General features: G+C 72.3%; 53 protein-coding genes and 3 pseudogenes (1 of these 56 running past the window's edge). 34 read left to right on the top strand and 22 right to left on the bottom strand.

The window, feature by feature from the left end; genetic code table 11:
• A protein-coding gene (locus C7456_RS09890) for a hypothetical protein (protein WP_109723573.1) crosses the window boundary here: on the bottom strand, positions 1-387 show its 5' portion. The gene continues 351 nt to the left of window position 1, outside the view; 387 of the gene's 738 nt are visible here — the first part of the coding sequence; it begins with the start codon at positions 385-387; its stop codon lies beyond the left edge, outside the window.
• A gap of 242 nt (positions 388-629) precedes the next feature.
• Here C7456_RS09890 and C7456_RS09885 point away from each other — a divergent pair, with 242 nt between their 5' ends.
• The 3 genes from C7456_RS09885 (at position 630) to C7456_RS09875 (ending at position 3,687) form a co-directional block, all read left to right on the top strand.
• A complete protein-coding gene (locus C7456_RS09885; protein WP_109723572.1) occupies positions 630-1,289 on the top strand; it encodes a glutathione S-transferase family protein in 660 nt (219 codons plus the stop codon).
• A 19-nt stretch (positions 1,290-1,308) separates the two neighbouring features.
• The gene (locus tag C7456_RS09880) at positions 1,309-2,016 is read left to right on the top strand and encodes a DUF899 family protein (RefSeq protein WP_109723571.1); all 708 of its coding nucleotides are present in this window, start codon (positions 1,309-1,311) and stop codon (positions 2,014-2,016) included.
• Between the two features lie 162 nt (positions 2,017-2,178).
• A complete protein-coding gene (locus tag C7456_RS09875; protein ID WP_109723570.1) occupies positions 2,179-3,687 on the top strand; it encodes a tetratricopeptide repeat protein in 1,509 nt (502 codons plus the stop codon).
• Positions 3,688-3,778: 91 nt separating this feature from the next.
• Here C7456_RS09875 and C7456_RS09870 read toward each other — a convergent pair whose 3' ends face one another.
• The 4 genes from C7456_RS09870 to C7456_RS09855 form a co-directional block, all read right to left on the bottom strand.
• Entirely contained in the window at positions 3,779-4,675 is an 897-nt protein-coding gene (locus tag C7456_RS09870; RefSeq protein WP_109723569.1) for a bifunctional helix-turn-helix transcriptional regulator/GNAT family N-acetyltransferase, read from the bottom strand.
• Positions 4,676-4,921: 246 nt separating this feature from the next.
• Positions 4,922-6,655 carry an alpha-glucosidase gene (locus tag C7456_RS09865; RefSeq protein ID WP_109723568.1) on the bottom strand — a complete coding sequence of 578 codons (1,734 nt, stop codon included), beginning with the start codon at positions 6,653-6,655 and terminating at the stop codon, positions 4,922-4,924.
• 78 nt (positions 6,656-6,733) lie between these two features.
• The gene (locus C7456_RS09860; protein ID WP_109723567.1) at positions 6,734-7,522 is read right to left on the bottom strand and encodes a LytR/AlgR family response regulator transcription factor; all 789 of its coding nucleotides are present in this window, start codon (positions 7,520-7,522) and stop codon (positions 6,734-6,736) included.
• Positions 7,519-8,631 carry a sensor histidine kinase gene (locus tag C7456_RS09855; RefSeq protein WP_109723566.1) on the bottom strand — a complete coding sequence of 371 codons (1,113 nt, stop codon included), beginning with the start codon at positions 8,629-8,631 and terminating at the stop codon, positions 7,519-7,521. The genes C7456_RS09860 and C7456_RS09855 overlap by 4 nt, the downstream gene beginning before the upstream one ends.
• A gap of 198 nt (positions 8,632-8,829) precedes the next feature.
• On the opposite strand from C7456_RS09855, the gene C7456_RS09850 reads away from it, so the two are divergent.
• A complete protein-coding gene (locus tag C7456_RS09850) occupies positions 8,830-9,189 on the top strand; it encodes a hypothetical protein (RefSeq protein ID WP_109723565.1) in 360 nt (119 codons plus the stop codon).
• Between the two features lie 27 nt (positions 9,190-9,216).
• Here the strand turns inward: C7456_RS09850 and C7456_RS09845 are convergent, their stop codons facing one another.
• Both C7456_RS09845 and C7456_RS09840 read right to left on the bottom strand, forming a co-directional pair.
• Positions 9,217-10,794 carry an ankyrin repeat domain-containing protein gene (locus C7456_RS09845; protein ID WP_109723564.1) on the bottom strand — a complete coding sequence of 526 codons (1,578 nt, stop codon included), beginning with the start codon at positions 10,792-10,794 and terminating at the stop codon, positions 9,217-9,219.
• Positions 10,795-10,973: 179 nt separating this feature from the next.
• Entirely contained in the window at positions 10,974-11,645 is a 672-nt protein-coding gene (locus tag C7456_RS09840; RefSeq protein ID WP_109723563.1) for a glutathione S-transferase, read from the bottom strand.
• Positions 11,646-11,792: 147 nt separating this feature from the next.
• Between C7456_RS09840 and C7456_RS09835 the strand changes: the two genes are divergently transcribed.
• Positions 11,793-12,635, top strand: a complete 843-nt coding sequence (locus C7456_RS09835) for a class I SAM-dependent methyltransferase (protein ID WP_109723562.1) — start codon at positions 11,793-11,795, stop codon at positions 12,633-12,635.
• Positions 12,636-12,819: 184 nt separating this feature from the next.
• Here the strand turns inward: C7456_RS09835 and C7456_RS09830 are convergent, their stop codons facing one another.
• The gene (locus C7456_RS09830; protein WP_109723561.1) at positions 12,820-13,743 is read right to left on the bottom strand and encodes a M14 family metallopeptidase; all 924 of its coding nucleotides are present in this window, start codon (positions 13,741-13,743) and stop codon (positions 12,820-12,822) included.
• Between the two features lie 189 nt (positions 13,744-13,932).
• Here C7456_RS09830 and C7456_RS09825 point away from each other — a divergent pair, with 189 nt between their 5' ends.
• From C7456_RS09825 to C7456_RS09805, 5 genes are all read left to right on the top strand, one after another.
• Positions 13,933-15,804, top strand: coding sequence for an LTA synthase family protein (locus C7456_RS09825; protein WP_170120200.1), 1,872 nt, complete (start codon positions 13,933-13,935; stop codon positions 15,802-15,804).
• Between the two features lie 170 nt (positions 15,805-15,974).
• A complete protein-coding gene (locus C7456_RS09820; protein WP_109723559.1) occupies positions 15,975-16,523 on the top strand; it encodes a peroxiredoxin in 549 nt (182 codons plus the stop codon).
• A 153-nt stretch (positions 16,524-16,676) separates the two neighbouring features.
• A complete protein-coding gene (locus C7456_RS09815) occupies positions 16,677-17,894 on the top strand; it encodes a glycoside hydrolase family 27 protein (RefSeq protein ID WP_109723558.1) in 1,218 nt (405 codons plus the stop codon).
• Positions 17,895-18,054: 160 nt separating this feature from the next.
• The gene (locus C7456_RS09810) at positions 18,055-18,525 is read left to right on the top strand and encodes a hypothetical protein (RefSeq protein ID WP_109723557.1); all 471 of its coding nucleotides are present in this window, start codon (positions 18,055-18,057) and stop codon (positions 18,523-18,525) included.
• A 629-nt stretch (positions 18,526-19,154) separates the two neighbouring features.
• The gene (locus C7456_RS09805) at positions 19,155-20,456 is read left to right on the top strand and encodes an MFS transporter (protein WP_109723556.1); all 1,302 of its coding nucleotides are present in this window, start codon (positions 19,155-19,157) and stop codon (positions 20,454-20,456) included.
• Positions 20,457-20,489: 33 nt separating this feature from the next.
• On the opposite strand, the gene C7456_RS09800 is transcribed toward C7456_RS09805, so the two are convergent.
• The 3 genes from C7456_RS09800 to C7456_RS09790 form a co-directional block, all read right to left on the bottom strand.
• The gene (locus tag C7456_RS09800; RefSeq protein WP_170120199.1) at positions 20,490-20,885 is read right to left on the bottom strand and encodes an iron chaperone; all 396 of its coding nucleotides are present in this window, start codon (positions 20,883-20,885) and stop codon (positions 20,490-20,492) included.
• 151 nt (positions 20,886-21,036) lie between these two features.
• Positions 21,037-21,447 carry a VOC family protein gene (locus tag C7456_RS09795; protein WP_109723554.1) on the bottom strand — a complete coding sequence of 137 codons (411 nt, stop codon included), beginning with the start codon at positions 21,445-21,447 and terminating at the stop codon, positions 21,037-21,039.
• A 29-nt stretch (positions 21,448-21,476) separates the two neighbouring features.
• Positions 21,477-21,926 (bottom strand): helix-turn-helix transcriptional regulator, encoded by a 450-nt coding sequence (locus C7456_RS09790; RefSeq protein WP_109723618.1) that lies wholly within the window; start codon positions 21,924-21,926, stop codon positions 21,477-21,479.
• Between the two features lie 392 nt (positions 21,927-22,318).
• Between C7456_RS09790 and C7456_RS09785 the strand changes: the two genes are divergently transcribed.
• A complete protein-coding gene (locus tag C7456_RS09785) occupies positions 22,319-23,656 on the top strand; it encodes a serine hydrolase domain-containing protein (protein ID WP_109723553.1) in 1,338 nt (445 codons plus the stop codon).
• Between the two features lie 77 nt (positions 23,657-23,733).
• Here C7456_RS09785 and C7456_RS09780 read toward each other — a convergent pair.
• The 5 genes and pseudogenes from C7456_RS09780 to C7456_RS17525 all read right to left on the bottom strand — a co-directional run.
• Positions 23,734-24,228, bottom strand: a pseudogene (locus tag C7456_RS09780) (M61 family metallopeptidase); the annotation flags it as partial.
• A 356-nt stretch (positions 24,229-24,584) separates the two neighbouring features.
• Positions 24,585-25,574 carry a VOC family protein gene (locus C7456_RS09775; protein WP_109723552.1) on the bottom strand — a complete coding sequence of 330 codons (990 nt, stop codon included), beginning with the start codon at positions 25,572-25,574 and terminating at the stop codon, positions 24,585-24,587.
• Positions 25,575-25,835: 261 nt separating this feature from the next.
• The gene (locus C7456_RS09770; RefSeq protein ID WP_109723551.1) at positions 25,836-26,771 is read right to left on the bottom strand and encodes a GlxA family transcriptional regulator; all 936 of its coding nucleotides are present in this window, start codon (positions 26,769-26,771) and stop codon (positions 25,836-25,838) included.
• A gap of 308 nt (positions 26,772-27,079) precedes the next feature.
• Positions 27,080-27,703 (bottom strand): YdeI/OmpD-associated family protein, encoded by a 624-nt coding sequence (locus C7456_RS09765; protein ID WP_109723617.1) that lies wholly within the window; start codon positions 27,701-27,703, stop codon positions 27,080-27,082.
• Positions 27,704-27,760: 57 nt separating this feature from the next.
• Positions 27,761-27,925 (bottom strand): annotated as a pseudogene (locus C7456_RS17525) (helix-turn-helix domain-containing protein); the annotation flags it as partial.
• A gap of 139 nt (positions 27,926-28,064) precedes the next feature.
• Here C7456_RS17525 and C7456_RS09755 point away from each other — a divergent pair.
• Positions 28,065-28,586, top strand: coding sequence for a lipocalin-like domain-containing protein (locus tag C7456_RS09755; protein WP_109723550.1), 522 nt, complete (start codon positions 28,065-28,067; stop codon positions 28,584-28,586).
• A gap of 178 nt (positions 28,587-28,764) precedes the next feature.
• On the opposite strand, the pseudogene C7456_RS09750 reads toward C7456_RS09755, so the two are convergent.
• The 6 genes and pseudogenes from C7456_RS09750 to C7456_RS09725 all read right to left on the bottom strand — a co-directional run bounded on the left by C7456_RS09750 (position 28,765) and on the right by C7456_RS09725 (position 35,680).
• Positions 28,765-29,627 (bottom strand): annotated as a pseudogene (locus C7456_RS09750) (IS5 family transposase).
• Positions 29,628-29,724: 97 nt separating this feature from the next.
• Entirely contained in the window at positions 29,725-29,994 is a 270-nt protein-coding gene (locus C7456_RS09745; protein ID WP_109723549.1) for a DUF2442 domain-containing protein, read from the bottom strand.
• Positions 29,995-30,079: 85 nt separating this feature from the next.
• Positions 30,080-30,253: a DUF4160 domain-containing protein gene (locus C7456_RS09740; protein WP_211306303.1), complete on the bottom strand. Its 174-nt coding sequence runs from the start codon at positions 30,251-30,253 to the stop codon at positions 30,080-30,082.
• Positions 30,254-30,381: 128 nt separating this feature from the next.
• The gene (locus tag C7456_RS09735) at positions 30,382-33,978 is read right to left on the bottom strand and encodes a methylmalonyl-CoA mutase family protein (protein WP_109723548.1); all 3,597 of its coding nucleotides are present in this window, start codon (positions 33,976-33,978) and stop codon (positions 30,382-30,384) included.
• A 153-nt stretch (positions 33,979-34,131) separates the two neighbouring features.
• Entirely contained in the window at positions 34,132-35,052 is a 921-nt protein-coding gene (locus C7456_RS09730; protein WP_245889820.1) for an alpha/beta hydrolase, read from the bottom strand.
• 25 nt (positions 35,053-35,077) lie between these two features.
• Positions 35,078-35,680: a TetR/AcrR family transcriptional regulator gene (locus C7456_RS09725; RefSeq protein WP_109723547.1), complete on the bottom strand. Its 603-nt coding sequence runs from the start codon at positions 35,678-35,680 to the stop codon at positions 35,078-35,080.
• 90 nt (positions 35,681-35,770) lie between these two features.
• Between C7456_RS09725 and C7456_RS09720 the strand changes: the two genes are divergently transcribed.
• The 22 genes from C7456_RS09720 to C7456_RS09615 all read left to right on the top strand — a co-directional run bounded on the left by C7456_RS09720 (position 35,771) and on the right by C7456_RS09615 (position 55,072).
• Complete coding sequence (locus C7456_RS09720; protein WP_109723546.1) at positions 35,771-36,568, top strand: M48 family metallopeptidase; 798 nt, start codon at positions 35,771-35,773, stop codon at positions 36,566-36,568.
• A 132-nt stretch (positions 36,569-36,700) separates the two neighbouring features.
• Complete coding sequence (locus C7456_RS09715; RefSeq protein ID WP_245889819.1) at positions 36,701-37,012, top strand: hypothetical protein; 312 nt, start codon at positions 36,701-36,703, stop codon at positions 37,010-37,012.
• Between the two features lie 250 nt (positions 37,013-37,262).
• A complete protein-coding gene (locus C7456_RS09710) occupies positions 37,263-38,366 on the top strand; it encodes a Glu/Leu/Phe/Val dehydrogenase dimerization domain-containing protein (RefSeq protein WP_109723544.1) in 1,104 nt (367 codons plus the stop codon).
• Positions 38,367-38,855: 489 nt separating this feature from the next.
• A complete protein-coding gene (locus C7456_RS09705; RefSeq protein ID WP_245889818.1) occupies positions 38,856-39,113 on the top strand; it encodes an acyl carrier protein in 258 nt (85 codons plus the stop codon).
• Positions 39,114-39,126: 13 nt separating this feature from the next.
• On the top strand, positions 39,127-39,906 hold the full coding sequence (locus tag C7456_RS09700; protein WP_109723543.1) for a glycosyltransferase family 2 protein: 780 nt from the start codon (positions 39,127-39,129) through the stop codon (positions 39,904-39,906).
• Positions 39,894-40,505, top strand: a complete 612-nt coding sequence (locus C7456_RS09695) for a LolA family protein (RefSeq protein WP_109723542.1) — start codon at positions 39,894-39,896, stop codon at positions 40,503-40,505. Before C7456_RS09700 ends, C7456_RS09695 begins: the two co-directional genes overlap by 13 nt.
• Positions 40,502-42,880 carry an MMPL family transporter gene (locus C7456_RS09690; protein WP_109723541.1) on the top strand — a complete coding sequence of 793 codons (2,379 nt, stop codon included), beginning with the start codon at positions 40,502-40,504 and terminating at the stop codon, positions 42,878-42,880. The genes C7456_RS09695 and C7456_RS09690 overlap by 4 nt, the downstream gene beginning before the upstream one ends.
• 283 nt (positions 42,881-43,163) lie before the next feature.
• Positions 43,164-44,387, top strand: coding sequence for a beta-ketoacyl-ACP synthase (locus tag C7456_RS09685; RefSeq protein WP_109723540.1), 1,224 nt, complete (start codon positions 43,164-43,166; stop codon positions 44,385-44,387).
• 160 nt (positions 44,388-44,547) lie between these two features.
• Positions 44,548-45,792 carry a beta-ketoacyl-[acyl-carrier-protein] synthase family protein gene (locus C7456_RS09680; protein WP_109723539.1) on the top strand — a complete coding sequence of 415 codons (1,245 nt, stop codon included), beginning with the start codon at positions 44,548-44,550 and terminating at the stop codon, positions 45,790-45,792.
• Positions 45,789-46,538 (top strand): beta-ketoacyl synthase chain length factor, encoded by a 750-nt coding sequence (locus tag C7456_RS09675; protein ID WP_109723538.1) that lies wholly within the window; start codon positions 45,789-45,791, stop codon positions 46,536-46,538. The genes C7456_RS09680 and C7456_RS09675 overlap by 4 nt, the downstream gene beginning before the upstream one ends.
• Positions 46,499-47,308, top strand: a complete 810-nt coding sequence (locus tag C7456_RS09670) for a lysophospholipid acyltransferase family protein (protein WP_245889817.1) — start codon at positions 46,499-46,501, stop codon at positions 47,306-47,308. The genes C7456_RS09675 and C7456_RS09670 overlap by 40 nt, the downstream gene beginning before the upstream one ends.
• Positions 47,305-47,589 (top strand): phosphopantetheine-binding protein, encoded by a 285-nt coding sequence (locus tag C7456_RS09665; RefSeq protein ID WP_109723536.1) that lies wholly within the window; start codon positions 47,305-47,307, stop codon positions 47,587-47,589. The genes C7456_RS09670 and C7456_RS09665 overlap by 4 nt, the downstream gene beginning before the upstream one ends.
• Positions 47,577-48,125, top strand: a complete 549-nt coding sequence (locus C7456_RS09660) for a COG4648 family protein (protein ID WP_109723535.1) — start codon at positions 47,577-47,579, stop codon at positions 48,123-48,125. Before C7456_RS09665 ends, C7456_RS09660 begins: the two co-directional genes overlap by 13 nt.
• Positions 48,122-48,736 carry an ApeI family dehydratase gene (locus C7456_RS17520; protein ID WP_245889816.1) on the top strand — a complete coding sequence of 205 codons (615 nt, stop codon included), beginning with the start codon at positions 48,122-48,124 and terminating at the stop codon, positions 48,734-48,736. The genes C7456_RS09660 and C7456_RS17520 overlap by 4 nt, the downstream gene beginning before the upstream one ends.
• A complete protein-coding gene (locus tag C7456_RS09650; RefSeq protein ID WP_245889815.1) occupies positions 48,729-49,712 on the top strand; it encodes a lysophospholipid acyltransferase family protein in 984 nt (327 codons plus the stop codon). The genes C7456_RS17520 and C7456_RS09650 overlap by 8 nt, the downstream gene beginning before the upstream one ends.
• On the top strand, positions 49,684-50,121 hold the full coding sequence (locus C7456_RS09645) for an acyl-CoA thioesterase (protein WP_109723534.1): 438 nt from the start codon (positions 49,684-49,686) through the stop codon (positions 50,119-50,121). Before C7456_RS09650 ends, C7456_RS09645 begins: the two co-directional genes overlap by 29 nt.
• Before the next feature lie 52 nt (positions 50,122-50,173).
• Complete coding sequence (locus tag C7456_RS09640) at positions 50,174-50,893, top strand: class I SAM-dependent methyltransferase (protein ID WP_109723533.1); 720 nt, start codon at positions 50,174-50,176, stop codon at positions 50,891-50,893.
• Positions 50,890-52,074 (top strand): beta-ketoacyl-ACP synthase, encoded by a 1,185-nt coding sequence (locus C7456_RS09635; protein WP_109723532.1) that lies wholly within the window; start codon positions 50,890-50,892, stop codon positions 52,072-52,074. Before C7456_RS09640 ends, C7456_RS09635 begins: the two co-directional genes overlap by 4 nt.
• Positions 52,071-52,535: a hotdog family protein gene (locus C7456_RS09630; RefSeq protein ID WP_109723531.1), complete on the top strand. Its 465-nt coding sequence runs from the start codon at positions 52,071-52,073 to the stop codon at positions 52,533-52,535. The genes C7456_RS09635 and C7456_RS09630 overlap by 4 nt, the downstream gene beginning before the upstream one ends.
• Positions 52,528-53,256, top strand: a complete 729-nt coding sequence (gene fabG, locus C7456_RS09625) for a 3-oxoacyl-ACP reductase FabG (protein WP_109723530.1) — start codon at positions 52,528-52,530, stop codon at positions 53,254-53,256. The genes C7456_RS09630 and fabG overlap by 8 nt, the downstream gene beginning before the upstream one ends.
• Before the next feature lie 39 nt (positions 53,257-53,295).
• Positions 53,296-53,742 carry an excinuclease gene (locus tag C7456_RS09620; RefSeq protein WP_109723529.1) on the top strand — a complete coding sequence of 149 codons (447 nt, stop codon included), beginning with the start codon at positions 53,296-53,298 and terminating at the stop codon, positions 53,740-53,742.
• A 172-nt stretch (positions 53,743-53,914) separates the two neighbouring features.
• Positions 53,915-55,072, top strand: a complete 1,158-nt coding sequence (locus tag C7456_RS09615; RefSeq protein ID WP_109723612.1) for an isovaleryl-CoA dehydrogenase — start codon at positions 53,915-53,917, stop codon at positions 55,070-55,072.
• The last annotated feature ends 99 nt before the right edge of the window (positions 55,073-55,171 follow it).

Raw genomic sequence — 55,171 nt, 5'->3', positions numbered from 1 at the left:
GTTGTAGGCGTAGCCGCGCCCCCAGTAGGCCATCGCCCAGGCCGGCCCCAGCACCCGCGCCGAGAACGGCGGCTTCGCGCTCACCGCCAGGCTGGCGTACAGCAGCGCGTCGGCGGTGCCGCGGGCGCTGAAGATCTTCTCCTTGCTGGCGCCGTACTGCGCCTCGTAGCGCCGGGCAACCTCGTCGAACGGGCCGTCGATGGCCGCCTGGATATGCCCCTGCTGGATCATCCGCACGCCGTCGACCACGCGCTGCACGTCGGGGTCCGGGCGTTCTTCCGCCGGCCCGGCATCGCCCGACTTCGGCGGCGCAGCCGGATGCGTGGCGCACGCGCCCAGCATGAAGACGGCGGCGGCCAGTGCCGCCCAACGCAAGCCCGTTCCCATCACCGCCTCCCTGTCCGTGCCGGCATGGCCGGGAGCATAGCGGAACGCAGGCCGCCGCCGTTTCCGGCGAAGGCGCCTTCCCGCGCTCCGCTCCGGGAAACCGCCGCCCGGCGCGCTTCATCGGCGCGACGAACCGGCGCGGGCGGAATCGATAGCGGCCGCGAATGGCGGGCGACCCGGTTGTCGATTCCGCCGGCGGCCGTTCGTCGTCCATGGGAACCCCTCCACCGAAGGACACCTCGATGCCGCAGTTGCCCAGGCTCTACGCCCACCCGTTCTCCTCCTACAGCCAGAAGGCGCTGGTGGCGCTGTACGAGAACGGCACGCCGTTCGACTACCGCTCGCTGGAAGACCCCGCCGCCAACGAGGAACTGGCCGCGCTGTGGCCGATGAAGCGCTTTCCGGTGCTGGCCGACGGCGGCCGCACGGTGCTCGAGGCCAGCTGCATCGTCGAGTACCTGGACCAGGCCTATCCGGGCCCCGTGCGGCTGATCCCGTTCGACCCGCGGGTGGCGCTGGAGGTGCGCATGCTCGACCGCTTCTTCGACAACTACGTCTCCACGCCGCAGCAGAAGGTGGTGTTCGACCGCCTGCGCCCGGAAGCCGAGCGCGACCCTCGCGGCGTGGCGGAGGCCAGGGCCATGCTCGAGACCGCCTACGCCTGGCTCGACCGCCACATGGCCGGCCGCGAGTGGGCGGCCGGCCATGCCTTCAGCCTGGCCGACTGCGGCGCCGCGCCGTTCCTGTTCTATGCCGACTGGACCCACCCCATCGACCCGTCCTTCCGCCACGTGCGCGCCTACCGCGAGCGGTTGCTGGCGCGTCCCTCGTTCGCCCGCGCGGTGGACGAGGCGCGGCCCTACCGCCGCTGCTTCCCGCTCGGCGCGCCCGACCGCGATTGATCCCACCCGGAGACCGGCCATGACCCAAGCCCCCGCCCTCGTTCCCGCCGCCGAACTCGCCGCGCGCAACCGCACGCGCTTCCCCAACGAAAGCGCGGCATACCGCCGCGCGCGCCAGGCCCTGCTCGCCGAGGAGATCGAGCTGCGCCGCCACATCGAGCGCGTCGCCGAACAGCGCCGCGCGCTGCCGCCCGGCGGCGAGGTCGGCGGACGCTACCGCTTCCAGGGCGAGCACGGCGAGGTCGATCTCGCCGGCCTGTTCGGCGACAAGCCGACCCTGGTGGTCTACAGCTACATGTTCGGCCCGCAGCGCGCGCGTCCCTGCCCGATGTGCACCTCGCTGCTCTCCGCCTGGGACGGCGAGGCGCGCGACATCGGCCAGCGCGCGGCGCTGGCGGTGGTGGCGCGCTCGCCGCTCGCGCGGCTGCTCGACTTCAAGCGCGAGCGCGGCTGGCGCCACCTCAGGCTGTACTCGGACGTCGACGGCGCCTACAGCCGCGACTACTTCGGCGTCGCCGAGGACGGCAGCGACATCCCCGCCTGCAACGTGTTCACCCGCCGCGGCGGCGTCCGCCATTTCTGGAGCGGCGAGATGGGCCCGGAGACCGCCGACCCCGGCCAGGACCCGCGCGGCGCGCCCGACCTGATGCCGCTGTGGACGGTGCTCGACTGCACGCCGGAGGGCCGCGGCACGGACTGGTATCCCAGGCTCGACTATCCCGGCTGAGCGGGCCGATGCCCAATCCGGAAGAAGCTGCTCCTTGCGTGACCCTGTCCCCACGACGCTGCCGGGGCGTCAGCGGCTTGCCGCGGCCACTCGCCGCTCCACACCTTTCATCCAAGGCGGGAAACAGGCACCTTAGGCACGCCATTTCAGGGGGAGTGGAGTATGAGGAGCATCTGGTTCCTGGTCGGCCTGCTGCTCGGCGCAGGCGCCGCGCAGGCTTCGATCACGCCGCAATCGCCGCCGCAGACCATTTCGTCCGATATCGCCGCGAGCCTGCGCGGCAAGCTGGTGCAAAGCGCCATCCTGGCCAGGCAGGGCCAGCTCGGCGCGGCAGCCGCGATGCTGGACAGCATCGTCAATTCCGACGGTTTCATGCTCCTGCCGGAACCGGAGCGCTACCTCGCGCTCACCCTGGACGGCACCATCGCCCTGGAAAACGGGCGCTACGACGCCGCACACGGCCTGCTGGTGCAGGCCAGCCACTACGACGAAGCGGACGACGCGGTCTGGTCTGCGCGGCTGCGCGCCGCCTTCGTCCTCTACAACTACCGCGATGCCGCGCTCTGCGTGGCGACCCTGTCACGCCGATGGCCCGGTTCCATGGAGAGCGTCCGGAGCAATGCCATCTACGCCATCCAGCGCGAACTGGCCAAGCACGGCAACGATGCCGAATCGCTGGACATGCTGCAGGCGCTGTTCGATCTCAAGTGGACGGACGAGGACGGCGAGCCTAGCGGCCTGTGGCGGGAGCTGGCGCGCCTGCTCATCGACAAGGGCGACCTCTCCAGGGCGAAGGCCGTCGCCACCCGCATCCGCTCGGCGCGCGTCGCGCTCAGCATGCGCGTCGACAAGCGCTTCGACCCGATCACCCAGGCCGCCCCGCAAGCCTTCGACGTCGATCGGCTGATGACCGCCGAAATCGCGGAAGCCCAAACGCGGATGAAGGCGACGCCCGGGCTGCTGGAACCCCGCGTGCATCTGATCAACCTGCTGCTGTCCACCCGCGAGTATGGCCGCGCGCTGGCGCTCGCCGACGAGGCCATCGAAAAAGTGCAAGGCAGCCAGGACGCCAAGCCTTATCTCGACTTCGACGAACAATACATCTGGCTGCTCAATGCGCGCAGCGACGTGCTGGAGGGACTGGGCCGCTGGGACGAAGCCGCCGTGCAACTGGCGCGCGCCACCCGGCGACCGGAGAATGGCGAATTGAACGTGAGCCAGGCGATCAACCTCGCCAGCCTGTACGACAGCCTCGGTCGACCCGACAAGGCGTTGGACGCCGTGGCCGAGGTCGGCCCACTGAGCGACTTCGGCCGCATGCAGTTGGAAGGCGTCAAGCTGCGCGCCTTCCTCCAGAACGGGGACGCCGCCGCCGCGGCCAAGTCCGTGGCCTACCTGCGCGAGCATCGCATCGATGCGATTGCGACCTGGCAGAACGCCCTGCTCGCACAGGGCGACATCGACGCGGCGGCCGACGTGATGGTGGAGCGCCTGGACAATCCCCGCTGGCGCAGCGACGCCCTGGTTGCCGCACAGGAGTATGCGGACGTGCCCATGACTCCGGTGAAACAGAAGATCGATGCGCTCCGCCAGGCCATGCTCAAACGGCCCAGGGTGCAGGCGGCGCTGGCCAAGGTGGGGCGCGTGGAGCGCTTTCGCTTCGCGCCTTGACCGGAGAGACACGACGGCACCACCCGCTGCGCCGGGCGCCGCGCATGCCGCTCACTGGAGCGGCACGGCGTGGCAAGGCCAACCGGCCACCCTACGAACGCCGCCGCAGCCCGCGTTTCTCGAACCAGTGGTGGGCATAAGGATTGGCGTTGTATGGCGCGGTCTCCGCATAGCCATTGCGGACATACAGCGAGCGGGCCTCGTCGAGCGCGCGATGGGTATCCAGCCGCAGCACGTTCACGCCGGCCTCCGCGGCGTGCCTCTCGAGCGCATCGAGCAGCCGCTGCGCGATGCCGAGCCCGCGCGAGGCAGGCTCCACCCACATGCGCTTGATCTCGCCCATGCCCTTGCCCCGGAGCTTCAGCGCACCGCAGCCCACGGGCCGCCCGTCCAGGCGCGCGATGAGGAACAGCCCGGCCGGCGGCACGAGTTCTTCCGGTTCGGCGCTGGGACCTCGCGCAGGGTCGAAGCCGCCCTCGAAGCGTTCGTCCAGCTCGCGGAAGTACGTCTCGATGCACGCACGGGCGTCGGCGCTGTCCGGGTCGGCCGGCTCGATCGTCACTGCGGCCGCGCGCATGAGCCGCTCCACCTCGCCCATCGCCGCCACCAGGCGCTCCCGCTGCCGCTCGCCGAGCGGCGCCAGCAGGGCGGCGGCGGCGTCCTGCGAGCGCCGCTCGAGCGCGTCCAGCTCGCTGCGCCCCTTCGCCGTCAGCACCGCGCGCCGCACCCGGCCGTCGTCGGCGGCGCGGCGCGAGGACACCAGCCCCTGCCGCTCCAGCGAGCGCAGCAGCCGGCTGAGGTAGCCGGAATCCAGCGCCAGGCGCGCGCGCAGGTCGCGCACGTCCGCGCCTTCGCGGCCGATCTCGAACAGCAGCCTCGCCTCGCCCAGCGGGCGCCCGCAGCCGAGGTAGTCGTCGGCCAGCGCGCCGATCCGCCGCGTGACCGCGCGGTTGAAGCGGCGTACCTGTTGCAGATGCCTCGAGTCCATTACCTGACTTTAGTCAGGTAAATGACGGGCGTCAACCATGCCCGCCCCGCCGACAGGCAATAACGCCCCGCATGGCCGGCCGGGGATCGTTCAAGCGAAAGGAACCGGATCGCGCGCCCGCCCAGCGGCAAGACGCACCGGGTGCACATGGTCGGCATCGCGCCGGCCACTTCAGGCGAACGCCGGCCACGACCCGCCTGCGGGCCGCCTCCGCGAGGCGACTCAACCGGCGGCCTGACGCTTTAGCTAGTGCTTCGGCGCCACGACCCACGAGGCATACGGTGGCAGCGTCGCGCCGTCCAGCGTCGTGGCCCTGGCCAGCGCGGGATCGGTGGCGGCCAGCGTGCGCACCGCGCCCTGCACGAGGCCCGCCCCGACCCGCCGCGGCCCGCCGCTGAAGTTGACCAGCACGGTGACCGGCTCGGCGCCCTCGCGCCGGTAGACCAGCACGTCGGGGTCGGCGCGGTCGAGGAAGGTCATCGCGCCGTCGCGCAGCGCGGGGTTCGCGCGCCGCAGCGCGATCAGCGTGCGGTACCAGTTGAGCAGCGAGCCGGGCTCGGCCAGCTCGGTCTGCACGTTGACCGTGACGTGGTTGGGGTTGACCGGCAGCCAGGTGCGCGGGCTGGTCGAGAAGCCCGCCTGCGGCCCCGGCGTCCACTGCATCGGCGTGCGCTCGCCGTCGCGGCCCTTCTCCTTCGGCCAGCCGGTGATGCCGATGGGGTCGCGCACGTCCTCCTTGCGCGTCGGAGTGGCCGTGGTCATGCCCAGCGGCGCGCCGTAGTAGGTCAGCGCCGCCGCGCGCGTGGTCAGCAGCAGCGTGGCGATGGCCTTGGCCCGCTGCACGTCGTGGCGGCCGTCGCCGAAGCGGTCGATCGAGCGCGGGTTGTCGTGGTTGTCGAACACGATCAGCGGCTGGCCGTGCACGTCCTGCGCGTCCTCCAGCGCCTTGCGGAACCAGCCCGCGTCGAACCTGGCCTGCGCGCCGAAGCCGGGCAGCGTGTTCATCGGCAGGTGCAGCTCGTCGCGGCGCGCGCCGCCGTACCACTTGTCCAGCTCGGCGACGTCCGGCGTGTAGGTCTCGCCGATCAGCACGCGCTCGCCCGGGTAGCTGTCCACCATCGCGCGCATGCGGCGGATCACCTCGTGCACCTCGGGCAGGTTGTCGCTGTGCAGGGAATGCAGGTTCGGATCGCCCTGCGCGTTGGTGCCGGGGCGCTGCGGGTCGTTGCGCAGCGCGGGGTCCTCGAACAGCGTGGAGATCGCGTCGAGGCGGAAACCGGCCACGCCCCGGTCCAGCCAGAAGCGCATGGCGCCGAACATCGCCTGCTCGACCGCCGGGTTGCGCCAGTTGAGGTCGGGCTGCTGGCGGTAGAAGCGGTGGTAGTAGAACTGCCTGCGGGCCGGCACCCACTCCCACGCGGAGCCGCCGAACACCGACTCCCAGTTGTTCGGCGGCACCTTGCCGTCGTGCTCGAAGCGCTTCTGGAACGGCGTGACCCCCGGCGCATCCGCGTCGACGCCGTCGTTCCAGACGTACCAGTCGGCCTTGGGGTTGTCGCGCGAACGGGCCGACTCGACGAACCAGGGGTGCCTGTCCGAGGTGTGATTGAGCACCATGTCGAGGATCACGCGGACGTGCCGCCGGCCGGCCTCGCGCAGCAGCGCGTCGAAGTCGGCCAGCGAGCCGTACTGGGGGTCCACCGCCTCGTAGTCGGCAATGTCGTAGCCGAAGTCCACCTGCGGCGAGGGATACATCGGCGCGATCCAGATCGCGTCGACGCCCAGCTTCTGCAGGTAGTCCAGGTGTTGCGCGATGCCGCGCAGGTCGCCCACGCCGTCGCCGTTGCTGTCGCCGAAGCTGCGCGGGTAGATCTCGTAGATCACCGCGTGCTTCCACCACGGGTCCGTCGCCGCGTGCGCGCCGGCGACGGCGAGGGACAGGGCGAAGCCCAGGGCGAGTCGGCGGACGAACGGCGGCATGGAACGGCTCCTCGGTTGGCCTCGCCCCATCCTACGCCGTGCGTGGCCGGCATGGCCGCAGCCGCGGGCGCCCGGCGCTCAATCCGCCGGCTTGCCGCCCCGCGCCGTGACCAGCCGCAGGAAGGTCTCGTGCTGGTAGCGGCTCATGCGCAGCTTCTGGCCGGTGTCCATGGTGACGACGTGGTAGCCGTTGAACCACGGATGGATCGCCTGGACGCGGCGCACGTTGATGATGGCCGAGCGGTGGATGCGCGCGAACCGCCGCGGGTCGAGCCGCTCGGCCAGCGCGCCCAGGGTCTCGCGCAGCTCGTGCACGCGGTCGGACAGGTGGATCAGCACGGTGTTGCGGCTGGCCTTGATCCACACGATGTCGTCCACGTCGACGAAGACGATGCGCTCGTCGACGCGCACCGGGATGCGCTCGAGATAGTCGTCGCGCCGGCGCAGCGCCTCCAGCGCCTGCGCGATGCGCGCGGACATGGCGGTGCCCGCGGCCGCGCCGGCGGCCAGCCGCGCCTTGGCACGCGCCAGCGCATGGGCGAAGCGCTCGCGGCCGAACGGCTTGACCAGGTAGTCCACCGCGTTGGCCTCGAACGCGCGCACCGCGTACTGCTCGAACGCGGTGACGAACACCGTGGCCGGCATGCGCTCCGCGCCGACCGCCGCGACCACGTCCATGCCGCTCATCGCGGGCATCTGGATGTCGAGGAACACCAGGTCAGGCGAGCGGGCGCGGATCGCCCGCACGGCGGACGCGCCGTCGCCGCACTCGTCCAGCAGCTCCACCTCGGGGTCGTCGCGCAGCAGGCGCACGATCGCGTGGCGCGCGATCGGCTCGTCGTCCACCACCAGCACCGCGATGCTCACGCGGACGCGACCTCCGGCGCCTCGTCCGGCTCCTCGATCTCGCGGAACGGCAGGCGCAGCCGGCACGCCACGCCCTGCGGCCAGAGCATGTCCAGGCGCACCTGGGCGGCGTCGCCGTACAGCTCCTGCAGGCGCAGCGCCGTGTTCGACAGGCCGATCCCGTGCCCGGACGAAGGCGAAGGCCCGGCCTCCAGCGTGCTGTTGCGGTTGCGCACCTCGATGCACAGCGCGTCGCCCTCGCGCCGGCTCTCCACCTCGATGCAGTCCTCGCCCACGCGCGCGCCGATGCCGTGGCGGATGGCGTTCTCCACGATCGGCTGCAGGATCAGGCTGGGCACCGCGCAGCGCAGCGTGCCGGGGTCGACGTAGATGCGCGTGGCGAGGCGGTCCTTGAAGCGCGCGCGCTGGATGCCGAGGTACAGGTTCAGCAGCACCAGCTCCTGGCGCAGGGTGATCTCCTGGCCGCGGCAGTCCTCCAGGAAGGCGCGCAGCAGGTCGCTCAGGCGCAGCAGCATGTCCTCGGCCGACGGCACGTCCTCGTGCAGCAGGGTGGCGATCGCGTGCATGGTGTTGAACAGGAAGTGCGGCTGCAGCTGCGTGCGCAGCACCTGCAGGCGCGACTGCGCCAGCTCGGCGGCCAGCCGGCTCGCCTCCAGCTCGCGGCGCGTCGTCTCCTCGCGGAACCGCATCGCCTGCTGGATCGTGAACAGCGCCCAGCAGGTGAGCATGCCGGTGGCGGCATGCTGGCCGACGAACTGCCGCCACTGCTCGGCCAGCCCGCTGGGCTCGAAGAAGGTGGACACCATGGCGCCGATCATCAGCGCCAGCGCGGTCACGCCCAGGCTGGCGAGCAGCGGCATCCACAGCTCGCGCAGGCGCAGCGGCACCCGCACCGGGTAGCTCGCCGCCAGCCGGAACACCAGCGGCGTCAGCGCGGCCCAGGTGTACCACTGGATCGCCGACCAGCGCAGGTAGTCGGAGACCGACCACGTGTGGCCACTCAGGTCGTCGCGCAGGTAGCCCTGCACGGCGAACACCAGGGCCACCACGCTCCACAGGCCGAGGTAGCGGGCCAGGCCGATTTCCGTGCTGCCCAGGCGGACCTTCATCGCGGACGTCCAGACGGTCGATGGCCGCATCCTAGGCGCGCGCCGCCATGTCTGAAAAGCGCCGCGCGCCATCGCTACGATTCGCCGCCGCGCCACGACGATTCGTCCCGGAACGCTTCCGCGCGGGCGCCCCGATCCGGCCTGATCCGTGCCGCGACCGCGCGCCGCGCGCGGTTCGCCCCCAGCCGGAGAACCGCCATGTCCCCGATCCGCGCCATCGCTCCCGCCATCGTGCTGCTCGCCCTCGCCGCGCCGCCCGCCGCCACCGCCGACATTCCGCGCCCCGGCGACGGGCGCACGGCGCCGCCGCACTTCTACCTCGTCAACGCCAGCTTCGACAGCGTGACCTCGCTCGCCGTCGCGCCCGCCGGCAGCGGCGACTTCCGCGACATCGAGCTGGGCCGGCCGCTGCAGGGCGGCCTGGACGCGGTCACCGTCGACCTGCCCGCCGGCGGCTGCCTGCGCGACTTCCGCGTGGGTTTCCGCGACGGCCGCATCCTGCGCCTGCCGGCCATCGACGTCTGCCGCAGGCACGGCCTGCGCCTGACGGCGAAGTGAGGCGACCCGCCCGCCGCGGCGGCGTCCTCACGCCGGCCGCGCCCGTCGCCACGCCTCGAGGATGTCCAGCACGGCCGCGCTCGGCTCCCCGCCCGGCCGCCAGTCGAGCGGCGAGCCGGCCTCGAGCAGCAGGCGCCCGACGCCGGCGTGGTCCGCGCCGCCGCCCGGCTGCGAGCGCGCGCCCTCGGCGGCCCAGACCAGCGGCGGCGCGCCGAACTCGCGGTCGCGCACGGCGGTCGAGGCGCCGTGCGCCAGCAGCGTCCGCACCGCCGCCACCTGCCCGGCCATCGCGGCGCCGTGCAGCGCGGTCTTGCCCATGTCCTCGTCGCCGCGGTCGGGATCGAAGCCGCAGGCCAGCAGCGCCTCGAGCGCCGGCACGTCGCCCTGCTCGGCCGCGCGGTGCAAGGCGGCGTAGTGTTCGGCGCGGATCGCCCCGCGCAGCGCCGGCTGCGCGGCGAGCATCGCCGCCGCCGCCGCGCGGTCGCCGCGGCTGCACGCGGCGACCAGGCGGTCCACCGGCGCCAGCTCGGCGGCCGCGCCGCGGCGCAGCAGCCAGTCGGCCAGCGCGTGGTGGCCGTTCAGCTCGGCGATCGCGTAGGGCGTGCGTCCGTCCGCGCGCCGGCGCGACACGTCCGCGCCGCGCGCGACCAGCAGCTCCGCCGTCGGCACGTCGCCGTGCCGCGCGACCGCGTGCAGGGGCGTCTCGCCGTTGCCGTCGAAGACCGGGTCCGCGTCCGCGCCGTGCTCCAGCAGCCAGCGCACGCCGGCCGCCGCCGGGCTCCACTGCAGGATGGCGTAGAGCGCCGCCGAACCGTCGGTCGCCCAGCGCTGGTCCGGGTCGGCGCCGTGGGCGTACAGGAAATCGAGCGCGGCCGTGTCGCCGCCGCTGGCGAGGAGCGGCAGCGTCACGCCGTCGTTGGGATCGGCGCCGGCCTGCAGCAGCACTTCGGCCAGCGGCAGCGAGCGCGTCGCCAGCATCGCGCCCCACAGCAGCGGGCGGTGCACGCCGTGGTGCCGCCACGGGAAGCGCAGGCGGGGATCGGCGCCAAGCCCGAGCAGCCGCCGGGCGACGGCGGCCAACCCGCCGTCGTCGGCCAGGCCCACGGCGCGCAGCGACGTATGGCAGACGTAGTGCAGCGGCTCCCAGCCGCGCGGGCCGCCGGGCTTGAGCGCCAGCGACGGATCGCGCGCCAGCGCGGCCTCGACCCGTGCGGCGTCCCCCAGCACCAGCGCGGCGTGGAAGCTGGCCAGTGGCAGGCGCGGGTGCAGCGCCAGCAGGCGCTTCGCGCGGTCGCCGCGGCCGTCCGTCGCGGCGTGCACGAAGGCGCGGACGGCCTGGCCGGAATCCAGCGCCAGCGCCTCCACGCGCTCGCCCAGCGCCCTCCACGAGGGGAAGCCGTGTTCGCGCGCGATCACCGCCTGCGCGTCGTGCAAGGCCAGCGGCGTGCCGGCCGATGCGTCCGGCGCGGCGCGCGCCAGGGACGGGAGGATGCGGAAACGTTCGAGGGCGGCGGGGTCCCCGGCCCTGGCGGCGCGCAACAGTTCCTTGGCCTGCCGCCGGAGCTGGCCAAGATCGGGATGGTCGGGCAGGACGCGACGGGACATCGTGATTCCTCCATGCAGAGGCCGGCGGTCCGCAAGCAGGCCAGCACGGGGAACGTGTGCCGTCGATCGTGTTCGAGTGGGTGGACTCCGTCCTTCGCGCGGACCCGCGGGCGCCCCGAAGCGCGCGACGGATCATGCGCCGCGCGTTCCGGCAGGATCAAGTGCCGGCGGCTGCCGCGTCAGCCGAGCAAGGCGTACGGGCCGCCGCGTTCAAGCGCACGCTTGTAGGCGGGCCGCTCGCGGATGCGCGCGACGAACTCGGCGACGTGCGGCAGCCGCTCCGCCATGCCGCTGCGCGCCAGCGCCGCTTCCAGCGGGAAGCTCATCTGGATGTCCGCGGCGCTGAACTCGCCGCCCACGAACCAGCCCGTGGCGGCCAGCTCGTTGTCGACGTAGGAAAAGTGCAGCGCGAGCTGCGGGTCGATGAAGTCCCGCTGCAGCTTCGCGGAGATCTTGCGCGCGATCGGCCGCGCGAAGAACGGCATCGGCGCGGTGGCGATGCGCGAGGCCACCAGCTTCAGCAGCAGCGGCGGCATCGCCGAGCCTTCCGCGTAGTGCAGCCAGTAGGTGTAGCGCTGCCGCTCGGGCATGCCCTGCAGCGGCGCCAGCCGGCCGGTGTCGTAGTGGTCGATCAGGTACTCGATGATGGCGCCGGACTCGGCCAGCACGGCGCCGCCGTCCTCGACCACCGGCGACTTGCCCAGGGGATGGATCGCGCGCAGCTCGGGCGGCGCCAGCAGGGTCTTCGGGTCGCGCTGGTACTTGCGCAGCTCGTAGGGCACGCCCAGTTCCTCGAGCAGCCACAGGATGCGCTGCGAGCGCGAATTGTTCAGGTGATGGACGATCAGCATGGGGACATCGCCGGACCAGGGGGCGGCCGAGGCTAGCATGAAGTCCGCGACGCGCGCCGCCCCGGTTTCCGCCGCATCCGGCCGGCGGATACGATGCGCCCTCCCCCGCCGTCGGCCGGCGGCTTCGCCCCATGCCAGGAGACCCCCGTGCCGCGCTACTCCGGCCCGCTGCTGACCCGCACCACCGCCGAGGCCCTGCTCGCCGCGCGCGACGCGGGCGCCTGCGCCTGGCGCGGCTCGCTGGACCTGGACCGCTCGGCCGGCAAGGCGACGCTCGCCGCGGAGTGCTGGACATGGCAGGGACGCGAATATCCGTATCCGGGCAGGCTGAGGGACCGCACGATCCACTACTGGGACGGCGCGGCGTTCGCGCCGGCGTCACGCTTCTCCGGCGCGCTGATCAAGCTGGTGCCCACCGCGTGGGGCGCGCCCACCTTCGAGATCGACGGCATCAAGATGCTGCCCACCGCGAAGACCTCGCCGGTCGAGGACGCGCGCCGCAAGGTGGCGCTGGTCGAGCCGCGCGGCAAGGCGGTGCTGGACACCTGCGGCGGACTGGGCTACTTCGCCGTCTGCTGCCTGGAGGCCGGCGCGGCGTCGGTGCGCTCGTTCGAGAAGAACCCCGACGTGCTGTGGCTGCGCACGCTCAACCCGTGGTCGCCGGACCCGGACGATCCGGCCCACGGCGGGCGCCTCGCGCTCGTCCACGCCGACGTGTCGGCGGCGATCGCGCAGGTGCCGGACGCCTCGGTGGACGCGCTGCTGCACGACCCGCCGCGCTTCGGCATCGCCGGCGAACTCTACGCGCAAACCTTCTACGACCAGCTCGCGCGCGTGCTGCGCCGCGGCGGCCGCCTGTTCCACTACACCGGCAGCCCCAACAAGCTGACCAGCGGCCGCGACGTGCCGCGCGAGGTGGCGCGCCGGCTGGAAAAGGCCGGCTTCAAGGCGCAGCCCGCGCTGGACGGCGTGCTCGCCGCGCGGCGCTGAGCGGCGCCCGGCAACGCGCGCCGGCACGGCCGTCGACTCCGCTTCGCCCGCCCGCAATCCGGCCCGCGCCATCCCGGCGCGGGCCGGACGTGGCGTCCGAAGTCGCTGCTCCGCGGCGCGAGCGCGGCAGTCCTCCGTCGCCCGCTTCGCCCGGCGCCGGCCGGAAGCGCCCCGCCGGCGACGCTCAGTGCGCGCGCGCCAGCGCGTAGTCGATCGCCGCGCGCACCGCCGCCACCTGCGCGGCGTTGCACTGCTCCGGCGTGGCGCGCGGGCTGTCGGGATAGACCTCGGTGGTGGTGACGTAGGGCGCGCCGGTGATGCCCGCGCACAGCCCCAGCGCCCTCAGCGGGTAGTTGATGACGCCGGGCGCCGCCACCGGCGAGCCGATGATCTCGCCGTTGGCGTCGGCCGGCGCGATGTGGGTGACCTTCGCCACCGCGGCGATCACCGCCTGCTGGAATTCCGGCTGCGGGTTCTCGCTGTCGCCGACCAGGTAGAAGCCGTCGGGGATCGTGCCCGGCTCGAACGGCTTGCCGTCGCGCGCGGCCAGCGCCGGGCGGAACTCGGTCTCGTCCGAGTCGGTGGTCTCGTGCAGGTCGATGTGCATGCGCACGCGCCCGCGCAGCGGCGCGACCAGCCGCAGCAGCGCGGCCGACTCCGGCGCCGGGCTGTCCTCGCGGAACGAGCGGTTCGGGTCGATCGCACCGGGATTCCAGCGGTGGATGCGCTCGTAGCCCCAGGGACTGACGCACGGCACGACCAGCAGGTTCGCCCGCCCCGCGTAGTCCGCCGCATGGTCCTCGGCGAACCGCAGCGCGCCGTGCACGCCGCTGGTCTCGTAGCCGTGCACGCCGCCGGTGACCAGCATCGCCGGCAGCCCGTCCCGCCAGCCGCGGCTGCGCAGCGCGTACAGCGGGTAGCTGTCGGGCGCGTAGTCCAGGCGGCCGTACTCCACGACGTCGAACCGCGGGCGCAGGCGCTCGACCGCCGCCAGCACGTCCGCCGCGTAGCTGCGCTTGCGTGCCTGCCGCGACCGCCACAACGCGATCTCGGCCTCGCCCCAGGGGCTGCCGGGAGTACCGATCGGATATGCAGCCGGGTTCGTCATCGCGTCGTCCGCTTGCCAAGGACCCGGAACTGTAGCATCGCCTCGAAGCACGATGCCGCAGGCCGGCGGCCCTGCCGCCGAATCGCCGACGATCGCGTTGCCTCCCACCGGCAAGGCAAGTAGCCAGCGACCTCGTCCATGGGCATGATCAGTCCTCTACAGCAAGCATCGATGCGCCCGGAACGATCCATGCGATGGCAATGGCTGGCCAGCCGGCACCGGCCCATCTTTTTCGTCGGCCTGCTCGCGGCCTATCTCCTGGTGCTGCACGATTCCGCGGCATGGCCGGGCACCACCGCGCACGCTTTCGTCCAGTGCCTGGCCGCGGCCGCCGAGCTGGGACTGGCATGGAGCCTCTGCGCCGCGATGCGTCCGGTCCCCGCGCCGCGGTCCGCCGCCGCCGAAGGCGCCTACCTGGCCATCCCTTTGCTGGTGTGCGCGGCGTACCTGGTGCAGATGTACTCGCTGCACCTGTCGGGCAATTTCATCACCGCGCTGGCGCTGGAAAACCGCGCCGAAGCCTGGATCATCCGCGGGCGCGGCATGGCTCTGGCCATCGCGCTGATGGCCTGCTGGTGGCTGCTGTTCGTGCTTGGCCATTTCCATGCCCGCGGCGCGGCGCACCCAGCCCCGCCGACAAAGGGCCGCCGCCTTCGACTGGCGGCCGTCACCGCCTTTGGCCTCGGCGTGGCCTGTTCCTTCCTCGCTCAGCCGGACACCGGCCTGCTCCAGGCCGACTATCGGCAGGCCCCGCTTGTCGCGCTGGCGCACACGCTCCGCGCTGCCGTGGGTGACCATTACGCCTACCACGGTCCCGAGATATCCGCTCATGGGCCGAAGTATCCGCTCGAGAAGCACTGGATCTACAGCGCCGGACTGCCCTTCGCGCGCAAGCCAGGCCAGCACGCCGCGCCCAACGTGATCGTCGTCTTCATGGAGGGCACTTCCGCCCGCCTGCTGGGCGCCTATGGCGGGACATACCCCGGATTGACGCCCAACATGGACCGCTTCGCCGGCCTATCGATGCGCGTGGTCCGCTATTACAACCACACCGCAGCCACCTACCGCGGCCTGCAAGGGCAGCTGGTTTCGGGCTATCCGGAAGCCGGCGGCAGCGAAGATGGCGCCTCCTGGGAATCGGCAGCCGCCCGTCCCGCGCTGGCCGCCGTGCATTACCGTTCGCTGCCGATGCTGCTGCGCGACCACGGCTACGGCACCTTCTTCCTGTCGCCGCATCACGACACCGTCGGCCTCAACACCATGTTGCGCGCGCTGGGTTTCGACAGGGTGTACTCGTTCGACGACGTGGCACGGGACATCGCCCCCGGCAGTCCCTACTACTTCGTCGAGGGCGCGCTCAGCGACGACGATCTCTTCCACGCACTGCACGTCCTGATGGAGCGCGGCTCGCTCTCCGGCGGCGGCCGCCCCTTCTTCGTCGGGCTGTACAACTTCGGCACCCATGCCTTTCTCGACGTCATGCCGAACGGCGCGAAGTACGGGGATGGCTCGAACGCCGCGCTGAACAAGCTGCACAACCTCGACCGGGCGTTCGGCCGGTTCCTGGACTATTTCATGGCCAGTCCCTATGCGCGCGACACCATTCTCGTCCTCACCACCGACCACGCCACCTTTCCGGAGCCGCCCTACCGCGCCGTGGCCGGAACTGGCTATCAGCCCTATTTCGTCGACGCGATTCCCCTGCTGGTCTACGACCCCACGCACGCGCTGCCCACGCTTTACGACGCGCACGACCGCACCTCGCTCGACTTCGCGCCGACGCTCCTGCAACTGCTGGGCATCCGGCAGGGCGACAACAGCTTTCTGGGCACCTCGCTGTTCGAGGCCAGGCCGGATTCCGTCGGCGTGGCGGCCATAGGCCACGAGTTCTTTGCCATCGACGCTGATGGCGTCCATCCGGAAGCCGACCTTCCGCCGGCCGACCGTCCTGGGTTCCAGGCAGAGAAGCAACGGGTACTCGGCTATTACCGGCTGGAGCGCGAGGACCGCATCGCATCGCCGTGGCGCAACTTTCCCTCGGGATCGCCCGGACAACCGTGAGGCGGGCGGCATACGGCGTCATCGCCAGGGCGAAGCGTATCCATCCGCCCACGGTGGATGTGAAGCACGGAGATCCCGCAATGCAACCTGCCAACGCACTTGCCGCACCCACCCGGCGCGTTTGCGCGTATAAAGCGAAAGCCCTTCTCCTCCCACCAGGAAGCACGCCCATGAAACTGCCGACCAAGCTCGCCGCCCTCGCCCTCACGGCCGCCGCCCTCGCCCCGCCCGCGTTCGCCGCGCTGAAGGCGGGCGCGCAGGCGCCCGACTTCACCCTGCCCGCCTACCTCGCCGGCCAGCCCTTCACCTTCAAGCTGGCCGACGCCCTGAAGAAGGGGCCGGTGGTGGTCTATTTCTTCCCGGCCGCGCACACCGCCGGCTGCAACCTCGAGGCGCACCTGTTCTCCCAGGCCATCGACCAGTTCAAGGCGCTGCACGCCACCGTGATCGGCGTCACCGCGGGCAACACCGACCAGCTGGCCGACTTCTCCAAGGAAACCGAGCACTGCAGCGGCAAGTTCCCCGTCGCCGCCGACGACGGCGCGAAGGTCGCCAAGGCATACGACGCGCTGCTCACCCTGCGCCCCGGCTGGTCGGACCGCACCTCGTACGTGATCGCCCCCTCGGGCAAGATCAGCCACGTCTATTCCGACCTCAGCCCGAAGAAGCACGTGCAGGAAACCCTGGACGCGGTGAAGGCGCTGGAGAAGCAAGGCTAGCGACTCTGCCGCGCGTCGCCCCGGGCGGGTCCTTCCGGCGCCACGCCGCCCGGGCGCGGCGCGCGACGCCCCGGTCAGGCCGAATGGCCGGCGCCGGCGCGGCGGACGGCCGCATCCTGCCCGCGCGTTCCCGCGGGCCGCGTGGAGGAACCGATGAACGCATGGCACAAGGTCTTCCTGGCAACGCTGGCCGCGTCGGCCGCCGCGCTCGCCGCCATCGCGGCCAACGCCCTGGACAACGGCCTGGCGCGCACGCCGCCGATGGGCTGGAACAGCTGGAACAGCTTCCACTGCGAGGTCAGCGCCGCGCTGGTGGAGGCCACCGCCGACGCCATGGTCGCCTCCGGCATGAAGGACGCCGGCTACACCTACGTCAACATCGACGACTGCTGGCTGCTCAGGCAGCGCGGCCCGCACGGCGAGCTGGTGCCCGATCCGGCCAAGTTCCCGCAGGGCATCCAGGCCGTGGCCGACTACGTGCACGGCAAGGGGCTGAAGCTGGGCCTCTACGAATCGGCCGGCACCACCACCTGCGCCGACTACCCCGGCAGCCTCGGCCACGAGCGGCAGGACGCCGAGCAGTTCGCGCGCTGGGGCGTGGACTACCTCAAGTACGACAACTGCGGCGACCACCAGGGCCGGACCTACGTGCAGCGCTACACCGCCATGCGCGACGCCCTGGCCTACTCCGGCCGCTCCATCGTCTACAGCATCTGCGAGTGGGGCAACGAGGCGCCCTGGCGCTGGGCGCCGGCCATCGGCAACCTGTGGCGCACCACCCAGGACATCACCCCGCGCTGGTCCACCGACCAGCCGGACAACCGCTACCCGCAGGGCATCCTGGACATCCTCGACCAGCAGGCCGGGCTGTCGGGCACCTCGCATCCCGGCGCCTGGAACGACCCGGACATGCTGGAGGTGGGCAACGGCTACCTCACCGACGACGAGAACCGCGCGCACTTCAGCCTGTGGGCCCTGCTCAACGCGCCGCTGATCGCCGGCAACGACCTGCGCCACATGCCCGACGAGGTGCGCGGCATCCTCACCAACCGCGACGTGATCGCCGTGGACCAGGACTGGGGCGGCCGCCAGGGCTACAAGGTGCGCGACGACGGCGCCACCGAGGTCTGGGCCAAGCCCATGTCCGACGGCTCGGTGGCCGTGGTCCTGCTCAACCGCGGCCGCGGGCCGGTGGAGATCGCCACCACCGCGCAGGAGGTCGGCATGAAGGCGACCGACGGCTACACCGTGCGCGACCTGTGGAAGCACGCCGACGCCGCCAGCGACGGCCGCATCGCGGCCAGCGTGCCCACCCATGCCGTGGCCATGTTCCGCGTGTGGCCGGGCGCACGCCGCGCCGGAGGGCAATGAGCCGCGGCCAGCGGAACGGCGCGCACTCGCCACCGCCGGACCCGGGCCGCCATCGCATCCCTGCCTTCCGCGTATCAGCAGTCGCCCCTCCCGGCTGCCGGGCATCTCCCGCAGGAACGAAGTAGCCTCGAAGCGTCGACAAACCGGGAGGCGAAGCGACATGTTCGAAGCGTTCAGGAGAGGCACGCCGGCGGAGGTCTGGCAGGCGCTGGTGCTGGAAGCGGCGGAACGGGCGGGGCACCCGCTGGACGAGGCGCAGGAGAGCCACCTGGTGTTCGTGCTGCTGCGCTACCAGAACTACGCCGCGCTGCTGTCGCACGTGCACGGCGTGGACTGGATGGAGGCGCTATCGCGGGTGGGCAGCGCGCGCGCCGACGCCCTGCGCGACGTGGGCGACCGCTGCCTGCTCGTGGCGGGCCTGTTCCCCGGCCTGGCCGAGCGGCGCCGGGTGACCGTGGACTACTTCATCGACATCGGCCGCAGCGCCTACCACGGCGTCGCCGGCGCCACCCGCCAGGCCTATGCCGCGCTCTACGAGCAACTGGCGCGCAGCTACCGCGAGCTGGTGGCGACCCTGAACGCGATGCGGATGCTCTCGAAGATGCCGGAGGGAATGCGCGTCGTGCAGTGAGGGCGGCGTGGCAGGGCAAGCCGCCTGCAACCAGCGCGGGCGGGTGCGGGGGCGGCGTTCGCCTTGCTTCCATCGCCTCGCGTGCTGCTCCGGCCAGGCAGAGCCGCGCTCGACCTCCCGGTATCGGGGATGGGCCTGGCATCGGGGCCGTTGGCGATTTCGCGTCAGGTTGATCGCGGCCGGAGGTCGCTCCCACAAGGCTTGCGAGGTTCCCTGTGGGAGCGGCCTCCGGCCGCTATGCCCGGACCCTCGCCCGCTCCCGCCATGCCACGCCGTCGCGGACCGGCATCCCTTCCTCGCTCCTCAAGGCCGGCGCCGTCCATGGCGCTTCTCCGCGTGCCTTCGCGCTTCCCTGGCCCACGCGCGGACGGCTCCCGGGAGGGGCGGGGGAAGATCGTGAACAGGTTCCGGGAGATCCCGAACCGCATCGGCATTCGATGCGACCGTGCCGGCGTACCCGTGCAAGCGACGGCGGCCAGCCATCGTTGAACGCCATGCAACGCCGGCAAGTCATCCGCGATTGCGGTGACGCCTTGGCCGGCTCCCCGCCTTGCCGCGGACCACTCCATACTTTGGCGTGGACGCGAAGCGGCTACCATCGGGACACCGCCCGCTTCCGACGCCCACGGATGACCCGGACCGAAAAGCACAGCGCCGCCGAGGTCTCGCACGGCTCCAAGGTGATCGCGGCACTGTCGACGGTGGTGGAGTGGTACGACTTCACCCTCTACCTGTACTTCGCCACGGTGCTTTCGCGCGTGTTCTTCGGCGGCGGCGGGAACTCGCTGCTGGTCACGCTCGCCGGGTTCGCCGTCTCCTACGGCATGCGGCCGCTCGGCGCGATGGTGTTCGGCCACCTCGGCGACCGCATCGGGCGGCGGCGCACGCTGCTGCTGTCGATGATGCTGATGACGCTGGCGATGCTCGCCACCGCGCTGCTGCCCGGCCATGCCGCGATCGGGCCGGCGGCCGGCGCGCTGTTGCTGCTGCTGCGCTGCTTCATGGCGTTCTCGGTCGGCGGCGAATACACCGGCGTGGTCGCCTATCTGCTGGAGGGCGCGCGCAAGGACCGGCGCGGCCTCGTCACCTCGCTGGCCTCGGCCGCCAGCGAGGTCGGCGCGCTGCTGGCCGTGGCGCTGTCCGCGCTGACGGTCGGCGCGATGGACGCGGCGCGCCTCGACGCCTGGGGCTGGCGCCTGCCGTTCCTCGCCGGCGCGGTGCTGGCCGGCGGCGTGTGGTTCGCGCGCTCCTCCATGGACGAGTCGCCGGACTTCCTGCGGCAGGTGCGGCGGCGCAGCGTGCCCGACTCGCCGCTGCGGCACGCGCTCGCCCATCACCGGCCCGCGCTGCTGCGCACTTTCGCCGTCTCGGCGCTGGGCTCGATCACCTACTACGTCGGCATCACCTACCTGCCGGCGTTCCTCACCTCGTCGGGCCTCCTCGCCGAGGGCCGCTCGCTGGGGCTGTCGACGCTGGCCGCGGTGGCGGTCATCCTGGTCACGCCGCTGGCCGGGGCGCTGTCCGACCGGATCGGGCGCAGGCCGGTGCTGATTGGGCTGGCCGTCGCCAGCCTGCCGCTGCCGCTGGCGATGTTCGGCCTGATGGCCGCCGGCGGCGAGCTGAAGATCGCCACCGGCGCGATCGTGCTGGCCTGCCTCGCCGGTGGCGTCAGCGCGGTGGGCGCCCCGGCCACCGCCGAGCAGTTCCCCGGCGAAGGCCGGCTCAGCGGCCTGGCGCTGGGCGTGACCGTCGCCACGGCCATCTTCGGCGGCCTCACGCCCTTCCTCGCCGAGCTGCTGGTCCGGCTGACCGGCTGGACCGCCGTGCCCGGCGCCATGATCGCCGCGGTCGCGCTGGCCGTGCTGCCCGCGTTCCTGCGCATGCCGGAGACGCATCCGCTGCTGGCACGGCGCGGCCGGCGGGATGGATGACCGCGGCGCGGTGCCGCGTCCGGGAGACCGGCCCTACCGGCTTCCCGCGGCGCGCCGCACCAGCTCGGCGATCCGCGCTTCTTCCGCGGCGCCCAGCTCGCGCAGGGCGAAGGCCGTGGGCCACATCGCCCCGTCGTCGAGCTGCGCCTTGTCGCTGAAGCCGAGCGTCGCGTACCGCGTCTTGAACTTGTACGTCCCCTGGTAGAAGCAGACGACCTTGTCCCCTTTCGCGTAGGCAGGCATCCCGTACCAGGTCTTCGGCGCGAGCTCCGGCGCGCACGTCTTGACGATGGCGTGGATGCGGGCCGCCATGGAGCGGTCCGGCTCGGGCATCCCGGCGATCGCGGCGAGCACGTCGCCCTCGCCGTCGCTTCCGGCGGCGCGCCGGCCGCGCGACTCGGCCTTGAGCTCCCGCGCGCGCTCGCGCATGGCGAGCCGTTCCTCGTCCGTGAAGCCCGGGGACGCCCTGCCCGTCGCGCGGCGGGCGGAAGGCTTGGAGCCGGTCCCCGCCCTGCTTTTTCCTGCCATGTCTCGGTCCTCCGCGAATGTCCGCAGACCAGGCTGGGCCGCGCGTGTGCGCTCAGCGCCGCTCCTGCACGCGCAGCAGGTTGCCCGCGGGATCGCGCACGGCGCAGTCGCGCACGCCGTAGGGCTGCATGGTCGGCTCCTCGACGACCTCGGCGCCGCTGGCCTGGATGCGCTCGAAGGCCGCGTCGAGGTCCGGCGTCGCCAGCAGCAGGATCGCGTAGGTGCCCTTGGCCATCATCGCGGCGATGGTGCGCTTCTCCTCGTCGGTGGCGCCGGGACTGGCGGACGGCGGGTACAGCACGATGGAGGTGTCGGGCTGGCCCGGCGGGCCGACCGTGATCCAGCGCAGGCCCTGGTAGCCGACGTCGTTGCGCACCTCGAAGCCGAGCACGTCGCGGTAGAAGGCCAGCGAGGCGTCCGGGTCGGTGTGCGGGAGGAAGCTCGCGTGAATGCTGATGTCCATGGTGATGCTGCCCGGTGGCGAAGGAGCGCTCATGCTAGGCCCGGTTCGCCGGCCCGCGCTTCTCGATTCCTGACCGGCCGCGTCACCTGCCGCGCCACGCAGGACGGCATCCCCGCCGTCGTGCCCGCCGCCTCGCGGCGGTAGACGCCGGGCGGGACGCCGACCAGCTCGGCGAAGCGCGTGCTGAAGGTACCCAGCGACGCGCAGCCCACCGCGAAGCAGACCTCGGTGACGCTGAGGTCGCCGCGGCGCAGCAGCGCCATCGCGCGCTCGATGCGCCGCGTCATCAGGTAGCTGTACGGCGACTCGCCGAAGGCGAGCCTGAACTGCCGGCTGAGGTGCCCGGCCGACATGTGCGCGCCGCGCGCGAGCGCCTCGACGTTCAGCGGCCTTGCGTACTCGCGGTCGATGCGGTCGCGCACGCGGCGCAGCCGCGCGAGGTCACGAAGATGCTGGGCTGTGGCGGAACGGCCGGTCACCACGCGATCGTCCCACGGGGTACCGTGGTGCTCAAGCCCGCATCCGGACGCCGGCCGGCCGACCGATCGCCCCGCGACGACGGCAGGGGACCGCGACGCGGCCAGCGGGCGCCCTGCCGTCGCGGCTTCCGGCAATGCCGCCCGCTTCCGCCTCGCCGTCATGCCGATCCCGGGCTCTGGCAGGCACCCTGCGGGATTAAACCTTTGCGGCATCACGCGCATCCGTGCCACGACGTCTTCGCCTCGTGCGACGGGAGGCTTTGCTGATGACGGCGGCCGGACATGTCCCGGGCAAGCCCCATGTCATGCGTGCTTCGCTCGCATGCCTGCTCGCCCTCTTCGCCGCCGCCGGGTGCACGCGGCCCGGCCCCGGCGATGCGCGCCGCTAGGCCGTGGAGAACGGTCTGCGGCCGCGCGTCGAGGTCGCGGGCGAACCGGCGGTCCGCTGGAACGTGTACGAACGAATGCAGCGGTACCGGGTGCCGACGATGACGGTGGCCGTGATCGAACATGGCCGGATCGCATGGTCGGCACGCTATGGCATCGATGGAACGGTGCGGCTGCCCGCGGGCGACGAGCGCTTCCAGGCCGCATCGCTGAGCAAGGGCGTCACCGGAAGCCTGGCCGCGATCCTTGCCGACCGTGGCGCCGTGGACCTCGATGCGCCCGTGGATGCGTGCCTGCTGCCGCTGCGGCTGCCGGCAGGCAAGCAGGATGCGGCGCATCCGGTCACCTTGCGCGCGCTGCTCCACCACACCGCGGGCGCCACGGTGGACGGTTTTCCCGGCTATCCGCCGGGGCATGCCGTGCCCACGCCGGAGCAGGTCGTGCTCGGCCAGCCGCCGGCGAACACGCCCGCGGTGGTCATTGCGGCCACGCCCGGCACGGCGTATGCGTACTCGGGCGGCGGCTACACGCTTGCGCAGATCGCGCTGGCGCATTGCGCGCACATGCCGTTCGCGGAGCTCATGCGGCGGGAGGTGCTGGACCCGGCGGGCATGCATGCCAGCACCTTCGCGCAGCCGCTGCCCCCGGGGCTGCCGCACGCGACCGGGCATGCCAGCGACGGCAGGCCGGTTCCGGGCGGTGCCAACACCTATCCCGAACTGGCCGCCGCCGGTCTCTGGACGACGGCGGAAGACCTCGCGCGCTGGCTTGTCGCCGTGCGCGCCGCCGCGGAAGGGCTGCCGTCGTTCATGCCCCGCCCGGCCGCGCGGGCAATGCTCGCCCCCGGGCCCGGCAAGTACGGCATGGGCGTTTTCGTCAGCGGCGACGGCGAACATCGCCGCTTCATGCATTCCGGCGGCAACCTGGGCTTCAAGAGCAGCTACGTGATGTACCTGCAGAGCGGCAACGGCGTCGTCGTGATGACGGACGGCGACAATGGCCCCTACCTGGGCGGCGAGTTCACGAAGGCCGTGGCGGCCGCCTACGGCTGGCCGGACTACGCGCCGCGGGTCGCGGTTCGCGCCGCGCTGGACGAAGCCGCCATGGAGAAACGCCTCGGCCGCTATGTCTTCGACGATCCGGATCCGCGCGGCAGACGCAACGTCGCCCTCGTCCGCGACGGCAGCCGCTGGTACCTCGATCTCCCCGACGTCGGCCGCACACCGCTGGTGCCCACGTCCGCGTCGACGTTCGTCGCGCCGGAAACGGGCGAGGCAATCGCGTTCGATGCGTCGGGCAGCCTGCATGTCGGCGCCCGCAGAGCGACCCCGGCGCGTCGCTAGCCGTGCGGCCCCGACGGGTTGCCCTGGCCGGACTTCCAACGGGCCATATGCGGCAAGCCGACAGGCGCGCCTGCCCGCAGCAGCGAATCGCCCATCGGCACGTTGAAGTCGGGCGTCCGCAGGTCGGCCGGACGGCGGAACTTGCCGTTCCACGAATGGGTGTACTCGTGCGCCAGCAGGTCGCGGTCCGGCGCGCCGTCCGCCCAAGCGGTGAAGTAGTCGGTGCCCGGGCCATTCTCGCTGGACTGGTGGTGCTCCAACCCGGTGCCGCCCGGCTGGTCGGACAGCGAGAACAGGAAGTCGTAGTGGTCGTAGTGGTGCGCGCCGAACAGCCTGAGCGCCTGCATGGCCAGCGCGCGATGCACTGCCACCTGCTCCGGGGTCATCGCCAGGTATTTCGGCTCGTCGGCCACGATGTCCGGGTGCACCGGCGCCTCGCCGACCGGCGTCAGATCAACGCGCTTGAAACACTGGCCTGCGTGGACTGGCGAGTCGACCAGCGTGTTGAACGTCACCGGCTTGAACGTGGTAGTGCCGCCGGACTGCGAAGTCGTTTCCAGCGCGGTACCGAACTACCTGCCTTCCGGCAGCGCCACCGGGCCGCTCGGCGAGTGGTCGCCGGGAATCCACTGCGGATGCAGCAGCATCGCATGGCCGCCGCTTCGTTGTCTATGAGAATAGGGCGCATTCCTGATTGATCCGTGCAGGTTTCGATCTCCGGCCAGGCCGGGAGTGGGCAGCCGCCAAAGCCGGCTGGCCCTGGACGGGTTGGCCGTGAGCAGCCCGTCCTGCCCGCCGCCGCGCCTGCGACGAAGGCGCGGCGCTCGCGCGCCGATTCACCGTCCGCCGCGGGACATCTGGTCATCTCGCAAGAAGCGCTTCATTTCTGCACGCAGGGCGAGAGGATGCACATGTCTTGACGCCCGGCCTAAAGACTCGCGCCGGCACACGGCGAACCGGTCGGCTGCATCGCGTGGAATTCGATGGACAGGCCGAGGTCGTCCTGCGTCGGGGCGAGGAAGGATTCGCCGGAGAGGCCGCGGTAGGTCGCCAGCTCGCGTTCGTAGCCGCGCTCGACCCAGCGCTGTGCGCGGCCGAGGTCGGCCACGCCGAAGCTCACGCCGAGGATGCGCGGGCCACCGCTGGCCAAGGTCCGTCCGGCGAGGCCGGCGCCGTCGGGTTGCAGCGCGAGCAGCGCGGTCGGGCCGACCGGCACGCAGAAGCCCTTCGCGCCCACCTCGGGCAGCCCGACCGGCACTGCGTGGCCGAAGCCCATCCTTTCGAGCTGCCGGCGGTCGGCATCGGCGTCGGCCGACACCAGCCATATCGAGGAGAGCTCGCGCGCGCCGTTGGGATGCTCGCGCGTCACGCGGTAGTCGTCGGCATTGATGGGGTCGAACTGGTCGGGCGCGTAGCCGGCGGCGTAGTCGATGAAGAAGGTGTTGCTCGACAGCGGCGCGCGGTCGAACGCGAACAGGCGCCAACCCGGCTTCGCGCCGTCGGGACCGGAGAAGAAGGGCGTGACCGCGTAGTGCAGCGCCTGCAGCGAGCGGTGGATCGCATCCAGCGACGAGGTGCGGAAGCCGAAGGTGCGCGAGCCCGGCCCGCCCTTCAGCGCCTGCCGGTCTTCCTTCATGCCCGGATCGAACACGGGATCGGGCCTGGTGATGCCGAGCAGCTCGATGAAGCTGCTGTCGGCGAACCGGACGTAGCGGTTGGCCACTCCGCCGGGATCGCGTCCGGGCCGCACCTGGAAGCCCAGCTTGACCGCCATGACCGCGGTGGCCTGGTCGATCCCGCGGCCCCAGAGCAGGATGTGGTCGAGCCGGGTCGGCGCTGCGGGCGCGGGGGCCGGTGTCGCGGCTTGCGCGGCGCCCAGGCACAGGAGCATGGCCGGAACGAGCAGGATCGGGCGCATGGGAATCCTCACGCGAAAGGTTGGGGTGTTTCCCGGTGCAGGCCACGGATGCCATGGCCCTCGCGGCCACGGATTCATGCATGCCTGCACGGCAGGACGGTCGTCAGCGGAATGCCGCTCGGCCGGGGTGCTCCGCGGCGCTCTTTTATGGGCGATCCAGGCATCGCCCGCAAGGACAAATTCCGGACAAAAACGGCCAAGGCGGGATGCGCGCCACGCGCACACGCCCGATGCAGGCCTGCTCTGCGACGCGCGTCGCGCTCAGGCACTCGCGCTGCGGCGCAGGGACTGCGGCGGCATGCCGAAGGCGCGCACGAAGGCGCGGCGCATGCGTGTGGCATCGCCGAAGCCCGTCGACGCGGCGATGTGGTCCAGGCTGAGATGGCTGGTCTCGACCGCGACGCGCGCGGCTTCCAGGCGCAGCCCTTCCACGACCTTCGCCGGCGTCGCGCCGATCTCGGCCACGAAGGCGCGGGCGAAGTTGCGCGGGCTCATCGCGGCGCGCTCGGCCAGACGCTCCACCGTCATCGGCTCGGCGAGGCGCACGCGCATCCAGCCGATCAGCTCGCCGAAGCGCCCGGTCCGGCCACCCTGCTCCACCAGCGCCGAATACTGCGACTGCCCGCCGTGCCGCCGCTGGTGGACGACGAGCTGCTGCGCCGTGCGCCGCGCGATGCCGGGGCCGAGGTCGTCCTCGACCAGCGCCAGCGCGAGGTCGATCCCCGCGGAAATGCCCGCGGACGTCCATACGTTGCCGTCCCTGACGAACATGCGGTCGGCATCCAGCCGCACCTGCGGATAGCGCAGCCGGAAGCGCTCGGCCGCGTCCCAGTGCGTGGTGGCGCGCCGACCGTCGAGCAGCCCGGCCTCGGCGAGGAAGAACGCGCCGGAGCAGACGCCCGCCGCCCGGCGCCACGCCTCGTCGCCGAGCCAGGCCACGACGTCGCGCTGGCTTTCCTCGACCTGCGCCAGGGTGCCGCCCGAGACGATCACCGTGTCGAAACGGCCTTGCCCCAGCGGCACCGCCGCCAGGTGCACGCCCGAGGAACTGCGCACGATGCCGCCGCCCGGGGCGAGCACGCTGATCGAGTAGCTGTCCGGCCGGAAGCGCTCCGCCATCTCGAACACGGCGACCGGGCCGGCGGCGTCCAGCAGCTGGAATCCCGGGAAGACGACGATGGCGATCTCGCGTCGCATGGCGGCGGCGGGGCTCGGCTGGGTCCAGTGCCGGAAAGTGGCGTAGCGGTGCGGTGGGCGTCAAGGTGGGGCTTGGCATCGCCATCGCGGTGTGCGAACCCAGGCGCGGTAACGGTCCCGGCCTGCTCGCCCGGGGCAGCAGCGACTTGGTGCCCCCGCTGCTGGCCACGGATCTGGTCGACCAGCTGCGCCTGCGGGTCCATCGGTCCCGCTCGGCCGCGGCAGGCGTCCGTTCGACGACCGCACGCAGGTGGCATCTTGCGGCTCAATGTGTCGAAGGCATTGTCCAGTGGCGTGCCGGTCAACTGCTACCGCGAGGACGCGGTGCGGACCGGATCGTGCCGGCGACCGGCTCGCCGTCCGCCGGACAGACCTCCCTGGGGCTCATCCGCCGCTTCCGGCGCCTTGAACGCCTTGCTGTAGTAGCCGGACGGGTCGAAGCAGCAGACCCGCCGCTTGCCCGAGGCAAGCATGTCGCAGGCGTCGGCGACCCGCTTGGCGCGGGTGGCCGGCTGCTTGGCCGACGTGATCCAGTGGACCCAGTCCACGCGCGCCAGGGTGGTCGTGCTTTCCCAGGTCGCCCGGGCCTCGGGCGCGTCGTCCAGCGCCCGGCGCAGGTCCAGAGGAAGCTTCGGCTCCTGTTCCTTCGCCGCCGGCGCGATCTCGAGCACCACCCTGTCGCCGATGGCGGCGCCAGCGGCCTCGCGCAGCGCTTTGTCCACCTTGAGCCAATGGCTCAGCCGGCCATCCGGTTCGAGCGTGGCGCGGAAGGCCTGGCCGTTGAGCGTGCCCTCCACGGTCGTCCTGCCCCGCCGCGGCAACCGGGCGCTGACTTCCGCGGGCAGGACCACGAACGTCCACGACGCATGGCGGGGCTCCGCCGGGCGCAGCAGCTTCGCCTCGAACCTGGATGTGGCGTTTTTCCTGGTCATCTCGGATCGTCCGCAAATGTCTGAAGGGTAGGCGTGCACCCGGTCGCCCGCCTCGGTCAACACCACGCGGCGGCCCTGCTTGCGGAACAGCGGCTGGCCCAACTGCAACTCCAGCTTGCGCATCTGCTGGCTGATCGCCGAGGGCGAGCGCCCGATCCGTTCCGCGGCACGGGCCAGGCTGCCCAGGTGCAGGATCGCCACCAGGCTGCGCAGCGCGTCCATGTCGAGATTGGGGAGCGGCATCGGTAAGCAATTCGAAAGTATTGCTACCGAATTATTCGGTTTTTCCGCATGCCGGCAAGCCCTACGATCGGCGGGACTCCACCCACGCATGCTGCACCCGATTCGAAGGAGAAACCCCATGAGCCTGCACCGTACCTTCTCCCGCCTTGCCGTCATTGCCTGCCTGCTGCCCGGCCTGGCCTGGTCCTCCGGCGCTGGGGCGGCCGATACCCGCGGCGATGTTTCGCTGGCCGGAACTTGGACGCTGGTGGCAGCCGACGTGCTGCATCCGGATGGCTCGCGCTCGCGCGACTACGGCGATGCACCGAAGGGCCTGCTGCTGATCGACCGCACGGGGCACTACTCGCTGCAGATCTTCCGCAGCGACCGCCCGCGCTTCGCCAACCCGGACAAGGCCAAGGCCAGCGCGCAGGAATACCGGGCGGCGGTGCTGGGCTCGAGTACCCATTTCGGCACGATCGCAGTCGAACCGGACCGGCACCAGTTGGTGTTCCATATCGAAGGCGCCTCCTTTCCCAATTGGGAGGGGCAGGAGCAACGCCGCGCCTTCGAGTTGCATGGCGACACGCTCAGCTACCGGGTGCCGCCGCGTCCAAACGGCGACGTGCCGGTGTCGGTTTGGCGGCGCGTCGACAACTGAGCTTCTCAGAAAGAGGGGTCTGACACCGTTAGGGAACATCCAATCTATCGCCGCGTGGCAACCAGCTGGCGCGCATGAGGCGAGCATCGCATCTCTGCGCGGGCTGTTTGCGCATTCGGTGCTCGGTTTCGTTGTTTGCTCGCCTGTGCTCGGTCCGTCTTGCGGCCTGCGCGCGCACTTATCCCGTCATCCCCAACAACCGCTTCCTCGCCATCCACAGGTTCGACAGCACGAACAGCGCTTGCACCTGCGCGGCGTTCTTCGCCAGTCCGCGGTAGCGCACTTTCACGTAGCCGAACTGCCGCTTGATCACCCGGAACGGGGGGGCCGCCTTCGCGCGGATCGCCGCCTTGAGGGATTCGAATTCCTTCGTCGCCGCCTTCAGCTCGCCTTCCGGAAGCTTCACCACGGTGCCGCGCTTGGCGGCGATGGACCACCTCCGACCACGCTTCTCCGACCGCTTGTCCGCGCCGATGTAGCCCGCGTCGGCATGCACGCTCTTCTCCCTGCCGTGCAGCAGCTTCTCTGTTTGCGTCACGTTCGCTTCGTTGGCCGGCGTGACCGTCACCGTGTGCACCAGCCCCGATTCGACGTCCGCACCGATGTACGCCTTCATGCTGAAGTACCGCTGGTTCCCCTTCTTCGTCTGGCGCATGGCCGGATCACGGGCCTTGTCCGCGTTCTTCGTCGAGGACGGCGCATGAATGATCGTGCCCTGGCGCAGCAGAGGGCTCTTGTCGGCCAGGTGCACGTTCACCACCTCCAGCATCCGCTGCGCCAGACCGTGCTGCTCCAGAAGCCGGCGGAATTCCAAGATCGTCGTCTCGTCCGGAATCGCCCCGTCGTTCAACTCCAAACCCGCAAACCGACGCATCGACTCGATTTCGTACAGCGCAGGCCGGAGGTCGGATAGTGCGGCGCGATCAGCGCCTGCAGATCCGCCCATGGCACGACCCGGTCCATCTCGCCGAGAAACTTCTCCCGCCGCGTCGGCTTCTTCTTGGTCTCGTAGCTCAGCGAGGCGAACGTGCGCTGTTTCATGAGGGTGGCAGGTCCATGGCGGGTGACAGCGCTTCGGCCATGCTGAGCTCCTCACGCTTGGACAACCCGCAGGCTGTGGGCACAGCACTGCTGCAACTCAAGCCACCCGCTTGCCACGCACCAGTTTCCCCGCGTCCTCCAACCGCCGGTACAGCGACCCCGCACTGAAATCCAGCCCGTTGGGCCATGCCAGCGCACCCAGCTCGATGTGGTGGCGAGCGAAAAATGCAGGGGCGCGCAGTGGTGCCGTCATGGGCGTGTTGGCATCGACGAAAGGCGCAAAGTCGAGTACGCCGGCGGCGCCGTCGGAGAAGCGCAATGCGAGTTGGTAGCCACCTCTCGGCTCGACTTCGATCAGCTTAATCATTGTCGGCCCCCGGTATACGGCCCATGGGCTGCAGGGCTTGCGCGCATGCCCAATCCTGCTCCGGCTCCCGCTGGTGGTCGAGACATCACTGTCTGACTATCGCCTGGGCGCGCCTCGGCAGCCCGCCCTGCAAGATGGCGCCATCGCCGATAGCCACCAGCGCTTCGTGACCCTGGTATTCCACGTGGATGTGCGGCGGGGCATGGTCCACGAAGTACATGCGGACGTAGATGCCGAAAAAGCTGGAGATGATAGGCACGGTTGCGCGCTAGTCGGCTTAGCCTGGCCGAGGCAGGCTATATGCCAGCTCGCCGCACCGGTACAGAAAGCTTCCCCTTTCTCCCCCAACCTCTCCCCCGGCGCAGCCGGGGAGAGGTTGGCATGGCGCTACATGTTGCGGCGGTACTCCCCGCCCACGTCATACAGCGCGTGGCTGATCTGCCCCAGCGAGTTGTACTTCACCGCCTCCACCAGCTGCTCGAACACGTTCTTCCGCTCCCGTGCGGTGTCCTGCAAGCGCTTGAGGCTTTCCGGCGCCAGCGCGTTCCGCGCCTCCCCGAACGCCCGTACATTGGCAATCTGCTGGGCCTTCTCCTCCTCCGTCGAGCGAATGAGCTCGATCTCGGTCGCCACCTCCCCACCATGCTCCTTCGGCAGGAAGGTGTTGACGCCGATCAGCGGCAGCGAGCCGTCGTGCTTCTTCTGCTCGTAGTACATCGACTCTTCCTGGATCTTGCCGCGCTGGTACATGGTGTCCATCGCGCCCAGCACGCCGCCGCGCTCGCTGATGGCGTCGAACTCCTTGTACACGGCTTCCTCCACCAGGTCGGTGAGCTCGTCGACGATGAAGCTGCCCTGCCAGGGGTTCTCGTTGAAGTTCAGCCCCAGCTCCTTGTTGATGATCATCTGGATCGCCACGGCGCGGCGCACGCTTTCCTCGGTGGGCGTGGTGATGGCCTCGTCGTAGGCGTTGGTGTGCAGGCTGTTGCAGTTGTCGAACAGGGCGTACAGCGCCTGCAGCGTGGTGCGGATGTCGTTGAACTGGATTTCCTGCGCGTGCAGGGAGCGGCCGCTGGTCTGGATGTGGTACTTCAGCATCTGGCTGCGCGGGCTGGCGCCGTAGCGCTCGCGCATGGCGCGGGCCCAGATGCGGCGCGCCACGCGGCCGATCACGGTGTACTCCGGGTCCATGCCGTTGGAGAAGAAGAAGCTCAGGTTGGGCGCGAAGTCGTCGATGTGCATGCCGCGCGCGAGGTAGTACTCGACGATGGTGAAGCCGTTGCTCAGGGTGAAGGCGAGCTGGCTGATCGGGTTCGCGCCGGCCTCGGCGATGTGGTAGCCGGAGATCGACACCGAGTAGAAGTTGCGCACCTTGTGGTCGACGAAGTACTGCTGGATGTCACCCATCATGCGCAGCGCGAACTCGGTGCTGAAGATGCAGGTGTTCTGCGCCTGGTCCTCCTTCAGGATGTCGGCCTGCACGGTGCCGCGCACGGTCTGCAGGGTGTCCTCCTTGAGGCGCGCGTAGGTCTCCGCGTCCACCAGCTGGTCGCCGGTGACGCCGAGCAGGCCCAATCCTAAGCCGTCGTTGCCCCTGGGCAGGTCGCCGGAGTAGCGCGGCCGCTGCCGGCCTTCGTACAGGGCGGCGATCTTCTTCTCCGCCTCGGCCCAGCGGGCGGCATCGGCGCGCAGGTATTTCTCCACGTTCTGGTCGATGGCGGTGTTCATGAACATCGCCAGGATGATCGGCGCGGGGCCGTTGATGGTCATGGAGACCGAGGTGGTGGGCGCGGACAGGTCGAAGCCGGAGTACAGCTTCTTCATGTCGTCCAGCGTGGCGATGGAGACGCCGCTGTTGCCGATCTTGCCGTAGATGTCCGGGCGCGGCGCCGGGTCCTCGCCGTACAGGGTCACCGAGTCGAAGGCGGTGGACAGGCGCGCGGCCGCGCCGCCCTGGCTCAGGTAGTGGAAGCGGCGGTTGGTGCGCTCGGGCGTGCCCTCGCCGGCGAACATGCGGGTGGGGTCCTCGCCGGTGCGGCGGTACGGGTACACGCCGCCGGTGTAGGGGTAGTGGCCGGGGAGGTTCTCCTTGCCGAGGAAGAGAAGCTGGTCGCCCCAGCTCTCGGTCTTGGGCGGGGCGACCTTGGGGATCTTCTGGTGGCTGAGGGATTCGCGGTAGTTGTCGACGCGGATGGTCTTGCCGCGGACCTGGTATTCGTTGACGTCCTTGGTGACGGAGTCGCGGAGTTTGGGCCAGCCGCGGAGAAGGCGGATGGATTCGGCCGAGAGCTCCTTGACCGCTTCGTCGTAGCGCTGGCGGAGGAGGACGAGCGTGCGGTCGGCCGCTCCCCGTTCCCCTTGGGAGAGGGGTTGGGAGTGAGGGTTCGACGCTTGCGTGGAAGGCGACGCAAGAGCCGTACCCTCGCCCTCGGTCCCTCTCCCGGAGGGAGAGGGATGCAAAGCGTCGCCGGCGTAGAGGTCCAGCGGGCGCGGGAGCGCCTCGTCGCCGAGTTCCCTGAGCGATTCGTAGTAGTGCTGGGCCTTGCTGGCGGCTTCGGCCTGGCGGGCGATGGAGCTGTTGATGGCCCTGCCCTGCTCGGCGATCTCGGCCAGGTAGCGCACCCGGCTGCCGGGAATCAGCACCGTGGCGCGCGGCTCCTTGATCGCCACGTCCACCTTGGGATCGAAGTCGCAGCGCGCGCTGCCCAGCCCCCGTTCCCCGTTCCCCGTTCCCAGCTTCTCCCGCATCAGCCGGCACAGATTCACGAACATCCAGGTCACGCCCGGGTCGTTGAACTGGCTGGCGATGGTGGGATAGACCGGCACGTCCTCGTCCTTCATGGCGAAGGCGTTGCGGTTGCGCTTCCACTGCTTGCGCACGTCGCGCAGCGCGTCCTCGGCGCCGCGCTTGTCGAACTTGTTGAGCACCACCAGCTCGGCGAAGTCGAGCATGTCGATCTTCTCCAGCTGGCTGGCGGCGCCGTAGTCGCTGGTCATCACGTAGGCGGCGAAGTCGACCAGGTCGACGATCTCCGAGTCGCTCTGGCCGATGCCGGCGGTCTCGACGATCACCAGGTCGTAGCCCTGCGCCTTGAGGAAGCCGATGCAGTCGTGCAGCACCGCGCTGGTGGCGGCGTGCTGGCGGCGCGTGGCCATGGAGCGCATGTAGACGCGGTGGCTGCGCAGCGCGTTCATGCGGATGCGGTCGCCGAGCAGCGCGCCGCCGCTGCGGCGGCGGGTGGGATCGACCGCGAGCACGGCGACGCGCATCCCGGGGAAGGCGTGCAGGAAGCGCAGCAGCAGCTCGTCCACCACCGAGGACTTGCCCGCGCCGCCGGTGCCGGTGAGGCCGAGCACGGGCGTCTGCTTGCCGGCGAGGTTCCACTCCTTGCGCAGGCGCGCCAGCTCCGCCTCGCCCAGCCGGCCTTCCTCGATGGCGGTGAGCATGTGGCCCACGGCGATCTCGTCGTCGATGTCCACCTGGGCCGGACGGGCGGAGGCGCCCTCGCCCTCCGCGCGCTTCTGCGCCGCGGCGCGGGTGCGCGCCATCACGTCCTCGATCATCTCCACCAGCCCCATCTTCATGCCGTCGTTGGGGTGGTAGATGCGCTCCACGCCGTAGGCCTGCAGCTCGCGGATCTCCTCCGGCGTGATGGTGCCGCCGCCGCCGCCGAACACGCGGATGTGCGGCGCGCCCTTCTCCTTGAGCATGTCCACCATGTACTTGAAGTACTCGACGTGGCCGCCCTGGTAGGAGCTGAGCGCGATGGCGTCGGCGTCCTCCTGCAGCGCGGCGCGCACCACGTCCTCCACCGAGCGGTTGTGGCCGAGGTGGATCACTTCCGCGCCCTGGGCCTGGATGATCCGGCGCATGATGTTGATCGCCGCGTCGTGGCCGTCGAACAGGCTGGCCGCGGTGACGAAGCGCAGCGGCGCGGACTCGGCGGCGGCGCGGGCCGAGATCTGTTTGGCGGGGGTGCTCATGGAAGCTCCGGCTTGAATGGCGGTAGGCCGCCGATTTTAGGCGATGCCGGTGTTGGACTCATGTTGCGGTGGCGCAAACGCGGCCGTACGCGCGCGCATCGCGGCGGCAGGCCATCGCGGCCAGAGGCCGCTCCCGCATCGCGGCGGCACCGGCTACAGCGCGGCCGCGAGCTCCAGGCTGCCGACGACGCGCTCTCCCACCGTCCCGCCGCGCGCGAAGGCGAGCGCGGCATCGATCACCTCCGGCGCGTCGAGCACGCGGCGGTGGCCCAGGCCCTGCGTGGTGAGCAGGCGCGCGCCGGGCCAGTGCTGCGCGTAGCGCTCGCCCTCGGCCCACGGCACGTCGGCGTCGTCCAGGTCGTGCACGATCAGCGCGGGCTGGCCCAGCGTGCGCAGCTTCGGCTCCAGCCGCAGCTCGTCCACGTGCACGCCGGTGCGCTGCTGCAGGCAGGCGAAGAAGGGCTCGCGCAGGTGCCCGCCCAGGCGCACGAGGCGGAAGAAGCGGCGCGTGGCGGCGCGCATGTCCGCGGCGGGCGCGACCAGCACCAGCCGCGCGGCGTGCCAGTCCTCGTCCTGCGCCAGCGTCACCGCGGCGCCGCCCAGCGAGTGCGCCACCGCCAGCGCGGCGTGCCCGTAGCGACGCCCCACCGCGCGCACGGTGGCGACGAAGTCGGGCAGCGTGCACAGCCGGCCCCCGCTGTGGCCGTGGCCGGGCTGGTCGAAGGCGACCACCGCGTAGCCCAGCGCCCGCAACCGCGGCACCCACGGCAGGAAGCGCAGGCCGAAGCTGGACCAGCCGTGCACGAGCAGCGCATACGGCTGCGCGGCGGGATCGCCCCAGAGGTAGGTGGCGATGGCGCGGCCGTCGACCTCCAGCGTGCCGCGCTTCATCGCCGCGTCCGGCGGCGCCGCCTGCGCGCGGGTGCGGCTGCTCGCAAGCGGCGTGGCGAACAGGCGCGCGGCGCGCGCCACGGTGCGCCGCGGCGCCAGCCGGCCGCCGAGGGCGAAGCCGGCGCGCACGACGGCGAGCTTCAGGCGGGCGGCGAGCGGCGGGCGGGCGGCGACGGCGGACACGGCGCGATCCTCAGGGCCGCCAGCCTCAGGGCCGCCAGCCCTGCCACAGGCGCTCGAACGCCGCCGCGGCGCGCCGGCTCGCGTCGTCGAAGCCGAACAGCCCGGCGTCGTGGTGCAGGCCCAGCATCAGGGCGTAGATCTCGAAGGCGAACTGGTCGGCGTCGAGATCCGCGCGCAGGTGGCCTTCCTCGACGGCCTGGAGCACCGCCTTGCGCAACTCGTCGCGCCAGCCGGCCTGCTGGCGCACCACGCCCTCGCGCAGCGCGCCGTCGCGGCCGTCGTACTCGCTGGCGGCGGAGAGCAGCACGCAGCCGCTCTGGTATTCGCGGCTCCACTCGAACCAGCGGGCCACGATGGCGCGCAGGCGCGGCAGCCCGCGCGGCGTGCGCAGCGCCGGCTTCAGCACGCGGTCCACGAAGCGGCGCGCGCCGGCGTCGAGCACGGCCAGCTGCAGCTCCTCGCGCGAGCCGAAATGGGCGAACACGCCGCTCTTGGACATGCCCACGGCGGCGGCGAGCGCACCGATCGACAGCCCCTCCAGCCCCTCGGCGCGGGCCAGCGCGAAGGCGTGGTCGAGGATCAGCTCGCGGGTGGCGGCGCCCTTGCCGGCGCTGGCGGTCGCATTCATGGCGCCATGAATAGCACGACCGTTCGTTTTATTTCAAGCCGGCAGGCCAGCGACTATGCTTTGACCCCGCGCAACCAAGGAGGATGCCGCATGCGTACCCGCACCCTGGCCGCCGCGCTGGCCGTCCCGCTGCTCGCCGGCTGCGCCACCTCGCCCACCGGGCGGCACCAGCTGATGATGGTGTCGGACAGCCAGATGAACCAGATGGGGCTGACCGCGTTCAACGACCTGCGCAAGCAGGGCAAGTTCGTCGATGCGCCGCGCGAGCGTGCCTACGCCACCTGCGTGGCGAACGCGCTGGTCGCGGTGCTGCCCGCGCCGTGGAACACCCAGCAGTGGGAGGTGCAGATCGTCGGCGACGACAGCGCCAACGCCTTCGCCCTGCCCGGCGGGCGCATCGGCGTGAACCGCGGCATGTTCAAGGTGGCCACCGACCAGGACCAGCTCGCCGTGGTGCTGGGCCACGAGCTGTCGCACGTGGTGGCGCGCCACGGCGCCGAGCGCGTCTCGGACAACTACGCCGCGCAGGCCGCGGTACTGGCTGGCTCGGTGTACGCCGGCACGCGCGGCACCAACGCCGGCTACGCCGCCGCGGCGCTGGGCCTGGGCGCGGAGGTGGGCATCCTGCTGCCGTTCTCGCGCGCGCAGGAGAGCGAGGCCGACACGCTGGGCCTGCGCTACATGGCGCAGGCGGGCTTCGACCCGCGCGCCGCGGCCACGCTGTGGAACAAGATGGCCGCGCAGGGCGGCAGCAAGCCGCCGGTGTTCCTCTCCACCCACCCGGCGCCGTCCAACCGCGCGCAGACGCTGGGCGCGCAGGCACAGCGGCTGATGCCGACCTACCAGGCCGCGCGCGCCGGCGGACACGCGCCGAGCTGCCGGCTGTAGGGCCCGCGCGCACCGGGCCGGCTGACGCCTGAACGGCATCGGCCGGCATCGTCAACAGCGGCGGCGGCCTCGCGTTCCCCGTCCTGCACGCCGACCCGTTCGGCTCCACAGGAGAGATCGACGATGAACGCCATGACCCGTTCCCTCGCCCTGCTCGCCGGCCTGGGCCTCGCGCTGGGCGCCGCCAGCTACGCGCCGCAGGCGGAGGCGCGCCCGGTCGTGGTCGACGTCCGCGTGGCGCCCCCGCCGCCGCGCCACGTGCGGGTGCCGCCGCCGCGCGCCGGCTACGTGTGGGTGCCCGGCTACTGGCGCTGGGAAGGCCATCGCCACATCTGGGTGGACGGCTACTGGGTGCGCGCGCGTCCGGGCCACCGCTACGTCCCGGCCGCATGGGTGCACCGCGGCCCGTACTGGCACTTCGTGCCCGGCCACTGGGTGCGCTGAGCCGCGGGAGCGGCCTCCGGCCGCGATTTCCCGCCCGCGAAGCCGGCTGCCTCCCGCCCGCCTTGCTGCGCCGCAGAAGCGCCCGCGCGACCGACCGGCTAAACTTGCCGACTGAATTGCGCCGCCCCAGCCCTGCTGGGGCGTGCGCTTTTTTCGGCATCGCCCGGGCGGGAGCCGCGCTGGACCGGCGCCCCCCATCCCCAGGGCGCCGCCTCCCCGCGGCGCCGCCATACCTGGAGTCATCGTTCCAATGATCTTTGAAACCATCGGCAAGACGGGTCACGAAGAGGTCGTCTTCTGCCACAACCAGGACGCCGGCCTGAAGGCCATCATCGCGATCCACAACACGGTGCTGGGCCCCGCGCTGGGCGGCCTGCGCATGTGGCCGTACAAGAGCGAGCAGGACGCGCTGAACGACGTGCTGCGCCTGTCCCGCGGCATGACCTACAAGAACGCCGTGGCCGGCCTGAACCTGGGCGGCGGCAAGGCGGTGATCATTGGCGATCCCTCCAAGGACAAGTCCGAGGCGCTGTTCCGCGCGTTCGGCCGCTTCGTCAACTCGCTCAACGGCCGCTACATCACGGCCGAGGACGTGGGCATCGACGTCAACGACATGGAGTACGTGTTCCGCGAGACCGAGTACGTGACCGGCGTGCACCAGGTGCACGGCGGCTCGGGCGATCCCTCGCCGTTCACCGCCTACGGCACGCTGCAGGGCCTGATGGCCGCGCTGAACTTCAAGCACGGCAACGAGGACGTGGGCAAGTACAGCTACGCCGTGCAGGGCGCCGGCCACGTCGGCAGCGAGTTCATCAAGCTGCTGCGCGAGCAGGGCGCCAAGGTGTTCGTCACCGACATCAACAAGGACTCCGTGCAGCGCTGCGTGGACGAGCTGGGCTGCGAGGCGGTGGGCCTGGACGAGATCTACGACGTGGACGCCGACGTGTACTCGCCGTGCGCGCTGGGCGGCACGCTCAACGAGCAGACCATCGACCGCATCAAGGCCAAGATCATCTGCGGCGCGGCCAACAACCAGCTGGCCACCGACGCGATCGGCGACGAGCTGCAGCGCCGCGGCGTGCTGTACGCGCCCGACTACGCGGTGAACGCCGGCGGCGTGATGAACGTGTCGCTGGAGATCGACGGCTACAACCGCGAGCGCGCGATGCGCATGATGCGCACGATCTACTACAACCTGGGGCGCATCTTCGAGATCAGCAAGACCCAGGACGTGCCCACCTACAAGGCGGCCGACCGCCTGGCGGAGGAGCGCATCGAGGCGATCGGCAAGATCAAGCTGCCGCACATGGGCAACGGCGGCACCCGCTTCGCCGGGCGCATGCGCGGGCAGTAAGTCCCGCTCCGCGGCCTCCGGGCCGCCGCAAACGAAAACGCCTCCCGCGGAGGGAGGCGTCTCGTTTGCGGCCCCCTCGCGTCCCCCTCCGGGGAGGGAGAGGGCTGGGGTGAGAGGGGCCGGGGCTTGCGGAAGCGCCCGACACGTCCGGCTCCGCCCGCCCCTCATCCGCCTGCCGGCACCTTCTCCCCGACGGGGAGAAGGATTCGGGCACGCAGCGCCACGGCACACCCACCCCGCGCCCGCCGTTTCTGCTAGACTCGCGCGCTTTCGAGCGGGGCGTAAGGCCTTGCCGTAGAAGGCAAAGCCGCAAACCAGGGGAAGCCCGCACGGCGGGCAGGGTCACCAGGCACCGGTCGCGGACCGGCGCCGTCCATCCGGAACTCCCGCGCGGGCGCGCCACGGCGCCGGCCGCGCGATGGCCCGGTGCGCGGCGCCCTGCGCAGGGAACCGACAGAGCAGGCACAGGCTGAACGTATGAGCACGATCATGGCACCGGGGATCAGCGACGAGGACGTCCTGGACAGGCTCCGCGAGGTGCTGCGCGACACCTTCGAGATCGACCCCGCGCGCGTGGTCCCGTCCGCCCACCTGTTCACCGACCTGGAGCTGGACAGCATCGACGCGGTGGACCTGGCGATCCAGGTGCAGGACATGACCGGCATGCGCATCAAGCCCGAGGACTTCAAGAACGTGCGCACGGTGGGCGACGTGGTCGCCACCGTGCACGCGCTGCTCGACCGCTGACGCCCGCGCCGCGATGCCCGCCCAAGGAACGGCCGGCCCGTTCGCGCCCTGCGCGCTGGTCCCGATCTACAACCACAAGGACACCATCGCCGCCACCGTGCGCGCGCTGCGCGCGCACGGCCTGCCGGTGCTGGTGGTGGACGACGGCAGCGACGCGGCCACCCGCGACGTGCTCGACGCGCTGGCGCGCGAGGTCGAGGGCATGCGGCTGATCCGCCTGCCGCGCAACCAGGGCAAGGGCCGCGCGCTCACCGCGGGCCTGCTCGCCGCGCGCGAGGCCGGCCATACCCACGCCCTGCAGATCGACGCCGACGGCCAGCACGACGTCGCCGACGCGCCGCGCTTCCTCGCCGCCGCGCGCGCCGAGCCGCGCGCGCTGGTCTGCGGCCGGCCGGTGTACGACGCCAGCGTGCCGCGCGCGCGGCTGTACGGGCGCTACGTCACGCACTTCTTCGTGTGGCTGGAGACGCTCTCCTTCGCCGTGGGCGACTCGATGTGCGGCTACCGGCTGTACCCGCTGGAGGCCGCCTGCGCCGAGATCGCCCGCGCGCCGCTGCCGGCGCGGATGGACTTCGACACCGAGATCGCGGTGCGGCTGGTGTGGCGCGGCGCGCCGGTGCGCAACCTGCCCACGCGGGTGACCTATCCTGAAGGCGGGCTGTCCCACTTCCGCATGTGGCGCGACAACCTGCGCATCTCGGCGATGCACGCGCGGCTGTTGCTTGGCATGCTGCCCCGGGCGCCGCGGCTGTTGTGGCGCCGCCTCCGTGGAGAACCCGCATGCGCCGCCTGACCGCCTTCCTGCTCTGCTGCTGCCTCGCCGCCGTCGCCCGTGCCGGCACCGACGACGCCTTGCTCAGGACCGTGCTGGACGGCCTGGCGCGCCATCCGCAGGTGCGCGCCGAGTTCGTGCAGACGCGCAGCAGCCCGGCGCTGGCGCAGCCGCAGGTGAGCCGCGGCCGGCTGCTGTTCGTGCTCGGCCGCGGCATGCTGTGGCAGGTGGAATCGCCGTACCGGGAAACCCTGGCGCTGACCGGCGAGCGCACCGCGCGCCTGGACGCGCAGGGCCGCGCGCAGCCGGTGCGCGGCGAGCGCGGCGTGGGCCAGGTCTCGCAGATGCTGCAATCCATGCTGGCCGGCAGGCCGGACGAGGTGCTGCGCCAGTTCGAGGTCGCCGCCAGCGGCAGCCCGGCGCGGTGGTCGCTGCGCTTCGTGCCGAGGCAGGCGCGCATGGCGCGCGTGCTCGGCGCCATCGTGCTGGACGGCGGCGACTACCTCGACGGCATCCGCATCGAGATGCAGGACGGCGCCGCCACCGACATCCGCTTCAGCGGTACCCGCGAGGCCGGCGGGCTGAGCGCGCTGGAAGCGCGGGCGCTCGGCGGCTCATGAGCCGGCGCGGCCTCCACCTGCGCGCGGCGTGGTTCGCGGCGGCGACCGTGCTGGTCGCGCTGCTCGGCGCCTGGCTGCTGTTCGGGCGCGGCGGCTCGCCGCTGCAGACCGACCTGCTGGCGATGCTGCCGGCCACCGAGCGCCACCCGCTGGCCGAGCAGGCCGTGCAGCGGCTGGCGCACGCCAACGGCGACCGCATGGTGCTGCTGGTGGAGAACGCCGACGACGCGCGCGCCAAGGCGGCCGCGCGCGCGCTGGGCAAGGCGCTGGCCGGCGACAAGGCGTTCGCCTCGGTGCTGGCCGAGCTGCCGGCGTTCGACCTCGCGCAGTTCGTGGCGCCCTACCTCGCGCACCGCTTCTGGCTGCTCGGCGACGACGACCGCGCCGCGCTGGCGCAACCCGGCTACGACCCGGCGCAGGCGCTGGCGCGGCACCTCAACGAGCCGTTCGTCGCCGGCGTCGGCGTGCCGCTCGCGGACGATCCCTTCGGCTGGCTGCAGCACTGGCTGGAGCAGCAGCCGTGGAGCCGCTCGCCGCTGCTGCCGGAGGACGACCTGCTGGTCGCCCACCAGACCGATCCGGCCGGCGGCGAGCGCACCCTGGTGCTGGTCACCGCCGAGCTGGCCGGCTCGGCCTACGACGACGCCGTGCAGCGCCGCGCGCTGGCCGCGCTGGCGCGCGCCGAGCAGGCGATGCAACACGACGACCCCGGCACCACCCTGCTGCGCACCGGCGCGGTGTTCTACGCCGCCGCCGCGCGCGCCGGCGCCGAGCGCGACGTGCACCTGGTCGGCTGGATCTCCACCGGCGGCATCGCGCTGCTGCTGCTGTGGGCCTTCCGCTCGCCGGGGCCGCTGCTGCTGGCCTTCCTCTCCACCGCGGTGGGCGTGGCGGCGGCGACCACCGCGACCCTGCTCGTGTTCGGCCAGATCCACCTGCTCACCCTGGTGTTCGGCGCCGCGCTGCTGGGCGAGGCGGTGGACTACTCGATCCAGTACCTCGCCGCGCGCGCCAACGCCGGCGCGCGCTGGGAGCCCCTGGCCGGCCTGCGCCAGGTGCGCCCCGCGCTGCTGCTGGCGCTGGCCACCTCGCTGCTGGGCTACGCCCTGCTCGGCCTGGTGCCGTTCCCCGCGCTCAGGCAGATGGCGGTGTTCGCCATGGCCGGCATGCTGGCCGCCTGCCTGAGCGTGTTCGGCCTGCTGCCCGCGCTGCTGGCGCGGCCGGCCAGGCCGGTGGCGCCCTCGCTGGTGCGCCTGGCGCTGGCGCTGCAGCGCGCGGTGGCGCGGCTGGGTGAAGGGCGGCGCGGCCTCGCGCTGCTGCTCGCGCTGGTGCTGCTGGCCGCGCCCGGCTGGTGGCTGCTGCGCCACGACGACGACGTGCACCTGCTGATCGCGCAGCCGCCGGCGCTGCTGGCGCAGGAGCGCGCGATCCGCGACGCCACCGGCCTGGGCAACGGCAGCCAGTTCTACCTGGTGCAGGGCGCCAGCGCCGAGCAGGTGCTGCAGCGCGAGGAAGCGCTGGCGCAGCGGCTGCAGGCGCTGGTGCGCGACGGCCGCCTGCACGACTGGCTCGGCCTGGCCCGCATGGCGCCCTCGCAGGCGCGCCAGCGCGCCGACCGCGCCCTGCTGGCGCCGCTGTTCGCCGATCCCGCGCGCCTGCGCAAGATGCTGACCGATGCCGGCCTGCGCGCCGATGCCGCGGCCGCCTACGCCGCCGCCTGGCCCGGCGCGCCGCTGAAGTTCGAGGACTGGCTGGCGACGCCGGCCGCCACGCCGTTCCGCTACCTGTGGATGGGCTGCGGCGCGCACGGCTGCGCCTCGCTGGTGCTGCCGCAGGGCCAGGACGACGTGCGCGTGCTCGCCGCCGCCGCCGACGGGCTGGCCGGCGTGTCGCTGGTGGACAAGCCGGCCAGCGTCTCGGCGCTGTTCGGCCGCTACCGCGGCTACGCCAGCGTGTGGCTGCTGGCGGCGGTGCTGCTGATCGCGCCGGTGTTCGGCTGGCGCTACGGCTGGCGGCGCATGCCGCGCGTGCTGGCGCCGCCGGTGCTGGGCATCGGCCTGGCGCTGGCCGCGCTGGGCTACCTCGGCCAGCCGCTCACCCTGTTCCACTGGATGGCGCTGATGCTGGTGCTGGGCGTGGGCGCCAACTACGCGGTGTTCCTGCACGAGGGCGAGCCGCACGCGGCGCACCGCCCCGGCGCGATGTACGCCAGCGTGCTGCTGTCGGCGGTCACCGCGCTGCTCTCCTTCGGCCTGCTGGCGCTGAGCTCGATGCCGGCGCTGCGCGGCTTCGGCCTCACCCTGCTGCTGGGCATCGGCGGCACCGCGCTGCTGGTGCCGGCGAGCCGGCCGGTGCCGGCGGACACCGCGCCATGAACGTCGCCCTCTCCTTTCGCACTTCCACGGTGTCATTCCGGCGAAAGCCGGACGGGCGCGCGGCGCGAAGAACGCCCGCAGGGCGGCCCCGCAGGGGCGAGCGCAGCGAGTCATCCAGCGCAATACGTCGTGCGCAGCGCTCGAAACAGGTTTTGCGTGCTTCGCACGGTTTACCTGACTGGATTCCGGCTTTCGCCGGGATGACGGGCGAAAGGCAATGCGTGGGGAACCCCGCAGGCCCGCTGCATGCCACCACAAGCCACCCGACAAGGAAGCCGCACGCATGAAGCGCGTCGTCGTCACCGGCATGGCCGGCATCACCGCGCTCGGCCACGACTGGCCCGCCATCGCCGCGCGCCTGCGCGAGGGCCGCAACGCGGTGCGCCGCATGCCCGAGTGGGACTACTTCGAGGCGCTCAACAGCCGCCTCGGCTGCCCGGTGGACGACTTCGCGCCGCCGGCCTGGCCGCGCCAGAAGACCCGCTCGATGGGCCGCGTGGCGCAGCTCGCCGTGGCCGCCAGCGAGAACGCGCTGCGCGACGCCGGCCTGCTCGACGATGCGTCGATCCGCGACGGCCGCATGGGCGTGGCCTACGGCTCCTCCGGCGGCAGCATCGAGCCGGTGCGGGTGATGGGCCGCATGCTCGACACCGGCTCCATGCAGGGCGTCACCGCCACCAGCTACATCCAGATGATGGCGCACACCACGGCGGTGAACGTCGGCGTGTTCTTCGGCCTGAAGGGCCGCATCGTCCCCACCTCCAGCGCCTGCACCTCGGGCAGCCAGGCGATCGGCTACGGCTACGAGGCGATCCAGCAGGGCAAGCAGGCGCTGATGCTGTGCGGCGGCGCGGAGGAACTGTCCGGCCCCGGCGCGGCGGTGTTCGACACCCTGTTCGCCACCAGCACGCGCAACGACGAGCCCATGCTCACGCCGCGCCCGTTCGACCGCGCGCGCGACGGCCTGGTGGTGGGCGAAGGCGCCGCCACGCTGGTGCTGGAGGAATACGGGCACGCCCGGGCGCGCGGCGCGCGCATCTACGCCGAGGTGGCCGGCTTCGGCTGCAACTCCGACGGCGCGCACGTCACCCAGCCCACCGCCGAGACGATGGCGGTGGCGATGCGGCTGGCGCTGGACGACGCCGGGCTGCCGCCCGAGGCGATCGGCTACGTCAGCGCGCACGGCACCGCCACCGACCGCGGCGACGTGGCCGAGAGCCACGCCACCCGCGCGGTGCTGGGCGCGCGCGTGCCGGTCAGCTCGATGAAGAGCTACGTCGGCCACACGCTGGGCGCCTGCGGCGCGATCGAGGCGTGGTGGGCGATCGAGATGATGCGCGAGGGCCGCTACGCGCCCACGCTCAACCTCGACGCGGTGGACCCGGCCTGCGCCGAGCTGGACTACATCGTGGGCGGCGAGCGCGCCATCGCCGCCGACTGCGTGATGAGCAACAACTTCGCCTTCGGCGGCATCAACACCTCGCTGATCTTCAGGACCTGCGCATGATCCCCCGGCACCTCGCGCCGGCGGCAGCCTCGATGCAAATGTGGAAGCGGCCTCCGTGGGAGCGGCCTCCGGCCGCGACAACCGGCACTCCCATCGGGCCGGGACGGCCCTCCCACATCATCACGCCCGCGCGCGAGCGGCCTTGCGGAGCGCCGGCCTGATGCGCCTGCGCGACGCCAACGGCCTGCCGCGCGTGGTGGTCACCGGCACCGGCACGGTCTCCTGCCTCGGCACCGGCAACGCCGCGCTGCTCGACGCGCTGCGCACGCGGCGCGGCGGCCTGCGCGCGATGGACGGCTTCGCCCGGCTCGGCCTGCGCGCCCGCATCGGCGGCCCGGTGGACATGGACGGCCTGCCCGAGCTGCCGCGCAAGCTGCGCCGCTTCTTCGCCGCGCCCGCGACCTTCGCGTGGCACGCGGCGAACGAGGCGCTGGCGCAGGCCGGCCTGCCCGCGGAGCGCCTGCGCGCGGACGACTGCGGCCTGGTGCTCGGCGGCGGCGCCGCGCTGAGCGAGCACGAGGCCGCGCTGGCGAGCCACCGCGAGAAAGGCCCCGAGCGGCTGTCGCCCTTCATCGTGCCGCGCGGCATGAGCAGCGGCCTGTCCGCCGGGCTCGCGCACGCCTTCGGCGTCGGCGGCGCCAGCTACACGGTGAGCTCGGCCTGCACCAGCGCCGCGCACGCGATCGGCCAGGCGATGGAGCTGATCCAGCTCGGCCGCCAGCGGGTGGTCGTCGCCGGCGGCGCCGAGGAGCTGCACGACAGCACCGCGATGTGGTTCGACGCGATGGGCGCGCTGTCGCCGCAGCCCGATCCCGCGCTCGCCTCGCGCCCCTACGACCGCGCGCGCGACGGCTTCGCGCTGGCCGCGGGCGCGGGCGTGCTGGTGCTGGAATCGCTGGAACACGCGCTCGCGCGCGGCGCCGCGCCGCTGGCGGAGCTGGCCGGCTACGGCGCCGCCACCGACGCGGCCAGCATGGTCGGCCCCGGCGCCGAGGGCGTCGCGCGTGCGCTGCGCCAGGCGCTGGATCGCGCCGGCACGCAGCCCGGCTACGTCAACACGCACGCCTGCGGCACGCCGCAGGGCGACCTCGCCGAGTGGCAGGCGATAGCCCGGGTGTTCGCCGAGCGCGGCGCGGCGGTGCCGCCGCTGTCCTCGATCAAGGGCCTGGTCGGCCACGCGCCCGGCGCCGCCGGCGCGCTGGACGCGATCGCCGGGCTGCTGATGCTGCGGCACGGCTTCCTCGCCGCCGGCGCGCCGGTGCGCGAGCGCGACGCCGACTTCGCCGGCGCGCCGCTGCTGGAAGCCAACCGCGCGCAGCGCATCGACGCCTTCCTCTCCACCAGCTTCGGCTTCGGCGGCAGCTGCGCGGCGCTGCTGTTCCGCCGCGTGGAGGAAGCGGCATGACCCTGCTGCGCATCGAGGGATGGCACGCCTGGGCGCCCGGCCTCGCCGGCGAGGCGGCCTGGCGCGCCTGGGCGCAGGCGCCGCGCGCGCTGCCCGACGACGGCAAGGAGCAGCCCGCCTGCGAGTTCCTGCCGGCGATGCAGCGCCGCCGGCTGAGCCGGCTGGCGCGGATGACGATGGAGGCGGCCTGGCCGCTGTGCGGCGAGGGCGAGCAGCTGCCCTTCGTGTTCGGCTCGCGCCACGGCGAGACGCCGCGCACCTTCGCCCTGCTCGGCGAGCTGGCCGACCAGCAGCCGCTGTCGCCCACCCAGTTCGGCCTGTCGGTGCACAACGCGATCGCCGGGCAGTGGTCGATCCTGCGCGGCCAGCGCGGCGAGTCGGTGGCGCTGGCCGGCGAGGCCGACACCTTCGAGCACGCGGTGCTGGAAGGCGCGATGCAGCTGGCGGCCGGCGCGCCGGCCGCGCTGGTGGCGGTGGCCGAGGAGCTGCCGCCCCCCGCCTACGACGGATGGATCGGCGACGTGCCCTTCTCCTATGCTGTGGCGCTGCGACTGGGGAGGGTCGAACCGTCCATGGACACGTCCGCCGACGCGCGCTGGCGGCTGCGCCTGGCGCCGGCCGCGGGCGCCGCCGCGCCCGCGCCCTGGCCGCACGCGCTGGATTTCCTGCGCGCCCTGCTCACCGGACAAGACACGCTGGAGCACGCATGCAAGACACGCCAATGGAACTGGCAGCGCCCGGGCTGAGCCGCCGCCGCGGCGACGCCTGGGCCTGGCGGCTGGTCGCCACCGGCCTGAGCTTCGCGCTGTTCGGCCTGGGCGGGCTGCTGCTGCGCGCGCTGGTGCTGCCGCTGCTCGCCTGCCTGCCCGGCGACGCCCTCGCGCGCCGCCGCCGCGCGCGCGCCGCGATCAGCCGCGCGTTCCGCCTGCACGTGTGGTTCATGCAGCGCAGCCGCGTGCTGGACTTCCGCATCGAGGGCGCCGAGCGGCTGGGCCGGCCGGGGCAGCTGGTGGTGGCCAACCATCCCTCGCTGATCGACGTGGTGTTCCTGATCGGGCGGATCCGCGACGCCAACTGCGTGGTGAAGCAGGGCCTGTTCCGCAACCCCTGCACGCGCGGCCCGGTGCGCGCGGCGCGGTACATCGGCAACGACGGCAGCCTGGACATGCTCGAGCGCGCCGCCGCGGTGCTGCGCGAGGGCCAGTGCCTGGTGGTGTTCCCCGAGGGCACGCGCACCGCGCCCGGCCGCGCGCCGGTGTTCCACCGCGGCGCGGCGGCGATCGCGCTGCGCGGCGCGCGCGTGGTGACGCCGGTGTTCGTCACCGTCGCGCCGACCACGCTGACCAAGGCCGAGCCGTGGTACCGCATCCCCGACCGCCGCGTGCAGGTGACCCTGCGCGTGGGCGAGGACATCGACCCCGCCCGCTTCGGCGACGACGCGCCGCCGCCGATCGCCTCGCGCCGCCTCAACGACCACCTGCACCAACTCTTCCTGAGGGAGCTCGCCACGCCATGACCGCACGCGAACCGACCGCGCTGGAGCGCGAGATCGCCCAGCTGGTGATCGACACGCTGAACCTGGAGGACCTCGCCGCCGCCGACATCCCGCCCGGGCAGCCGCTGTTCGGCGAGGGGCTGGGGCTGGACTCGGTGGACGCGCTGGAGCTGGCGCTGGCGCTGCAGAAGCAGTACGGCATCCGCATCGAGTCCGACGCCAAGGACGCGCGCAGCCACTTCGCCAGCGTGGCCAGCCTGGCCGCCTTCGTGGAGGCCCAGCGCGACGCATGCGCAAACTGAGCCACATCCTGCTGCCGCTGGCCGGCGTGCTGTACCCCTTCGTCGTGTACTTCGGCATGGAGAAGGTGTCGCCGCCGGTGTTCGCGCTGGTGCTGGGCGCGATCTGGCTGGTGCGCGCGCCCGCGCTGCTGCGCGAGCCGGGCGGGCGCTGGATGCTGGGCGCGGCGCTGGCCTACTGCGCGCTGCTGGCGCTCAGCGGCGAGGCGATGCTGCTGCGCTGGTACCCCACCCTGATCAGCGCGCTGCTGCTGGCCGCGTTCGGCCTCAGCCTGGTCTACGGGCCGCCCTTCGTGGAGCGCGTCGCGCGCCTGCGCGAGCCGGACCTGCCGCCGGAAGGCGTGCGCTACACGCGCCAGGTGACCTGGGTGTGGGTGGGCTTCTTCGCCTTCAACGGGCTGGTGTCGGCGGCGCTCACGCTGTGGGCGCCGCTGAAGTGGTGGACGCTGTACAACGGGCTGATCGTGTACTTCATCATGGGCCCGCTGTTCGTCGGCGAGTGGCTGCTGCGCCAGCGGCTGCGCCGGAGGTACGCATGAACGATCCCGCCGCGCCGCTCGCCGACCATCCGTGGATCGCGCTGGCGCGCGCCAACGCCGCCGGCGACGGCGTGCTGCTGGTGCTGGGCCAGGCCGGCGGCGCCGCGCTGCGCCGGCAGGGCCGGCAGGCGCTGCTCGACGAGCTGGCCGCCCACCTCGCCGCGCAGGGCGCGCCGGTGCCGCGCGCGTGGCGGCTGCGCGACCGCGTGCCGGCGGACCTGTCGCCGCAGGCGGTCGAGGCGCTGCTGCGTGCGCCGCGCCCCGCGGCGGCGGAGCTGCTGGACGAGCAGGAACAGGACGGCGCGTGGACGCTGACGCTGCGGCTGCCGCTCGACCTGGTGCATTTCGACGGCCACTTCCCGCGCGCGCCGGTGCTGCCCGGCGTGCTGCAGGTGGGCTGGGCACTGGCGCTGGCCGCGCCGCGGCTGGGCATCGCGCCGCGCTGCCGCGAGATGGAGGCGCTGAAGTTCCAGCGCCTGCTGCGCCCCGGCGACGAGGTGGAGCTGGCGCTGCGCCACGACGCCGCGCGCGGCAAGCTGCACTTCGCCTACCGGCTGGACGGCGAGCACTGCTCGTCCGGCCGCCTGCTCGTGGAAGCCGCCCGTGGCTGACGGCGCGCCCGCCCGGCACTGGGCCGCGCAGCGCGAGCGCGGCAGCTTCGTGCTGATGAAGCTCACCGCGCTGGCAGTGCGCCGGCTGGGCCGGCGGCCGCTGACGCCGGTGCTCTACCTGATCGTGCTGTACTTCTTCGTGTTCGGCCGCAGCGCGCGGCGCAACGTGCGCCAGTACCAGGAGCGCCTCGCCGCGTGGAGCGGCCGCGACGAGCTGCGCCCCACCACGCGCCGCGTGTTCGGCCAGTTCATGGCCTTCGCCGAGAGCCTGCTCGACCGCCTGGACGTGTGGCGCGGCCGGCTCGCGCCGGAGCAGGTGCAGGTGCACGACCCGGCCGGCGTGCGCGCGCGCCTGCGCGAGAGCGTGCGCGGCGGCCGCGGCCAGCTGCTGGTGGGCACCCACCTGGGCAACCTCGAGGTGTGCCGCGCGCTGGCCGAGCTGGGCGAGCGGGTGCCGCTGAACGTGCTGGTGCACACCAAGCACATCCGGCACTTCAACCGCCTGCAGGCCGAGGCCGGCGACCGCCGCCTGCGCCTGCTGCAGGTGAGCGAGATGGACGCGGCGCTGATGCTCGACCTCGCCCAGCGGCTGGACCGCGGCGAGTGGCTGGCGATCGCCGGCGACCGCGTGCCGCTGCAGGACGGCCGCCGCGTGACGGTGGACTTCCTCGGCCACCCGGCGCCATTCCCGCAGGGGCCGTGGCTGCTCGCCGGGCTGCTGCGCTGCCCGGTGAACCTGCTGTGCTGCCTGAAGACCGGCGGCCGCTACCAGGTGCGGCTGGAGCCCTTCCTCGACGCGCCGGCGTGGGAGCGCGGCGGGCGCGAGGCGGCCATCGCGCAGTGGGCGCAGCGCTACGCCGACCGCCTCGGCCAGCTGTGCCTGCTGGCGCCGCTGCAATGGTTCAATTTCTACCCCTACTGGCAACCGCCCGGCGAAGGAGGCGACGATGCGCGCGCGCGGCATCCTGCACGCTGAGGTCGAGCTGGCCGTGCCGTTCTTCGACGTCGACCCGATGGACGTGGTCTGGCACGGCCACTACGTGAAGTACCTGGAAATCGCCCGCTGCGCCCTGCTCGACGCGATCGGCCACGGCTACGCGCAGATGAAGGCCGCCGGCTATGCCTGGCCGGTGATCGACCTGCAGCTGCGCTACGCGCGCGCCGCGCGCTTCGGCCAGCGCCTGCGCGTGCGCGCCGAGCTGGTGGAATGGCGGAACCGGCTGAAGATCCACTACCTGCTCAGCGACGCCGCCAGCGGCGAGCGGCTGACCCGCGCCAGCACCGTGCAGGTGGCGGTGCGCCTGGCCGACGGCGCGATGCAGCTGGTCTCGCCGCAGGTCTTCGTCGATGCCGTGGAGCGGCGTATCCCGGGTACCCATCCATGAGCGCGAAGGCCGGCGCGCGGCCGTCCATAACCGCACTTCCCACGAAAGGCACATGAACTACGCCAGCCCCACCTACGTCGAGGAAACCCGCATCGGCTTCCGCTTCCTCGCCACCCACACCTGGCAGCACCACGTGCTGCGCGTGGCGATCGAGGACCTGAAGCGCCTGATCGGCGAGCCGCTGCCGCAGGGCGGCACGCTGCTCGACGCCGGCTGCGGCCAGGGCAAGTCGTTCCGCCTGCTGCGCGAGGCGTTCCGGCCGCAGCGGCTGGTCGGGCTGGACGCCGACCCGCACAGCCTGGCGCTGGCGCGCGCCGAAGCCGGGCGCGAGGGCATCGCGGCGGAGCTGGTCGCCGGCGACTGCGCGCGCATCGAGCTGCCCGACGCCGGCGTCGACATCGTGTTCTGCCACCAGACCTTCCACCACCTGGTCGAGCAGGAGCGCGCGCTGGCCGAGTTCTGGCGCGTGCTCAGGCCCGGCGGCTGGCTGCTGTTCGCCGAGTCGACCAGGGCGTACATCGACACCTGGGTGATCCGCTGGTTCTTCCGCCACCCGATGCACGTGCAGAAGAGCGCGGACGAATACCTCGCCATGCTGCGCGCGCAGGGCTTCGCCTTCGGCGACGCCAACGTCTCGCTGCCCTACCTGTGGTGGAGCCGCGCCAGCGACTTCGGCCTGCTCGAACGCTGGGGCATCCGCAAGCCGCCGCCGCCGGGCCGGCGCGAGGAGACCCTGGTGAACGTGGCGGCGCGCAAGCCGGAGGCGGCGTGAGCGGCGGCTGGCTCAACGCGCTCGGCGTGGTCTGCACGCTGGGCCTGGGCAAGGCGGCGGTGGCCGAGGCGCTGTTCGCCGGCGACGCCGGCGGCCTGCGCCCGGAGCCCGGCTGGATTCCGGGCCGCGCGCCGCCGCTGGGCGCGGTGCGCGCGCCGCTGCCGGCCATCCCCGCCGCGCTGGCGGCGACGCGCGACAACCGCTGCAACCGCCTGCTGCTCGCCGCCGCGCGGGAGATCGAGCCGGAGCTGCGCGCCGCCGTGGCGCGCTACGGCCGCGCGCGCGTCGGCGTGGTGGTCGGCACCAGCACCGGCGGCATCGAGGAGGCCACGCACGGCGTCGCGCACCGGCGCCGCGAAGGGGCGTGGCCGGCGGACTGGCGCTACGCGCACCAGGAGCTGGGCGCGCCGGCCGAATTCCTCGCCGAATGGCTGGGCGTCGATGGCCCGTGCTACGGCCTCTCCACCGCCTGCACCTCCGGCGCGCGCGCGCTGGCCAGCGCGCAGCGCCTGCTCGACCTGGACCTGTGCGATGCCGTGCTGTGCGGCGGCGCGGACACGCTGGCGCGGCTGCCGATCAACGGCTTCCACGCGCTGGAGGCGATGGACGACGCGCCGTGCCGGCCGTTCTCGCGCCACCGCCGCGGCATCAACATCGGCGAGGCGGCGGCGCTGTTCCTGCTGACCCGCGAGCGCGGCCCGGTGCGGCTGCTGGGCGCGGGCGCCAGCTCCGACGCCCACCACATGTCCTCGCCCGACCCGGAAGGCGCCGGCGCCATCGCCGCGATGCGGGCCGCGCTGGCGCAGGCCGGCCTCGACGCCGCGCAGGTCGACTACCTCAATCTGCACGGCACCGCCACCGAGCTCAACGACCGCATGGAGAGCCGCGCGGTGGCCGCGGTGTTCCCGCGCGGCGTGCCGTGCTCCTCCACCAAGGCGCTGACCGGCCACACGCTGGCCGCCGCCGGCGCGCTGGAGGCGGCGTTCTGCTGGCTCAGCCTCGCCGACGGCGCGCACCGGCTGCCGCCGCACGTGTGGGACGGCGCGGCCGATCCCGAGCTGCCGCCGCTCGCCTTCACCCGCGTCGGCGATACGCTGGCGCCGGGGCCGCGCCGGCTGATGAGCAACTCCTTCGCCTTCGGCGGCAACAACGCCTGCCTGATCCTGGGAGACGCCGCATGAGCCCGTGCCCGATCGCCGAGCTGCTGCCGCACGCGGGCGGGATGATCCTGCTCGACGCGGTGCTGGAAGCCGACGCCGAGCGCATCGCCTGCCGCCGCGCCGTGCGCGCGGGCGACAGCTTCGTCGACGCCGATGGCCGCCTGCCCGCCTGGGCCGGCGTGGAGCTGATGGCGCAGGCGGTGGCGGCCTGGGCCGGCTGGCAGGGACGCCGCGAGGGCCGGCCGCCGAAGCTCGGCTTCCTGCTCGGCACGCGCCACTACCGCTGCGACGCCGACTTCTTCGCCGCCGGCGCCGAGCTGCGCGTGACGGCCGCGCGCAGCTTCCACGACGCCAACGGCATGGGCGTGTTCGCCTGCCGCATCGAATCGGCGGATGCGAGCGCCGAGGCCAACCTCACCGTGTTCAGCCCGCCCGACGCCGACGCCTTCCTCGCCCACGCCATGGAGCAGCCGCATGCCTGAGACGATCCTGGTCACCGGTTCCAGCCGCGGCATCGGCCGCGCCATCGCGCTCCGGCTGGCGCGCGAAGGCTACGACCTGGTGCTGCACTGCCGCTCGCGCGTCGACGAGGCGGAAGCCGTGCGCGCGGCCGTGCGCGGGCTCGGCCGCGAGGCGCGCATCCTGCGCTTCGACGTGGCCGACCGCGCCGCCTGCGCCGCCGCGCTGGAGGCCGACGTGGCCGCGCACGGCGCCTACTACGGCGTGGTGTGCAACGCCGGGCTGACCCGCGACGGCGCCTTCCCCGCGCTCTCCGACGAGGACTGGGACCGCGTGCTGCGCACCAACCTGGACGGCTTCTACAACGTGCTGCACCCGCTGGTGATGCCGATGATCCGCCGCCGCGCGCCGGGCCGCATCGTGTGCATCGCCTCGGTGTCCGGGCTGATCGGCAACCGCGGCCAGGTCAACTACAGCGCCTCCAAGGCCGGCGTGATCGGCGCCGCCAAGGCGCTGGCGGTGGAGCTGGCCAAGCGCCGGATCACCGTGAACTGCGTGGCCCCCGGCCTGATCGACACCGACATGCTCGACGCCGACGTGCCGGTCGAGGAGATCCTGAAAGCCATCCCCGCGCAGCGCGCCGGCACGCCGGAGGAAGTGGCCGCCGCGGTGGCCTTCCTCGTCTCGCCCGACGCCGCCTACGTCACCCGCCAGGTGCTGGCGGTGAACGGCGGGCTGTGTTGAACCCTTCCCTTCCACCCGACGCTAAGGAGATCCGCCTGCATGAACGCGAAGACCCCGGGCCTCGCCGCCCTGCTGCTCGCCGCCGCCCTGCCCGGCGCCGCGCTCGCCGCCGACAAGGTGGTGCACCTGTCCTACGACAACGCCGTCGCCGAAGCGACCAGGAGCGGCAAGCTCGACGGCAGCGTGAAGTTCTACTTCGCCGGCAACGTGCCGCCGGGCCAGGTCACCGTGGTCAACGACAACGCCACCGTGAACCGCAAGACCAACGCCTTCGGCAAGAAGGACCAGGTCACCTGCGACTGGGTGCTGCAGTCGGCGCTGATCGCGCTGCAGGACGACGCCAAGGCCGCCGGCGCCAACGCGGTGATCGACATCGTCAGCGACTACGACGGCAAGGAATACCGCGACGCGCACAACTACGAGTGCCACGTCGGCTTCCTGATGTCCGGCGTGCAGCTGAAGGCCAAGCTGGCCAAGGTGCAGTAAGCCTTGCGGCGTGCCCGCAGGCCGGCCGGCCCGCGGGCACGCGCTCACGCGGAACCCGCCACTCCGTGGAACGCCCGCTCGATGGAACGACGGCGCCACTGGTGCGCCGCACCAGTCCCGCCGCAACCGCTGCGCTACCATTGGCCGGCTGGATCGCCCCATGGAGCCGAAGATGCGCCCGTTCCCGCTCGGAGAAGACATCGACCTGCTGCGCGAGAGCGTGCACGCCTTCGCCGAGAAGGAGATCGCCCCGCGCGCGGACCGCATCGACCGCGAGAACGCCTTCCCGAACGACCTGTGGCGCAAGTTCGGCGAGCTGGGCCTGCTCGGCATCACCGTGCCGGAGGAGTACGGCGGCAGCGGCATGGGCTACCTCGCGCACATGGTGGCGATGGAGGAGATCTCGCGCGCGTCCGGCTCGGTGGGCCTGTCCTACGGCGCGCACTCCAACCTGTGCGTCAACAACATCTTCCACAACGGCAACGAGGCGCAGCGCAGGAAGTACGTGCCCAGGCTGTGCTCGGGCGAGTACGTCGGCGCGCTGGCGATGAGCGAGCCGGGCGCCGGCTCCGACGTGGTCGGCTCGATGAGCTGCCGCGCCGAGCAGAAGGGCGACCGCTGGGTCGCCAACGGCAGCAAGATGTGGATCACCAACGGCCCGGACGCCGACGTGCTGCTGGTCTACATGCGCACCGCGCCGCGCCCGGCCGGCAGCCGCTGCATGACCGCCTTCATCGTCGAGAAGGGCATGAAGGGCTTCTCCACCGCGCAGAAGCTGGACAAGCTGGGCATGCGCGGCTCCAACACCTGCGAGCTGGTGTTCGAGGACTGCGAGATTCCCGAGGAGAACATCGTCGGCGAGGTCAACGAGGGCGTGCGCGTGCTGATGAGCGGCCTGGACACCGAGCGACTGGTGCTCACCGGCGGCCCGCTCGGCCTGATGCAGGCGGCGCTGGACCTGGCCCTGCCCTACGTGCGCGAGCGCAAGCAGTTCAACGCGCCGATCGGCACCTTCGGCATGATGCAGGCGAAGATCGCCGACATGTACACCGCGCTGCAGAGCTCGCGCGGCTTCGCCTACCTGGTGGCGCAGCAGTTCGACGCCGGCATCAGGTCGCGCGTGGACCCGGCGGCCTGCCTGCTCAACGCCTCCACCAACGCGGTGAAGGTGGCGCTGGAGGCGATCCAGGCGCTGGGCGGCAACGGCTACATCAACGAGTACCCCGCCGGCCGCCTGCTGCGCGACGCCAAGCTGTACGAGATCGGCGCGGGCACCAACGAGATCCGCCGCATGCTGATCGGGCGCGAGCTGTTCCACGGCAAGGCGTGACGATTCGCTTCCTCTCCCCTCCGGGGAGAGGGAGCAGAGCACCGCCGCAATGCAGGCTTATCGCGCAGACTCTCCCCTCCGGGGAGAGGAATGAGGTGA

The organism is Fulvimonas soli (genome assembly GCF_003148905.1).
Classification (GTDB): domain Bacteria; phylum Pseudomonadota; class Gammaproteobacteria; order Xanthomonadales; family Rhodanobacteraceae; genus Fulvimonas; species Fulvimonas soli.
Note: the sequence above shows the minus strand (reverse complement) of the source record. Positions and strands in the feature narration are given on the sequence as shown.

Coding starts and splice junctions, on each gene's coding strand:
- C7456_RS09885 (WP_109723572.1), top strand. CDS start 630: ATGCCGCAGTTGCCCAGGCTCTACGCCCACCCGTTCTCCTCCTACAGC.
- C7456_RS09880 (WP_109723571.1), top strand. CDS start 1,309: ATGACCCAAGCCCCCGCCCTCGTTCCCGCCGCCGAACTCGCCGCGCGC.
- C7456_RS09875 (WP_109723570.1), top strand. CDS start 2,179: ATGAGGAGCATCTGGTTCCTGGTCGGCCTGCTGCTCGGCGCAGGCGCC.
- C7456_RS09870 (WP_109723569.1), bottom strand. CDS start 4,675: ATGGACTCGAGGCATCTGCAACAGGTACGCCGCTTCAACCGCGCGGTC.
- C7456_RS09865 (WP_109723568.1), bottom strand. CDS start 6,655: ATGCCGCCGTTCGTCCGCCGACTCGCCCTGGGCTTCGCCCTGTCCCTC.
- C7456_RS09855 (WP_109723566.1), bottom strand. CDS start 8,631: ATGAAGGTCCGCCTGGGCAGCACGGAAATCGGCCTGGCCCGCTACCTC.
- C7456_RS09850 (WP_109723565.1), top strand. CDS start 8,830: ATGTCCCCGATCCGCGCCATCGCTCCCGCCATCGTGCTGCTCGCCCTC.
- C7456_RS09845 (WP_109723564.1), bottom strand. CDS start 10,794: ATGTCCCGTCGCGTCCTGCCCGACCATCCCGATCTTGGCCAGCTCCGG.
- C7456_RS09840 (WP_109723563.1), bottom strand. CDS start 11,645: ATGCTGATCGTCCATCACCTGAACAATTCGCGCTCGCAGCGCATCCTG.
- C7456_RS09830 (WP_109723561.1), bottom strand. CDS start 13,743: ATGACGAACCCGGCTGCATATCCGATCGGTACTCCCGGCAGCCCCTGG.
- C7456_RS09825 (WP_170120200.1), top strand. CDS start 13,933: ATGCGATGGCAATGGCTGGCCAGCCGGCACCGGCCCATCTTTTTCGTC.
- C7456_RS09820 (WP_109723559.1), top strand. CDS start 15,975: ATGAAACTGCCGACCAAGCTCGCCGCCCTCGCCCTCACGGCCGCCGCC.
- C7456_RS09815 (WP_109723558.1), top strand. CDS start 16,677: ATGAACGCATGGCACAAGGTCTTCCTGGCAACGCTGGCCGCGTCGGCC.
- C7456_RS09810 (WP_109723557.1), top strand. CDS start 18,055: ATGTTCGAAGCGTTCAGGAGAGGCACGCCGGCGGAGGTCTGGCAGGCG.
- C7456_RS09805 (WP_109723556.1), top strand. CDS start 19,155: ATGACCCGGACCGAAAAGCACAGCGCCGCCGAGGTCTCGCACGGCTCC.
- C7456_RS09800 (WP_170120199.1), bottom strand. CDS start 20,885: ATGCGCGAGCGCGCGCGGGAGCTCAAGGCCGAGTCGCGCGGCCGGCGC.
- C7456_RS09795 (WP_109723554.1), bottom strand. CDS start 21,447: ATGGACATCAGCATTCACGCGAGCTTCCTCCCGCACACCGACCCGGAC.
- C7456_RS09775 (WP_109723552.1), bottom strand. CDS start 25,574: ATGCGCCCGATCCTGCTCGTTCCGGCCATGCTCCTGTGCCTGGGCGCC.
- C7456_RS09770 (WP_109723551.1), bottom strand. CDS start 26,771: ATGCGACGCGAGATCGCCATCGTCGTCTTCCCGGGATTCCAGCTGCTG.
- C7456_RS09765 (WP_109723617.1), bottom strand. CDS start 27,703: ATGACCAGGAAAAACGCCACATCCAGGTTCGAGGCGAAGCTGCTGCGC.
- C7456_RS09755 (WP_109723550.1), top strand. CDS start 28,065: ATGAGCCTGCACCGTACCTTCTCCCGCCTTGCCGTCATTGCCTGCCTG.
- C7456_RS09745 (WP_109723549.1), bottom strand. CDS start 29,994: ATGATTAAGCTGATCGAAGTCGAGCCGAGAGGTGGCTACCAACTCGCA.
- C7456_RS09735 (WP_109723548.1), bottom strand. CDS start 33,978: ATGAGCACCCCCGCCAAACAGATCTCGGCCCGCGCCGCCGCCGAGTCC.
- C7456_RS09725 (WP_109723547.1), bottom strand. CDS start 35,680: ATGAATGCGACCGCCAGCGCCGGCAAGGGCGCCGCCACCCGCGAGCTG.
- C7456_RS09720 (WP_109723546.1), top strand. CDS start 35,771: ATGCGTACCCGCACCCTGGCCGCCGCGCTGGCCGTCCCGCTGCTCGCC.
- C7456_RS09715 (WP_245889819.1), top strand. CDS start 36,701: ATGACCCGTTCCCTCGCCCTGCTCGCCGGCCTGGGCCTCGCGCTGGGC.
- C7456_RS09710 (WP_109723544.1), top strand. CDS start 37,263: ATGATCTTTGAAACCATCGGCAAGACGGGTCACGAAGAGGTCGTCTTC.
- C7456_RS09705 (WP_245889818.1), top strand. CDS start 38,856: ATGGCACCGGGGATCAGCGACGAGGACGTCCTGGACAGGCTCCGCGAG.
- C7456_RS09700 (WP_109723543.1), top strand. CDS start 39,127: ATGCCCGCCCAAGGAACGGCCGGCCCGTTCGCGCCCTGCGCGCTGGTC.
- C7456_RS09695 (WP_109723542.1), top strand. CDS start 39,894: ATGCGCCGCCTGACCGCCTTCCTGCTCTGCTGCTGCCTCGCCGCCGTC.
- C7456_RS09690 (WP_109723541.1), top strand. CDS start 40,502: ATGAGCCGGCGCGGCCTCCACCTGCGCGCGGCGTGGTTCGCGGCGGCG.
- C7456_RS09685 (WP_109723540.1), top strand. CDS start 43,164: ATGAAGCGCGTCGTCGTCACCGGCATGGCCGGCATCACCGCGCTCGGC.
- C7456_RS09680 (WP_109723539.1), top strand. CDS start 44,548: ATGCGCCTGCGCGACGCCAACGGCCTGCCGCGCGTGGTGGTCACCGGC.
- C7456_RS09675 (WP_109723538.1), top strand. CDS start 45,789: ATGACCCTGCTGCGCATCGAGGGATGGCACGCCTGGGCGCCCGGCCTC.
- C7456_RS09670 (WP_245889817.1), top strand. CDS start 46,499: ATGCAAGACACGCCAATGGAACTGGCAGCGCCCGGGCTGAGCCGCCGC.
- C7456_RS09665 (WP_109723536.1), top strand. CDS start 47,305: ATGACCGCACGCGAACCGACCGCGCTGGAGCGCGAGATCGCCCAGCTG.
- C7456_RS09660 (WP_109723535.1), top strand. CDS start 47,577: ATGCGCAAACTGAGCCACATCCTGCTGCCGCTGGCCGGCGTGCTGTAC.
- C7456_RS17520 (WP_245889816.1), top strand. CDS start 48,122: ATGAACGATCCCGCCGCGCCGCTCGCCGACCATCCGTGGATCGCGCTG.
- C7456_RS09645 (WP_109723534.1), top strand. CDS start 49,684: ATGCGCGCGCGCGGCATCCTGCACGCTGAGGTCGAGCTGGCCGTGCCG.
- C7456_RS09640 (WP_109723533.1), top strand. CDS start 50,174: ATGAACTACGCCAGCCCCACCTACGTCGAGGAAACCCGCATCGGCTTC.
- C7456_RS09630 (WP_109723531.1), top strand. CDS start 52,071: ATGAGCCCGTGCCCGATCGCCGAGCTGCTGCCGCACGCGGGCGGGATG.
- fabG (WP_109723530.1), top strand. CDS start 52,528: ATGCCTGAGACGATCCTGGTCACCGGTTCCAGCCGCGGCATCGGCCGC.
- C7456_RS09620 (WP_109723529.1), top strand. CDS start 53,296: ATGAACGCGAAGACCCCGGGCCTCGCCGCCCTGCTGCTCGCCGCCGCC.
- C7456_RS09615 (WP_109723612.1), top strand. CDS start 53,915: ATGCGCCCGTTCCCGCTCGGAGAAGACATCGACCTGCTGCGCGAGAGC.